Genomic DNA, 57,671 nt, shown 5'->3' on the forward strand with positions numbered 1-57,671 from the left:
GGCTGCCGCCGCGCATCATCAGGGCGAGCGCCGTGTTCTCCCAGGCGTTCAGCTCGGGCACGAGGTGCGGCTCGGGGTCGATCCAGGCGAAGCGGTCGCGGCGCAGCCGTTCCCTGACGAGCGGGCTCATGGTGTGCACGGGGGTGCTGTTGAACCAGACCTCGCCCTGCTGGGGCAGGAGCTGGCCGGAGAGGCACTGCAGGAGCGTCGTCTTGCCGCTGCCGCGCGGTCCTGTGACGGCGAGGATCTCGCTCTCGCGGACACCGAGCGAGACGCCGGTGAGCGCGGGCGAGCCGTTGTGGGAGAAGTGCAGGGCGCGTGCCCAGAGCACGTCGTTGTCCGGCGGGGCCACCATGGCGAACACCTCGTTCAGAGACTTCAGATCAGAAATGCCGTAAGACGAGCCGTCCCCCTTACGGGGGAACGAAGGCAGGGCCGATCGGTCACTGGGCACGCTAGGTATTCGCCGACGCGCGTCGGGAAATGACGCGGCCCGGCCGCCCCCATCTCACTCGGATGGGCGCAGCCGGGCCGCGGGAGCCGTCAGGCTCAGATCTTGCTCCAGGCCTCCGTGAGGACCTGGCGGATGATGCCCTCGATCTCGTCGAAGGTGGACTGGTCCGAGATCAGCGGCGGCGACAGCTGGATGACCGGGTCACCACGGTCGTCGGCGCGGCAGTACAGGCCGTACTCGTAGAGCTTCTTGGACACGAAGCCGTAGAGCACGCGCTCCGACTCCTCGTCCGTGAAGGACTCCTTGGTGTCCTTGTCCTTGACGAGCTCGATGCCGTAGAAGAAGCCGTTGCCGCGGACGTCGCCGACGATCGGCAGGTCGTGCAGCTTCTGCAGCGTCTTGAGGAAGCTGGCCTCGTTGTCGAGCACGTGCTGGTTGAGACCCTCGCGCTCGAACAGGTCGAGGTTGGCGAGCGCCACGGCCGAGGAGACCGGGTGGCCACCGAAGGTGTAGCCGTGCAGGAAGGTGTTGTCACCCTTGTAGAACGGCGCGGCGATCCGGTCGGAGACGATGGTCGCACCGATCGGGGAGTAGCCCGAGGTCATGCCCTTGGCGCAGGTGATGATGTCCGGGATGTAGCCGAACTTGTCACACGCGAACATCGTGCCGAGGCGGCCGAAGGCGCAGATGACCTCGTCCGAGACGAGCAGCACGTCGTACTTGTCGCAGATCTCGCGCACGCGCTGGAAGTAGCCGGGCGGCGGCGGGAAGCAGCCACCGGCGTTCTGCACGGGCTCGAGGAAGACCGCGGCGACGGTCTCGGGGCCCTCGAAGAGGATCTCCTGCTCGATCTGGTCGGCGGCCCAGCGGCCGAAGGCCTCGGGGTCGTCGCCGTGGATCGGGGCGCGGTAGATGTTGGTGTTCGGGACCTTGTGCGCGCCCGGCACCAGCGGCTCGAACGGGGCCTTCAGGCCCGGCAGGCCGGTGATGGACAGCGCGCCCTGCGGGGTGCCGTGGTAGGCCACCGCGCGGGAGATCACCTTGTACTTGGTGTGGTTGCCGTTCAGCTTGTGGTACTGCTTCGCAAGCTTCCAGGCGGTCTCGACGGCCTCGCCACCACCGGTGGAGAAGAAGACCTTGTTGAGGTCACCCGGGGCGTAGTGGGCGAGGCGCTCGGCCAGCTCCACAGCCTTCGGGTGGGCGTACGACCACACGGGGAAGAAGGCCAGCTCGGTCGCCTGCTTGGCGGCGACCTCGGCGAGCTCCCTGCGTCCGTGGCCGGCCTGCACGACGAACAGGCCCGAGAGCCCGTCGAGGTACTTCTTGCCCTTGTCGTCGTAGATGTAGGTGCCCTCGCCACGCACGATGGTGGGAACGGGCGCGTTCTCGTACGACGACATGCGGGTGAAGTGCATCCACAGGTGGTCGTACGCGGTTCGGCTGAGGTCCTTGCTCACGGCTATCGGGTTCCCCACATATAGGTCTGCTTCTTGAGCTTGAGGTAGACGAAGCTCTCGGTGGAGCGCACGCCGGGAAGAGCCCGGATGCGTTTGTTGATGACGTCCAGGAGTTGGTCGTCGTCTTCACACACGACCTCCGCGAGGAGGTCGAACGAGCCCGCGGTCATCACCACGTACTCGACTTCCGGCATGGCAGTCAGCGCTTCGGCGACGGGATCGAGGTCGCCCTCCGCGTTGATGCCGACCATCGCCTGCCTGCGGAATCCCACGGTGAGCGGGTCCGTGACGGCGACGATCTGCATCACGCCCTGGTCGAGCAGCTTCTGGACGCGCTGTCGCACGGCCGCTTCGGAGAGGCCGACGGCCTTGCCGATGGCGGCGTACGGCCTACGGCCGTCTTCCTGGAGCTGTTCGATGATGGCGAGGGAAACGGCGTCCAGCGGCGGGGTGCCGCTGCCGTTCCTCAATCCCTTTGGGTCTGCGCTACGACTGGCCACGCCCCCCACCATGCACGAGGAGTCGACAGTTTCGCAAGCCTCGATCGATGAAATTCGTTGTTTGAGGGCTCGAACTTCACGGATTTCGCAGATCTGGCGGGTCGGGGGGGTGTGAAACCGTGGGGCAACGGATTAGGGTGGTATCTCATCCAATGGACATCCGACCAGGAGGGCCGCCTCAGTGACCAGCGAGCTGCGTCGTCTGCGCAATTACATCGACGGTGAGTTCCGGGACGCCGCCGACGGACGGACCACCGAGGTGGTCAACCCGGCCAACGGTGAGGTGTACGCGACCGCCCCGCTGTCCGGCGACGCCGATGTGGACGCCGCCATGGCCGCCGCCGAGGCCGCGTTCCCGGCCTGGCGCGACCTCACCCCCAGCGAGCGCCAGAAGGCTCTCCTCAAGATCGCGGACGCGTTCGAGGAGCGGGCCGAGGAGCTCATCGCCGCCGAGGTCGAGAACACCGGCAAGCCGACCGGCCTGACCCGGTCCGAGGAAATCCCGCCCATGGTCGACCAGATCCGCTTCTTCGCGGGTGCGGCGCGCATGCTCGAGGGCCGCTCGGCCGGCGAGTACATGGAGGGCCTGACCTCGATCATCCGCCGCGAGCCCATCGGCGTCTGCGCCCAGGTCGCGCCGTGGAACTACCCGATGATGATGGCCGTGTGGAAGTTCGCCCCGGCGCTCGCCGCGGGCAACACGGTCGTCCTGAAGCCGTCGGACACCACCCCGGCGTCCACGGTCCTGATCGCCGAGATCATCGGCTCCATCGTCCCCAAGGGCGTCTTCAACGTCATCTGCGGTGACCGCGAGACCGGCCGCGCGATGGTCGAGCACAAGACCCCGGCGATGGCCTCCATCACCGGCTCCGTGCGCGCGGGCATCTCGGTCGCCGAGTCCGCCGCCAAGGACGTCAAGCGCGTCCACCTGGAGCTGGGCGGCAAGGCCCCGGTCGTCGTCTTCGAGGACACCGACATCGCCAAGGCCGTCGAGGACATCTCGGTGGCGGGCTTCTTCAACGCGGGCCAGGACTGCACCGCCGCCACCCGCGTCCTCGTCCAGGAGTCCATCCACGACGAGTTCGTCCAGGCCCTCGCCAAGGCGGCGGCCGACACGAAGACCGGCCAGCCGGACGACGAGGACGTGCTCTACGGGCCCCTCAACAACCCGAACCAGCTCGCCCAGGTCACCGGCTTCATCGAGCGCCTCCCGGCGCACGCCAAGGTCGAGGCCGGCGGCCACCGCGTCGGCGACAAGGGCTACTTCTACGCCCCGACCGTCGTCTCGGGCCTCAAGCAGGACGACGAGATCATCCAGAACGAGGTCTTCGGCCCGGTCATCACCGTCCAGTCCTTCGCGGACGAGGCGCAGGCCGTCGAGTGGGCGAACGGCGTGGAGTACGCGCTCGCCTCCTCGGTCTGGACGAAGGACCACGCGCGCGCGATGCGCATGGCCAAGATCCTCGACTTCGGCTGTGTGTGGATCAACACCCACATCCCGCTGGTCGCCGAGATGCCCCACGGCGGCTTCAAGAAGTCCGGCTACGGCAAGGACCTGTCGGCGTACGGCTTCGACGACTACACGCGCATCAAGCACGTCATGACGTCGATCGAGGGCTGAGCACCGGCACCGATTCGCTCCACCCGCCCCCGCGTGGCTCCGGCCGCGCGGGGGCGGCGGCGTGTCCGGGGAGCGCTGCTGCACGGTGGACGCCGGGTGATCGACAGTGTGTCGGCTCTCACCCCGTCGGCTTGACGCAGCGTCCATTGTCCGGCCCGGCTGGGCACGGGCATCCTGCACAGGTGCGAGCGACCCCGAGGAACCCCAAGCCGTCCCTGTCCCGCCGTTCCCTGATACGTGCTCTGGGCGGAGGTGCCACGGCCACGGCGGTCGGCGCGCTCGCCTCCGGGTGCGGGGTGCCCGCCGCCTACGTCGCGCCGGGGGAGCGGGGCGCGACCGACCGGTCCGGCAGCGACAAGCGGCTCGTCTTCGCCAACTGGCCGCTCTACGTGGATGTCGACGACGACGATCCGTCGAAGCGGCCCACCCTCGACGCGTTCGAGAAGCGCACCGGGATCGGCATCAAGTACACCGAAGAGATCAACGACAACGACGAGTTCTTCGGCAAGATCAGCCCGTCCCTGATGAACCACCAGTCGACAGGCCGCGACCTGATCGTCATCAGCGACTGGATGTGCGCCCGCTTCGTGAAGCTCGGCTGGGTCCAGGAGATGGACCGCGCCCGGCAGCCGCACGTCACCAAGTACCTCGACCCGCTGCTGCGTTCACCGCACTTCGACCCAGGGCGCAAGTACACCGTGCCCTGGCAGTCGGGCATCACCGGCATCGCGTACAACAAGCGCAGGGCCGGGCGCGAGATCAAGCACGTGTCCGACCTGTGGGCCGACGACCTCAAGGGCCGGGTGACCCTGCTGTCCGGGCTCGACGAGTCGTTCGCGCTGCTCATGCAGGGCAACGGCGTCGACATCACCAAGTGGACCGCCGACGACTTCCACCGCGTGTGCGACCAGGTCGAGAAGCTCGTCAAGAGCCATCACATCCGCCGCTTCACCGGCAACGACTACATCAAGGATCTCTCCAGCGGCGATGTCATCGCCTGCCAGGCCTACAGCGGTGACGTCATCCAGCTCCAGGCGGACGACCCCGACATCGAGTTCGTCGTGCCCGAGGAGGGCGGCGAGCTGTGGGCCGAGTCGCTGATGATCCCCAACCTCGCCGACCACAAGCGCAACGCCGAGAAGCTCATCGACTACTACTACGAGCCCGCGGTCGCCGCCGAACTGGCCGCGTGGGTCAACTACGTGTGCCCCGTGCCGGCCGCCCGTGAGATCCTCGCCGACTCCAAGGACAAGGACACCGCGGCCCTCGCCGAGGACCCGCTGATCTTCCCCGACGACACGATGCGCGGCAGGCTCGCGATCGCCCGCGACATCACGTCGAAGGAGCGCCCTGAATTCGCCAAGCGGTGGAACGCGATCGCGGGGTTGTGAGGGGCCGCCTGTGCGGGGCCCCTCGGCCGGTTCCGACCCGGTCGCTCCTGTCCGGGGCAGCCCTGTCCCCGGTCAGTTCCACAGCGGCGTGGTCGTCACCGGCCGGAACGCTTCCGGGTGGCTGTCCGGGTAGGTGAGCGTGATGCGGGTGTAGTGCTGGCGGTCCTGGTGCTTGGACCAGGACTGCGGCTTGTCGAGGCGGACGGTGACGGGGTACGAGCGGAACTTGCCCGCGGCGCAGTACGGCTTGCAGTCGTTCACCCAGCTCGTGCCCGTGGCCACCGCGGTGTTCGGGCCCCACTGCGACCAGTTGAGCGAGGTGAGGCGGCTGTTGCCGTCCCCGCACGCGAGCAGGAAGTCGGTGGGCCGCACCTGTGCCTGCCAGGTGCAGTCGACGATCACGGGGGCATCGGTCCGCTGCCCCTGCGGCGAGGCCGCAGGGGAGGCGGAGGCCGGTGCCGTGGCTGCTGCGAGGGATGCGACGGCGCAGAGTGTGAGCGCCGTCCTCAGTGTGTTGCTCCGCAAAGTATGCTCCCGGCCGATCGGGGGGCTCTGGGCCCCGTGGTCCCCGTCCGACGCTAAGGCCGCCGCGTGAGATGCGCCACTCGAACGGACTAACATCGCCCGAACGGGCTGGTCAGCTCTTGATCGCCGCCATGATGACGCGCTCGGCGACGGGGTTCACCGCCTCGCCCTTGGCGTCCTTCGCGCCGACGGAGCAGACCACGGTCCGTGACAGGTCACGGGTCGCGGCGGTCCCGGTCGTGAATCCGTACCGGGATCCGCACGTCCCTCAGACCCTGGGGATCAGGCGCCGCGCACGTCGCGCAGCCCGCACAGGACGTCGATGCGGTTGGTCGTGATCGAGTCGACGCCGACGTCGAGAAGGCGGCGCATCGCCGACTTCGTGTCCGGGGTCCACGCGGAGACCAGCAGGCCCTGGCGGTGCACCTGGGCCGTCAGCTCCCGACCGACCAGCGGGAAACGGTAGTTGAGCCAGGTCGGCCTGACCGCTTCGAGCAGCCCTGGCCGCGGCGGCGCCAGTGTCGTCCAGGTCAGCGCGATCTCGGCGGCGGGGTCCGCGCGCCGCACCGCCAGCATCGTCTCCGCGCCCGCGCAGTAGTAGGCGTTCTCGTCGGCGCCGCAGTCACGGATGACGCCGATGACCGTACGGACGGTGCGCGCGTCCGCGCCCGGCAGGTCCACCATCACCCGCCGCTCGGCCAGTACCCCAAGGGCCTGCTGGAGGGTGGGCACGCCGCCCGCGGTGACGCCGCGCACCTCGTCGTACGAGAGCGCGGAGAGCGGGCGGTCGTGGTCCCACAGCCGCTTGAGCGTGGAGTCGTGCAGCAGCACGGGCACGCCGTCGCGGGTCAGGCGGACGTCGATCTCCACCACGTCCGCCCCCCGCTCCAGCGCGGAGCGCAGGGAGGCGAGGGTGTTCTCGCGGACGCGGTAGGGGTCGCCCCGGTGGGCCACGGCAGTCACGGTACGCATGGCCCCATTGTGGTCAGCCGGTCATGCCCCGGCGAGCCACGTGTCCGTGTACGTGTCGATCTCCGCGGCGATACGGGCCTTGCCCGGCGCGTCGAGGAACGACGCGTCCACCGCGTTCTTGGCGAGCGCCGCCATGCCCCGCTCGTCGAGGTCGAGGAGGCGGGCGGCGACGGCGTACTCGTTGTTGAGGTCCGTGCCGAACATCGGCGGGTCGTCGGAGTTGACCGTGATGACGACCCCGGCGTCGGCGAACTGCTTGATGGGGTGCTCCTCGAGGGTCTTCACGGCGCGCGTCGCGATGTTCGACGTCGGGCAGACCTCGAGCGGGATGCGGCGCTCGGCGAGGTGGGCGAGGAGCTTCGGGTCCTGGGCGGACGTCGTGCCGTGGCCGATGCGTTCGGCGCCGAGGTGCAGCAGGGCGTCCCAGACGGTCTCCGGGCCCGTCGTCTCGCCGGCGTGCGGCACGGAGTGCAGGCCCGCGGCGATCGCCCGGTCGAAGTACGGCTTGAACTGCGGTCGCGGCACGCCGACTTCGGGTCCGCCGAGCCCGAAGGAGACGAGGCCCTCCGGGCGGATCGAGTCGGTGGTCGCGAGTCGCACGGTCTCCTCGGCGGACTCGAGCCCCGCCTCGCCGGGAATGTCGAAGCACCAGCGCAGCACCGTGCCGAACTCGGCCTCGGCGGCCTTGCGCGCGTCCTCGATCGCCGCCATGAAGCCGTACTCGTCGATGCCGCGGCGGACGGAGGAGTACGGGGTGATGGTCAGCTCGGCGTAGCGCACGTTCTGCCGGGCCATGTCCCGCGCGACCTCGAACGTGAGCAGGCGGACGTCCTCGGGCGTGCGCACGAGGTCGACGACCGAGAGGTAGACGTCGATGAAGTGCGCGAAGTCCGTGAACGTGAAGTAGTCGGCCAGCGCCTCGGGGTCCGTCGGGACCTTGGAGTCCGCGTGGCGGGCCGCGAGCGCGGAGACGATCCGGGGGGATGCCGAGCCGACATGGTGCACATGCAGCTCTGCCTTTGGCAGTCCGGCGATAAAGGCATGCAGATCGGTCACGGATTCCTCCCCAGGAACTTGGGTGATCGGCTGATCGATGGGTCGCAGTCATCGTAGGCGTGCCCCGCCCGCGACCTGGCGGCGGCCGTAGCATGACGGGACGTCTGGGTGGGAGAAGAAGGGGGACGAGCGAGCGATGTCCGAGGACATAGAGCGCACGGAGAGTACAGAGGGCGGAGAGAGCGCTGAGGGGGCCGGGGGTGCCGGGGGCACCAACGGTCCGGCGGCTTCTCCGGAGCCGGGGGCGGGGGACCGGGGCGCCGGGGATCCGCCTGCGGGCAGGGTGTCCCTCGGGAAGGGGGAACCGGATCCATGGGCGGCCCCGACGGAGCCGGGCCCGGGGGACGCGGTGCCGGAACCCGCGTGGCTGCAGAGCGCGATGCCGCAGGACGCCGTGCCGGGGGAGTCTGCACAAGGGGAGGCGGTACAGGGGGAGGCGCAAGCTGACCCGTTCGCGTCGCCGTCGCAGGGAGAGGCGCCCGCGAACCCGTTCGCCCCGCCGTCCCCGTCCCACGCCGAGACACAGGTGGACCCGTTCGCCGCGACGTCCGCGCCCTCCTCCCCGGCCGGGTCCGGAGAGCCGTACAACCCGTTCGCCGCGCCCTCCCCGGGCGCCGCGCCTGCTCCCGGCCCCTGGGCACCACAGCCGCACCCGCACCAGCACGCGCACTCACACGCGCAGCCGCCGGGTGCCCCCTACGCGATGCCCCCGGGCTACCCCGCGACGCAGGCCGGTGCCCCCTGGGCGACGGGGGCCAACCCCTTCGCGCCGCCCGGTGAGCCCGTGCCCCCGCCGCCCATCTCGCCCGACGGGCCGGGGCAGATGCACTACGGCTACCCGTCCGCCCCGTACGGCTACGGCCGGCACGCCGCGACCGGTCCGGCCCCGATGCCCTACGGCGGTCCGGGCTACGGCTGGCCCGGAATGCAGCCGCAGCCCGCCAACGGCATGGGCGTCGCCGCTCTGACGCTCGGGATCATCTCGGCCGCCGCCTTCATCCTGTGGCCGATCGCGATCATCGTCGGCATCCTCGCCATCATCTTCGGCGCCGTCGGCCGCGCCAGGGCGAGGCGGGGCGAGGCCACGAACCCCGGCCAGGCGCTGGCCGGACTGATCTGCGGCATCGGCGGACTGGTACTCGCGCTGGCCCTGATGTTCTTCGTCATCGCGGACAGCGACTCGTCGAGCGGCAGCGACAGCAGCGACGACAGCGGCTACTCCGCCGCCCTGTAGGACACAGCCGACTGAAGGACCGGGCCGTCAGGCCCGGTCCTTCAGCCGTTCGCGCGCCGCCATCAGCGCGAACCCCAGCAGATTGGGGCCACGCCACCGTCGCGGATCGGCCGCGGCCTCCGCGTCGGCCGCGAGTCCGATGCCCCACACGCGGTCGAGCGGGCTCGCCTCGACCAGGCAGCGCTCGCCCGTCCCGAGCAGGAACTCCCGCAGATCCGCGTGCGCCGCGAACTTGTGCACGCTGCCCTCGACGACGATCCCGAACCGCTCGCGCGCCCAGATCTCCTCGTCGAAGCCCCGCACGAGGCGCCCCGCCTTCTTGGCCTGCGAGGGATGCGCCGCCCCGACGGCTCTGCGCTCGGCCTCCGCGTCCCCGAACAGCCGGGCCTTCGCGGCCATCATCCAGTGCTCCGCCGTCGCGTACTCGACCCCGTCGACCGTGAACGGCGCGACCCACCACTGGCTGAGGCAGCTCGCCCCGACCGTGCCGTCCGCCCGCGGTGTGTGCCCCCAGAAGTGCAGGTACTTGACCCGTACACCCGCTTCCACCGCTCTGACCAGCGAGTCCTGATCGTGGATGGTCGTGTTCCCGTCGAGCTTGTCGATCCTCCCCATGCACGCGAGTCTGGCACGCACCACGGACACTCCGTCCTTGGTTTTTGAAGGGGACTCGACACCTGGTCGACAGATTCCGTCGCGTAACCAAAAGGCAACAACGGAATCACTTGTTGGAGTACATCGCCTCTGTCAGGATCGGCACTCAAATCGAGCTGGAGCTACGCCGGCCCCGCGGGACGGGGCTCCGGCGGAGGAGAGCGATAATGCACAACCCTGGCAACAGCACCCGCTTCCAGGCCCAGGACCGGTTCGCCGAAGGCGCCCAGTACATCGCGGGCCGCCTCACCAAGGGCACATCGGGCCACACCCACGCAGTCGTCGACCCGGCCACCGGCCAGGACGTCTACACGTATGAGCTGGCCGGCACCGCGGACGTGGACGCCGCCGTGGCCGCGGCCCGCGAGGCCTTCCCCGGCTGGGCCGGCGCCACGCCGGGCGAGCGGTCCGACGCGATGCACCGGTTCGCGGGCGTCCTGGCCGAGCGCGCCGAGGACCTCGCGCAGGCCGAGTCCCTGCAGTGCGGCAAGCCCCTCAAGCTGAGCCGCGAGTTCGACGTCCCCGGGACCGTCGACAACACCGCGTTCTTCGCGGGCGCCGCCCGGCACCTCCAGGGTCAGTCCGCCGGCGAGTACAGCGGCGACCACACCTCGTACGTGCGGCGCGAGCCCATCGGTGTCGTCGGCTCCATCGCCCCCTGGAACTACCCGCTCCAGATGGCCGCCTGGAAGGTCCTCCCGGCGATCGCGGCGGGCAACACCATCGTGCTCAAGCCCGCCGAGCTGACCCCGCTCACCTCGCTCCTGTTCGCGCAGGCCGCGACCGAGGCGGGCATCCCCGACGGTGTCGTCAACATCGTCACGGGCGCGGGCCGGGACGCCGGTGAGCACCTCGTCGGGCACCCCGACGTCGCCATGACCTCCTTCACCGGATCGACGGGCGTCGGCAAGCGCGTCGCCGAGATCGCCACCTCCACCGTGAAGCGGCTGCATCTCGAACTCGGCGGCAAGGCGCCGTTCGTCGTCTTCGACGACGCCGACCTGGAGGCCGCCGTGCACGGCGCGGTCGCCGGCTCCCTCATCAACACGGGCCAGGACTGCACCGCCGCCACGCGCGCGTACGTGCAGCGCCCCCTCTACGACGCCTTCGTGCAGGGCGTCGCGGACCTCATGGAGAGCGTCAGGGTCGGCGACCCGTTCGCCCCCGACACCGACCTCGGCCCGCTGATCTCGCACGCGCAGCGCGACCGCGTCGCCGGATTCGTCGACCGGGCACGCTCCTACGCGCGCGTGGTCGCCGGCGGCGTCATCCCGCAGGGTGACCTGAAGCAGGGTGCGTACTACCGGCCGACCCTCATCGCGGACGCCGCCCAGGACAGCGAGATCGTCCAGTCCGAGATCTTCGGCCCCGTGCTCGTGGTCCTGCCCTTCGACAGCGACGACGAGGGCATCCGCCTCGCCAACGACACCCCCTACGGCCTGGCCGCCTCGGCCTGGACCAGGGACGTGTTCCGGGCGAACCGCGCCACCCGGGACATCAAGGCGGGCTGTGTCTGGGTCAACGACCACATCCCGATCCTCAGCGAGATGCCGCACGGCGGCTACAAGGCGTCCGGCTTCGGCAAGGACATGTCTGCCTACTCCTTCGAGGAGTACACGCAGATCAAGCACGTCATGTTCGACAACACCGCGGTCGCCCGCAAGGCCTGGCACCGCACGATCTTCGGGGACTGACCCTAGCCAATCTGCGGCTCCCGCCGCGGGCAGCCGGCCGGCCGCCCGCGCGGTCGGCCACCTCTCCCGAAAGGGCACCCACGCGCATGGAGCAGTACGAGCCAGAAAGCCTGTCCGCGGCACAACTCGCCGCCATGCGGCGCAGTTTCCGCAACGGCAGGGCGGCCCTCAGCCGCCGTTCCCTGCTGCGCGCGTCCGCGGGCGGCGCGCTCGCCGTCGGCGGGCTCGGGTCGCTGAGCGCCTGCGGCATTCCCGCCGCGGGCAAGAGCCAGGGCGGTGTCTCGTCCGAGGACCACTCGGCGAAGGAGAAGGTGGTCAACTTCTCCAACTGGACCGAGTACATCGACCTCAGCAAGGACAAGAAGCACCACCCCAGCCTGGACACCTTCGCCCAGCGGACCGGGATCACGGTCAAGTACACCGAGGACATCAACGACAACGTCGAGTTCTTCGGCAAGATCAAGCCGCAGCTCGCGGCGGGCCAGGACACCGGCCGGGACATCATCGTCCTCACCGACTGGCTGGCCTCCCGGCTGATCCGTTACGGCTGGGTGCAGAAGCTCGACCCGGCCCACCTGCCCCACGCGTACACCAATCTGGCTTCCCAGTTCCGCAACCCCGACTGGGATCCCGGCCGCGCCTACTCCTACCCCTGGCAGGGCATCGCCACGGTCATCGCGTACAACGTGAAGGCCACCGGCGGCAAGGAGATCACCTCCGTCTCGCAGCTCCTGGACGACCCGAAGCTCAAGGGCAGGGTCGGCCTGCTGTCCGAGATGCGCGACACGATCGGCATGACGCTGATCGACATGGGCAAGGACCCGCGCGACTTCAAGGCCGACGACTTCGACGCGGCCGTCGCGCGCGTGCAGAAGGCCGTGGACAACAAGCAGGTCCGCCGGTTCACCGGCAACGACTACATATCCGACCTCAGCCAGGGCGACCTCGCGGCCTGTCTGGCGTGGGCGGGCGACGTGGTGCAGCTCCAGGCGGACAACCCGGACGTCAGGTTCGCCATCCCGGACGCCGGCTACCTCACGTCGACCGACAACATGCTGATCCCCAACAAGGCGCGCCACAAGACGAACGCCGAGCGGCTCATCGACTACTTCTACGAGCCGGCCGTCGGCGCGGAGATCGCCGCCGCGATCAACTACGTCACGCCCCTCGACACCGGCGTCGTCAAGCCCGAACTCACCAGGATCGACAAGAAGGCCGGGAACGACCCGCTGATCGTCCCCGACAAGGCCATGGCGGCCAAGGCGCACGGCTTCCGCGCGCTGACCGCCAAGGAAGAGACGTCGTTCGAGGAGAAGTTCGCCCGGCTCACCGGGGCCTGAACCGGCCCGCGCTCCCACACCCCCTTCCCCCGGACTCCTTGGACTCACCATGACGACCGACCACGGCGGCGACGTCCGTCTCACCGGCATCAGCAAGACGTACGACAACGGCTTCACCGCCGTCCAGCCGCTCGACCTCACCGTGCCGCAGGGCTCCTTCTTCGCCCTGCTCGGCGCCTCCGGCTGCGGCAAGACCACCACGCTGCGCATGATCGCGGGACTTGAGGAGCCGACCACGGGCACGGTTCACCTCGGCGACCAGGACGTCACCGCGCTGCCCCCCTACAAGCGCCCGGTGAACACCGTCTTCCAGTCGTACGCGCTCTTCCCGCACCTCGACATCTTCGAGAACGTCGCCTTCGGCCTGCGCCGCCGCGGCATCAAGTCCGTGAAGAAGCAGGTCGGGGAGATGCTCGACCTGGTCCAGCTCGGCGAGCAGGCCCGCAAGAAGCCGAACCAGCTCTCCGGCGGCCAGCAGCAGCGCGTCGCCGTGGCGCGCGCCCTGATCAACCACCCCAAGGTGCTCCTCCTCGACGAGCCGCTCGGCGCCCTCGACCTCAAGCTGCGCCGCCAGATGCAGCTCGAACTCAAGCGCATCCAGACCGAGGTGGGCATCACGTTCGTCCACGTCACGCACGACCAGGAGGAGGCCATGACCATGGCCGACACGGTCGCCGTGATGAACGCGGGCCGCGTCGAGCAGCTGGGCGCCCCGGCCGACCTGTACGAGAACCCGGGCTCCACGTTCGTCGCCAACTTCCTCGGCACGTCGAACTTCATCGAGGCCGAGGTCGCCGGCCGCAGCGGCGAGGACCTCACCCTGAAGGCCGGTGACGGCAAGCTCGTGCTGCCCGCCGCCCGCTGTTCGGCCGCCACCACCACCGGCGGGAAGGTCCTCGTCGGCGTGCGCCCCGAGAAGATCTCCCTCACCCACGCCGACGACGCGGGCTCCATACCCGACGGCCGCAACCGCATCACCGGCCGCGTAGCCGACAGCAGCTTCATCGGCGTCTCCACGCAGTACGTCGTCGACAGCCCGCTCTGCGACGCCTTCGAGGTCTACTCCCAGAACATCGAGCGCGACAGCCGGCTCGCCCCCGGCGCCGAGGTCGTCCTGCACTGGAACCCCGCTCACACCTTCGGTCTCGACGCCACCCAGGACATCGAGGCGGGCGCCGCGAAGGTCGAGGAGGACGCCGCCGCATGACGACCGTCACCAAGACCCCCGCGGAGCCGGTCACCGAGACCGCCCGCCGGCCACGCAAGCGCGGCCGCCTCGTCCCGTACTGGCTGCTGCTGCCCGGCCTCCTGTGGCTGGTCGTCTTCTTCGCCCTGCCGATGGTCTACCAGGCGTCCACGTCGGTCCAGACGGGCTCCCTGGAGGACGGCTTCAAGGTCACCTGGCACTTCGCGACCTACTGGGACGCCCTCGCCGACTACTGGCCGCAGTTCCTGCGCTCGGTGCTCTACGCGGGCGCCGCCACGATCCTGTGCCTGGCGCTCGGCTACCCGCTGGCCTACCTCATCGCCTTCCGCGCGGGACGCTGGCGCAACGTCGTCCTCGTCCTCGTCATCGCGCCGTTCTTCACCAGCTTCCTGATCCGCACGCTGGCCTGGAAGACGATCCTTTCCGACAGCGGCCCGGTCGTCAGCACGCTGAACGCCCTGCACATCCTGGACGTCACGAGCTGGCTCGGCATGACCGACGGCGACCGCGTCCTCGCGACCCCCCTCGCCGTGATCTGCGGACTCACGTACAACTTCCTGCCGTTCATGATCCTGCCGCTCTACACCTCGCTGGAGCGCATCGACGGCCGGCTGCACGAGGCCGCGGGCGACCTGTACGCCACGCCCGCCACCACCTTCCGCAAGGTGACGTTCCCGCTCTCCATGCCGGGCGTCGTCTCCGGCACGCTGCTCACCTTCATCCCCGCCGCCGGTGACTACGTGAACGCCGACCTGCTCGGCTCCACCGACACCCGCATGGTCGGCAACGTCATCCAGACGCAGTTCCTGCGCATCCTGGACTACCCGACGGCGGCGGCACTCTCCTTCATCCTGATGGCCGCGATCCTGATCATGGTCACCGTCTATATCCGCCGGTCCGGAACGGAGGACTTGGTCTGATGCCCTTCGTACGCTGGCTGCGCCGCAATCTCGTCGTCATCGCGGGTCTGATCACCCTCGGCTATCTGCTCCTGCCCAACGTCATCGTGACGGTGTTCTCCTTCAACAAGCCGAAGGGGCGCTTCAACTACGAGTGGCAGCGGTTCTCGCTCGACGCCTGGACGAACCCCTGCGGCGTCGCCGACATGTGCGGCTCACTGTCGCTGAGCCTCCAGATCGCCCTGTGGGCGACGATCGGCGCCACGGTCCTCGGCACGATGATCGCCTTCGCCCTGGTGCGCTACCGCTTCCGCGCCCGCGGCGCCGTGAACTCGCTGATCTTCCTGCCGATGGCGATGCCCGAGGTCGTCATGGCCGCCTCGCTGCTCACGCTCTTCCTCAACATGGGCGCACAGCTCGGCTTCTGGACGATCCTCATCGCCCACATCATGTTCTGCCTCAGCTTCGTCGTGACGGCGGTCAAGGCGCGCGTCATGTCGATGGACCCGCGCCTCGAACAGGCCGCCCAGGACCTCTACGCCGGTCCCTTCCAGACCTTCGTACGGGTCACGCTGCCGATCGCCGCGCCGGGCATCGCCGCGGGCGCGCTGCTCGCCTTCGCGCTCTCCTTCGACGACTTCATCATCACCAACTTCAACGCGGGCTCGACCGTGACTTTCCCCATGTTCGTCTGGGGATCGGCGCAGCGCGGTACGCCCGTTCAGATCAATGTCATCGGTACGGCGATGTTCATCGTCGCCGTGCTGCTCGTCCTTGCCGCGATGCTGGTCGGCAAGCGTAAGAACAAGGCAGTTTGAGGGAGTTGAAATCATGGCCGCACGTGCCATGAACCGTGGTACCGACTGGATCAAGTCACTGGCGGACGCCAAGCCGCTGGCCTACTGGCTGGACGACCCCGGCAAGCCGCAGGCCCAGCCGGCGCTCACCGGCGACGAACGCTGCGACCTGCTCGTCGTCGGCGGTGGCTACAGCGGCCTGTGGACCGCGCTCCTCGCCAAGGAGCGCGACCCCGGGCGCGACGTGGTCCTGCTCGAGGGGCAGGAGGTGGGCTGGGCGGCGTCCGGCCGCAACGGAGGCTTCTGCGCCGCCTCCCTCACCCACGGCGTGGCGAACGGCCTGGCCCGCTGGCCCGGCGAGATCGCGAAGCTGGAGGAGCTCGGCAACCGCAACCTCGACGCGATCGAGGACGCGGTCGCCCGCTACTCCATCGACTGCGACTTCGAGCGCACCGGTGAACTGGACGTGGCCACCGAGCCGCACCAGGTCACCGAACTCCAGGAATTCCACCAGGAGTTGACCGAGGCGGGCCTCGCCGACGGCACCGAGCTGCTCGACGCGGAAGCCACCCGCGAACAGGTCGACTCGCCGACCTTCCTCGGCGCCCTGTACGACCGGCGCGGCGTCGCGATGCTGCACCCCGCCAAGCTCGCCTGGGGCCTCAAGCAGGCCTGCCTCGACCTCGGCGTGCGCTTCTACGAGCACACCCCGGCGCTCGAACTCTCCTCGTCCGGCGCCGGGACCGCGGTCCGCACCCCCTACGGGCGCGTCTTCGCCCAGCACGTCGCGCTCGGCACGAACGTCTTCCCGTCCCTGGTCAAGCGCGTGCGCTCGTACACCGTCCCGGTCTACGACTACGCGCTGATGACCGAGCCTCTGTCCGACGACCAGCTGGCCTCCATCGGCTGGAAGAACCGCCAGGGCCTCGGCGACTCGGCCAACCAGTTCCACTACTTCCGCCTCTCCGCGGACAACCGGATCCTGTGGGGCGGCTACGACGCGATCTATCAGTACGGCGGCCGGGTGCGCGCCGAGTACGACCACCGGCCCGAGACGTACGCGAAGCTCGCCGGCCAGTTCTTCACCTGCTTCCCGCAGCTGGAAGGCGTGCGCTTCAGTCACGCGTGGGGCGGGGCCATCGACACCTGCTCCCGCTTCTCGGCGTTCTTCGGCACGGCCCACAAGGGCCGCGTCGCGTACGCCGCCGGGTACACCGGCCTCGGCGTGGGCGCGACCCGCTTCGGCGCGGACGTGATGCTCGACCTGCTCTCCGGCGAGCGCACGGAGCGTACGGAACTGGAGATGGTCCGCACGAAGCCGCTGCCGTTCCCGCCCGAGCCGTTCGCCTACACCGGGATCGCGCTCACCAAGTGGTCCCTGGCGCGCGCCGATGACAACGGCGGCCGGCGCAACCTGTGGCTGAAGGCCATGGACAAGGCGGGCCTCGGCTTCGACAGCTGACAAGTCCGTAACTAACAACTCATGGGCGGAACCCGCGTAATGCTCGCGGCCCGGCCTCCTCTCCCTGGTGACACGTACAGCTTTCGGCAACTGCGTACCAGGAAGAGGAGGTCCCGCCATGACTGGCTCGGGGGCGAAGTCGGCGGTCGAGTGGCTGGCGTCCGTGGCACCGGATCCGGACGCCTGCCGCTGGGAATGGGAGCGCAATCCCCTCGGGGTCGCGCTCCTGCCCGCGGGCAGGCTCTGGGACGTACTGATACTGCCCGGTGAACTGGGATACCCGACGCTCGACGTGCTCACCCGTGTCATCGACCGGCCGGGCCCCGTGCTCGCCGACTTCGGTGACGCCCGCATGGGCTTCTTCGTGCCCTCCGGCACGGCCACCCGCTGGCTCGGCACGGGCGTGCGCGGCGCCGGCAGCGGCACCTGGATCGTCGTCCCCCATCCCCATCCGGGCCGCGCCGCCGGCGCGGTCCGCTGGCTGATCCCGCCCGACGGCTCGGGCACCCTCACCGACCCGACGGTCCTGGAACTGGCGATGCACGAGGCGGCGGCGCAGCTCGCCCGGGACGACGTACCGGAGTAGGGGCGATGGGCCGGCCGGGTCAGCCGCGCGGCGCCCGGCCCGCCCACACCGCGCACATCACGTACAGCAGGACCACCGAGAGGCACCAGCCGCCGACGACGTCCAGCGGCCAGTGGTAGCCGCGCCGGACCAGGCCCAGGCCGACGGCCGCGTTCAGGACCGCATAGGCGATGACGAGTTCGCGGCGTACGTAGGCACCGCGCACGTACGGCAGCAGGATGAGGAGGCAGGCGCCGTACGCGACCGCCGCCGTCGACGCGTGTCCGGACGGGTAGAAGCCGGTGCCGGGGCCCATCACGGCCGGGCCCGTCCGGGCGACGGTCTCCTTGACGGGGACGACCAGGAGCGGGACGGCGGCCATCGTGAGCGCGGCGGTGACGGGGCGCCTCCACCAGCGGGGCACGCCGTCGCGACGGCCGCGCCAGGCGGCGTACCCGAGGACGGCGGCGAGGACCGGGAGCGCGACGGTGATGTTGCCTAGGTCGGCGAGGAGTTCGGCGGCCCTCTTGGACAGGCCGCTGGATCCGATCGCGTCACCGAGGCGTTCGTCCGCGCGGCGCAGCGCACCGCCGACGGCGATCTGCCAGGTGAGGAAGAGGAAGAGCAGGGCGCTCAGAACGGCGGCCCAACGGAAAATGGTCGGCCGCCCCGGAACAGGGGGGGTAGTTCCGAGGCGGCCGACCTGACCGGTTTGCCGCACGCCCCGGGGGGTTTGGGGCGGGCGGCCATCCGATCGGTGAGGAGTTCCGGAGCCCGAAGCTCCGGGTGTGTGCGCGAGGGCACGACCAGGGCGGGGCTGGGGAGGCTCCGTCCCGGTTTCGCCCACAGTCCCCTGTGGGCGGGGTGTTTCTCTCATCTGCAGAAACCGTACGGCAGGGCGTGGGCGTCCGACAGCGGGAACAGCAACCCGTCATCGCCCTCGCACACGTTCTTCACACGCCCTGACCGTTACCGAAGTGGCTCAGACGCCCGCGAACGCGGTCTCGATGATGTCCAGACCCTCGTTGAGCAGGTCGTCACCGATGACGAGCGGGGGGAGGAAGCGCAGCACGTTGCCGTAGGTGCCACAGGTGAGGACCAGCAGACCCTCGGCGTGGCAGGCCTTGGCGAGCGCGGCGGCGGCGGCCGGGTGCGGCTCCTTGGTGGCCTTGTCCTTGACGAGCTCGATGGCGATCATCGCGCCACGGCCACGGATGTCGCCGATGATGTCGAACTTCTCGGCCATGGTCGCGAGGCGGGCCTTCATGATGGCCTCGATGTTCTTCGCCTTGGCGTTGAGGTCGAGCTCCTTCATGGTCTCGATGGCGCCGAGCGCACCGGCGCAGGCCACCGGGTTGCCGCCGTAGGTGCCGCCGAGGCCGCCCGCGTGCGCGGCGTCCATGATCTCGGCGCGGCCCGTCACGGCGGCGAGCGGCAGACCGCCCGCGATGCCCTTGGCCGTCGTGATCAGGTCGGGGACGATGCCCTCGTCCTCGCACGCGAACCACTGGCCGGTGCGGCAGAAGCCGGACTGGATCTCGTCCGCGACGAAGACGATGCCGTTGTCCGCGGCGAACTGGCGGATCGCGGGCAGGAAGCCCTTCGCCGGCTCGATGAAGCCGCCCTCGCCGAGGACCGGCTCGATGATGATCGCGGCGACGTTGTCGGCGCCGATCTGCTTGGTGATCTGGTCGATCGCCTGGGCGGAGGCCTCGGCACCCGCGTTCTCCGCGCCGGTCAGCCAGCGGTAGCCGTAGGCCACCGGCACGCGGTAGACCTCGGGCGCGAACGGGCCGAAGCCGTTCTTGTACGGCATGTTCTTGCTGGTCAGCGCCATCGTCAGGTTCGTACGGCCGTGGTAGCCGTGGTCGAAGACGACGACGGCCTGGCGCTTGGTGTACGCACGGGCGATCTTGACGGCGTTCTCGACGGCCTCGGCGCCCGAGTTGAACAGGGCGGACTTCTTGGCGTGGTCACCCGGCGTGAGCTCGGCCAGCGCCTCGGCGACGGCCACGTAGCCCTCGTACGGCGTGACCATGAAACAGGTGTGGGTGAAGTCCTGCAGCTGGGCGGAGGCGCGGCGCACGACGGCCTCGGCGGAGGCGCCGACCGAGGTCACGGCGATGCCGGAACCGAAGTCGATCAGGCGGTTGCCGTCGACGTCCTCGATGATGCCGCCGCCCGCGCGGGCGGTGAAGACCGGCAGCGTGGAGCCCACGCCGGCCGCGACCACGGCGGTACGTCGGGCCTGCAGCTCCTGCGACTTCGGACCGGGGATGGCGGTGACGACGCGGCGCTCCTGCGGGACTGCGCTCATGCGGGGCTCCTGGGGGTGTTTCGGGTGCTTTCTTCGCAGGTTAGGGGCCAGGGGCGGGGTGGGGCATGCTCCATCGGGGCGTTGTTCGCCGGTGGCGTTGTCCGTCGTGGACATAGGGCCGCCTCACGGGGGTAGCCCCAGGTCCGGGCGCGTAACCGGTGAACTCCCCGTGCAGGGGCACTAGATTGACCGGCGGACACGCAGACCGGCAGGTCAGGGGGCAAGGGCAATGGACACCGACGGCACGCAGGGCACACACGACCCGGTTGGCAGGCGGCTGCACGGGTCGGTGCCCCGCCCCGCGCAGCCGCCCCGCCCGGCCGCGCCGCCGATGCCCCGGCAGGCGCCCGGCGCCGGCGGCGGTTCCGTGACCGAATGGCTCTCGGCGCGCCGCCCCAAGGCCGGTCCGGGAGTGTGGCGCTACGGGTACGTCCCGCGCCCGCCCGAGCAGAACACCGCCGCCGTCGGGCGTCGGCTGCTGGCCTGGATGGCGGGCTCGTTCGTGGTCGGTGTCTTCCTGTGGAGCCTGTGGCGGGAAGGCACCATGCCGTACCAGTGGGTGCCGCTGAAGGTGCTGACGCCGGACAGGTGGTGGTGGCCCGGCACCACGTCCCCCAAGGGGCAGGAGGCGGTCGACGCGCTGGTCGTGTACCAAGGCGTGGCCTTCGCGGTCATCGTCTTCCTGGTCGGACGCTTCGGCGCCTGGGCGGAGGGCATCCGGCACTTCGTGACCGACCGTCCCCAGCCGGCCCGCGCCGTCGTGGCGTCGGTCGCCGCGGTGGGTGTGCTGATCTTCGTGTGGCCGGGCGCCCTGGGGCTCGACTGGCGCCCTTTGCCGATCGCCGACCCGGTCCTCTCCCTCGTCGTCCTCGTCACGGGCGGCAGCGGGTTCTTCCAGGTCCCGGTCCTCGCCTACACGCTGTACGCCCTGATCACCCTGGCCGTCCTGTGGCCGTTCGCCCGGATCGGAGGCTGGCTCGACGCCTGGTCGGGGCGGCCCCGGAAGGGGTCGCGCAAGGCCCCGCCGCGGCCCGGCGTCTCGCCCCTCGCCCGCGCCCAGTGGGCCGAGCTGCGGGCGTCCGGGCAGGACCGGGCCGCCGACGTGCTCACGGCTGAGGTCGCGGGCGGCCGGATGAACGACGTCGACTGCGTCCGTGTCGCCCATGTGTGGCGGGATGCCACGGCGCGGCCGGACGGCTCCGTCACCTTCACCGACACCGTGGTCAGGCAGGGCGGGGCCGCCTGGACGCACCCTTCCGGCCAGCGGGACCTGCCGGCCCGCGCCGCCGAGCACGACCTGCTGGTCGGCCAGGTGCGGATCGGCCGGTACGCGCGCGACGAGCGCAATCCGTACGCCCTGCGCGGCGCCGGCGCCGCCCTGGACCCGGGTGTGCTCGGCACCTCGATGCTCGCCGTCGGCCCGTCCGGCGCGGGCAAGACGGTCGGCGTCGTGCGGCCCGTGGTCGAATCGCTGGCCCTGCAGGCCCTCACCGGCCAGTGCGCCGTCATCGCCGTCTGCGCGGCCGGTACCCCGCTCGGACCCGACGACGCGTACGACGTCGTCGTCAAGCCCGGCGACCCCGCCTCGGTGCACGGCCTCGACCTGTACGCCGGCTCCACGGACCCGGACGAGGCCGCCGCCTTCCTCGCCGAAGGACTGGTCGGCGACCTGGAGACCGTCGACACGCGCCGCGCCGCCACCGCGCTCGCCCAGCTGCTCGGGCCGTATCGCGCCGTGCACGGCAGGTTCCCCGAGGTATTGGTGCTGCGGGAGCTGCTGGAAGGGGAGCCGGGTGCGCTCGCCGACCTCAAGGCACGGCTCACGGGCGACCCGGAGGACGACGCGCGGCGCTCCGCGATGCGCCGCGAGCTGGAGGCCCGCCTGCGCCAGTCGGGCACGGTGAACGACCCGGGGCCGAGCCTCGCGGACCGGCTCGGCCTGCTGGACCGGCCGGTGTTCGCCGGTTTCTTCGACGCGGGACGCTCGTTCTCCGTCCGGGCCGTCACCCAGCACCCGCTGCGGGTCCGCGTCGACCTGCCCGAGCAGGGCCACGAGGAGGCGTCGCGGCTGCTCGCCCGGCTGCTGCTCGCCCAGTTCACCTCCGCCGTGCGCAGCCGGCCTCAGCGCTCCCACTTCGCCTGCCTGATCCTCGACGACGCGTCGCGGACCCTGACCGCGGAGACGGTGCGGGCCATTCAGCGGCTCCGGTCGACGAACGCCGGAGTCGTGCTCGGCCTGCGGACGATCGGCGAGGTCGCCGAGTCCTTGCAGGGGCCCTTGTACGCGGCGGTCGGCTGCCGCATGGCGTTCTCCGGCGTCACCACCTGGGACGGGCGGCGCTTCGCCGAGGCCTGGGGCACGGAGTGGGTCGAGACCGAGGAGGTCGCCCAGCACGCGGTCTTCGCGAACCAGCCGGTGACCCGCGCCCTGCACAAGCTGCGCAAGATGATCACCGGGAAAGCCGTGACGACCGACGCGGTCACGGTGCGCAAGGTCGAACGCGAGCGCTGGTCCGCCTCCGACCTCGCCCACGCCGTCCCGCCCGGCCACGCCGTGCTCTCGCTCACCACGGTCCGTGGCGAGCACGCGCCCCCGCTTCTGGTGGACCTGCGCGACTGAGATGGCCCGGCGGGTGGGGAGGCCCCTGGGTGGGGGAGGCCGCAGCCGTACGTACGGTGAGGCAGAATCGACACTGGTCGTTCATACGTACCGGCCAAAAGATCCACAGGATCCCCCCCACCCGAGCACCACCTGTCGCACACCTGAAGGCCTCATGCCGCCCACGCTCGCCTCCCTCGTCCACCACTCCGCGCTCAAGCTGACCGTGCGCGCCGGGGAGGAACGGCTGGGCACCGCCGTGCGCTGGGCCCACGTCAGTGAGCTCGCCGACCCCGTGCCGTACATGGAGGGCGGCGAGCTGCTCCTGTTCACCGCCCTCAAGCTGGACGCGGAGGACCCGGTGGCGATGCGCCGCTACGTGAAGCGGCTCGCGGGCGCCGGGGTCGTCGGGCTCGGCTTCGCCGTCGGCGTCAACTACGACGCCGTCCCGCAGGCCCTCGTCGACGCGGCGCGCGAGGAGGAGTTCCCGCTCCTCGAAGTGCCGCGCCGCACCCCCTTCATCGCCATCAGCAAGGCCGTCTCCGCCGCCATCGCCGCGGACCAGTACCGCGCCGTCACCGCCGGGTTCGCCGCCCAGCGCGAGCTGACCAAGCAGGCCCTGAGCGGCGGGCCCGAGGGGCTGCTCGGCGTGCTCGCCGGCCAGGTCGACGGCTGGGCCGCGCTGTACGACGCGTCGGGCGCCGTGGTCGCGGCCGCGCCGGAGTGGGCCGGGCGCCGCGCGGCCCGGCTCGTCGCCGACGTCGAGCGGCTGCGCGAGCGGCCCGCCCCGGCCAGCGCCGTCGTCGGCGGCAGCGAACAGCACGGCGGCGGGGACGAGGACCGCGTCGAACTGCACTCGCTCGGCACCGGCCGCAGGCCCCGCGCCGCGCTCGCCGTCGGCACCGCCGCGGCCCTCGGCACCGCCGAGCGTTACGCGCTGCACTCCGCCATCGCCCTGCTCACCCTCACCACCGAGCGCTCCCGCTCGCTGCACGCCGCCGAGCAGCGCATCGGCGCCGCGGTCCTGCGGATGCTCCTCGCCGGGGAGCCCGAGCACGCCAGGACCGTCGCCGGGGACCTGTACGGAGGGCTGCTCGACGCGCCCTTCCGGATGGTCGTCGCCGAGGTCGCGTCCGCGTCTGCGGGCCGCGCGCACGCCGACGGCCACGCGCGCGTGGCCCTCGACAAGCCGGATCGGCCCGCGCCGGGCACCGGGCCGGCGGCCGTCGCAGTCCCCGGTGACCCGCTCACCGGGCTCGCCGACGTCGTGGAGGCCGCCGCGGCCCGCTCCGGGGAGGCCGTCCTCGTGGTGCCCGACGGCGACCGGCTCGTCCTGCTCGCCGCCGACGGCGGCGCGGCGGCGGGTGCCTGCACCCAGTACGCCGAGGCCCTGGAGACCGCCCGGCTGAACCAGCGCGAGCAGGGCGGGGCGGGTGAGGACGACGAACTCGTGGTGGGTCTGTCCGCACCGGCCGGGCCGATCGCCGCCGCGACCGCGTACAAGCAGGCCGAGCAGGCCCTCTCCGTCGCCCGGCGGCGCGGGCGCGCCCTCGTCGAGCACGAGGAGGTCGCCGCGGGCTCCGTCGTGCCGCTGCTCGCCGACGACGCCGTACGCGCCTTCGCCGACGGCCTCCTGCGCGCCCTGAAGGACCATGACGCGACCGGCCGCGGCGACCTCGTGGCGTCGCTTCGCGCCTGGCTCTCGCGGCACGGCCAGTGGGACGCGGCCGCCGCCGACCTCGGCGTGCACCGGCACACCCTGCGCTACCGGATGCGGCGCGTCGAGGAGATCCTCGGCCGCTCGCTCGACGACCCGGACGTGCGCATGGAGCTCTGGCTGGCCCTCAAGGCGACGAGCGCGAGCGGCGAGTAGGGCCGCTCGGCCCGCCCTTCCGGAGTGGATCCGCGCCCCGCTTCTGCCAAAGCGGCGTGCGGCCCGCCCGGACTCCGACAGGTCGGACAAACACGGCTCCGCCCCGGCCCGCCTACCGTTGGTCCGGAAAGACCCCAGTACACACCCACTGCGGAAGGGCCGGGACCGACTATGACCGCCACTCACGCCTTCTGGCTCGCGGGCCGCGAGGCCACCGGTGACGCCACCTTCGACGTCACCAACTCCTACGACGGTCGGCTGGTCGGCAAGGTCAGCGTGCCCACGGACGCGCAGGTCGAGGAGGCCGTCGCCGCCGCGTACGCCGTCCGCGACGAGTTCGCCGCCACCCCCGCCCACGTACGGGCCAAGGCCCTCAACCACGTGGCCGACCGGCTGACCGAGCGCACCGAGGAGATCGCCCAGCTGATCTCCGCCGAGAACGGCAAGCCCATCAAGTGGGCGCGCGGCGAGGTCGGCCGTGCCGTCTCCGTCTTCCGCTTCGCCGCCGAGGAGGCCCGCCGCTTCAACGGCGGCGAGGCCCAGCGCCTCGACACCGACGCGGGCGGCACCGGCCGCCTCGCGCTCACCCGCCGCATCCCGCAGGGCGTCGTCCTCGGCATCGCGCCGTTCAACTTCCCGCTGAACCTCAGCGCCCACAAGGTCGCCCCGGCCATCGCCGTCGGCGCCCCGATCATCCTCAAGCCGGCCCCGGCCACGCCGATCTCCTCGCTGATCCTCGGCGAACTGCTGGCCGAGACGGACCTCCCGGCCGGCTCCTGGTCCGTCCTGACGGTGCCGAACGACCGCATGCCCGCCCTGGTCCAGGACGAGCGCCTGCCGGTCATCTCGTTCACCGGCTCGGACAAGGTCGGCTACGCGATCATGGACAGCGTGCCGCGCAAGCACTGCACGCTGGAGCTGGGCGGCAACGGCGCGGCCGTCGTCCTCGGCGACTGGGCCTCCGACGAGGACCTGGACTGGGCGGCGACCCGCATCGCCACCTTCTCCAACTACCAGGGCGGCCAGTCCTGCATCTCCGTACAGCGCGTCATCGCCGACGCCTCCCTGTACGAGCGGCTCCTGCCGAAGATCGTCGCGGCCGTCGAGGCGCAGGTCACCGGTGACCCCGCGGACGACGCCACCGACGTCGGCCCGCTGGTCAACGAGGACGCCGCCAAGCGCGTGGAGTCCTGGGTCGACGAGGCCGTCGCCGCGGGCGCCTCGCTGCTCGCGGGCGGCAAGCGTGAGGGCGCCACGTACGCCCCGACCGTCCTCGCCGACGTGCCGGCCGACGTGACGATCTCCTGCGAGGAGGTCTTCGGACCGGTCCTCACGGTCAAGAAGGTCGACGGCGAGGCCGAGGCCTTCGCCGCGGTCAACGACTCGAAGTACGGCCTTCAGGCGGGCGTGTTCACGCACGACCTGCAGACGGCGTTCCGCGCCCACCGCGCCCTCGAGGTCGGCGGCGTGGTCATCGGCGACGTGCCGTCCTACCGCGCTGACCAGATGCCGTACGGCGGCGTCAAGCAGTCCGGCGTGGGCCGCGAGGGCGTGCGCCACGCGATGGACGACTACACGTACGAGCGCGTGCTCGTCCTGACGGGCCTGGCCCTCTAGGGTCTCGTCGAAATGATCTAGGCCCAGCAAGACTCCGGCGTACGCCTGATCCGTACGCCGGCCATGGACGGTCGGAGCCCACTGTGCGGGGGCTCCGGCCGTCCGCCTTTCCGGACCCGCCGTTTGACGGCAGGCCCGGCGGACCCTTGTCCCTCCAATGCCACTGCGGGTGACCCGATCGGTGCGCGAGGGGTGGTCGCGTTGCCGGATTTCGGGTACATACGACCGAGTAGCACCCGTCGGTAGTCGATGCCGAACGGCCCCTACTCGCGACGAGGTGAGCCCTCATGGCGGCCCCAACTTCCCAGCAGCCATCCGTATCGGAACGCGAGGCCCGGCAGGTCGCCGAGGCCGCGCGCGAACAGGGCTGGCGCAAGCCGAGCTTCGCCAAGGAGCTCTTCCTCGGGCGCTTCAGCCTGGACCTGATCCACCCCCATCCACAGCCGGCGGACGAGGACGTCCGGCGCGGCGAGGAGTTCCTCGCCAAATTGCGTAACTTCTGCGAGACCCGGATCGACCCGGCCCGCATCGAGCGCGAGGCGCAGATCCCCGACGACGTGATCAACGGGCTCAAGGAGCTCGGCGCCCTCGGCATGAAGATCGACATCAAGTACGGCGGCCTCGGCCTCACGCAGGTCTACTACAACAAGGCCCTCGCCCTGGTCGGCACCGTGAACCCCGCGATCGGCGCCCTGCTGTCGGCCCACCAGTCCATCGGTGTGCCCCAGCCGCTGAAGATCTTCGGCACCCAGGAGCAGAAGGACAAGTTCCTGCCGCGCTGCGCCAGCACCGACATCACCGCGTTCCTGCTGACCGAACCCGACGTCGGCTCGGACCCGGCGCGCCTCGCCACGACCGCGGTGCCCGACGGGGACTCGTACATCCTCGACGGCGTGAAGCTGTGGACGACGAACGGCGTCGTCGCCGATCTGCTCGTCGTCATGGCGCGGGTGCCGAAGGCGGAGGGGCGCAAGGGCGGCATCACGGCCTTCGTCGTGGAGGCCGACTCCGAAGGGATCACGGTCGAGAACCGCAACGCCTTCATGGGCCTGCGCGGCCTGGAGAACGGCGTGACCCGCTTCCACCGGGTCAGGGTCCCGGCCGCGAACCGCATCGGCCCCGAGGGCGCCGGCCTCAAGATCGCCCTCACCACCCTCAACACGGGCCGGCTCTCGCTGCCCGCGATGTGCGTGGGCGCGGGCAAGTGGTGCCTGAAGATCGCCCGCGAGTGGTCGGGCGCACGCGAGCAGTGGGGCAAGCCGGTCGCGTTCCACGAGGCGGTCGGCGAGAAGATCTCGTTCATCGCCGCGACGACCTTCGCCCTCGAAGCCGTCGTCGACCTGTCCTCGCAGATGGCCGACGAGGACCGCAACGACATCCGTATCGAGGCCGCCCTCGCCAAGCTCTTCGGCTCCGAGATGGGCTGCCTGATGGCCGACGAGCTGGTCCAGATCCGCGGCGGCCGCGGCTTCGAGACCGCTGAGTCCCTCGCGGCGCGCGGCGAACGCGCCGTCCCCGCCGAGCAGCTCCTGCGCGACCTGCGCATCAACCGCATCTTCGAGGGCTCGACGGAGATCATGCACCTCCTCATCGCCCGCGAGGCCGTGGACGCGCACCTGTCCGTCGCCGGTGACCTGATCGACCCCGACAAGTCCCTGTCCGACAAGGCGAAGGCGGGCGCGAAGGCCGGCGGCTTCTACGCGCGCTGGCTGCCGAAGCTCGTCGCCGGACCCGGCCAACTCCCCAACTCCTACAGAGAGTTCCACCCCGCCGGCCACGCCGACCTGTCCGGTCATCTGCGCTACGCCGAGCGCTCGGCGCGCAAGCTGGCCCGCTCCACCTTCTACGCCATGTCACGCTGGCAGGGAAAGATGGAGACCAAGCAGGGTTTCCTCGGCCGGATCGTCGACATCGGCGCCGAACTCTTCGCGATGAGCGCGGCCTGCGTGCGGGCCGAGCACCTGCGCGGCAGCGGCGAACACGGCCGCGAGGCGTACCAGCTCGCCGACGCGTTCTGCAGCCAGTCCCGCGTCCGCGTCGACGAACTCTTCGGGCGCCTGTGGCACAACACCGACGAGATGGACCGCAAGGTCACCAAGGGCGTCCTCGGCGGGTCCTACACCTGGCTGGAGGAGGGCGTCATCGACCCGAGCGGCGATGGGGCGTGGATCGCGGACGCGACCCCCGGCCCCTCGAAGCGGAAGAACGTCCGCCGCCCCATCCGCTGAACCGTGCCCCGGGGCCCGTGGGAATCTTGCTCACCGCAAGGACCACGGGCCCCGGGGGAGACGGCAGCCATGCGCGACGAGCGCAAGTACCGCAACGACCTGGAACGACGGTTCCTCGACAACGCGCTGAAGATGCGCACCCGCGGTTTCTGGCTGCTCGTCGTCGCCGCGCTGCTGTGGCTGTACGTCCTGGCCCGGCTCCTGCTGCCGCCGGGCTTCCTCCTCGCGTCCGGCAGTGAACACGGCGCCGGCTGCGACGACCCCCTCCTCTTCGAGGAGATCCGCAGCAGCTACGACGACGGCATCTCCAACGCCTGCGTCCTGGAGCCCTGGCCGACGATCTTCGCCGTCCTCGCGCTCTCGGTCCCCATCGGGACGGCAGGCGCAATCCTCTACGTGCGCGGCGTCCTCAGCGCCAACCTCAGTCACTACGTCCGATCCATGACCGGGCACTGAATGGGCCCGCCGCCTTGCCACAAACGGCGACGAGGCGGACATTGGGTGCAGGGGAGGTGTTTTTGTGCCGGGTGCCGGAATCGATCGCATCACCTCCAGGATCATGCGCGCGGGCGAAGGCAGAATCCTTCGCACGCTCCAGCGCGTCGCCGACCAGGTCAACTCGGTCGAGGACGACTTCCGCGCGCTCGCCGACGCCGAACTCCAGGCCCTCACCGCCGAGTTCAGGCAGCGCCACGCCGACGGCGAGAGCCTGGACGACCTCATGCCCGAGGCGTTCGCCGCCATCCGCGAGGCCGCGCGCCGCACGCTCGGCATGCGCCACTTCGACGTACAGCTGATGGGCGGCGCCGCGCTCCACCTCGGCAACATCGCCGAGATGCAGACCGGCGAGGGCAAGACCCTGGCCGCGACCCTGCCCGTCTACCTCAACGCCCTGGCCGGGAAAGGCGTCCACCTCGTCACGGTCAACGACTACCTCGCCGAGCGCGACGCCGCCTGGATGGGCCGGGCCTACCGGTTCATGGGCCTCACCGTCGGCGTCGTCAGGGCCGACATGGACCCGGCCGACCGGCGCGCCGCGTACGCCTGCGACATCACGTACGGCACCAACACCGAGTTCGGCTTCGACTACCTGCGCGACAACATGGCGTGGTCGAGGGACGAACTGGTTCAGCGCGGCCACCACTTCGCGATCGTCGACGAGGCGGACTCGATCCTCATCGACGAGGCCCGTACGCCCCTGATCATCTCCGGCCCGGCCGACCAGCCCACCCACTGGTACGGCGTCTTCGCGGGACTGGTCCGGAACATGAAGGGCGTCCGGGTCCAGGACGAGAACTTCACGAGCCAAGTCGACAAGGACCGGCTCGCCGTGCTGCGGGCCACGTACGACTACGAGTACGACCCGAAGAAGCGGACCGTGGCGATCCTGGACCGGGGGGTCACGTACCTGGAGGACCAGCTCGGCATCGAGAACTTCTACGAGGCGGCCCACACCCCGCTCGTCGGGCACCTGAACAACGCGCTCAAGGCCAAGGAGCACTTCAGGAACGACAAGGACTACGTCGTCATCGACGGCGAGGTCCTCATCGTCGACGAGCACACCGGCCGCATCCTCATGGGCCGCCGCTACAACGAGGGCCTGCACCAGGCCATCGAGGCCAAGGAAGGGGTGGACATCAAGGACGAGAACCAGACGCTCGCCACGATCACTCTGCAGAACTTCTTCCGCCTTTACACCAAGCTCGGCGGTATGACCGGCACCGCCATGACCGAGGCCGCCGAGTTCCACCAGATCTACAAGCTGCATGTCGTGCCCATCCCCACCAACCGGCCGATGGTCCGCCGTGACGACCCCGACCTGATCTACCGCACCGAGAGCGCCAAGTTCGACGCGATCGTCGAGGACATCGCCGAGAGGCACGCCACCGGCCAGCCCGTCCTCGTGGGCACCACCTCCGTGGAGAAGTCCGAGCTCCTGTCTGAACAGCTCCACAGGCACGGCATCCGGCACGAGGTCCTCAACGCCAAGAACCATCGCCGCGAGGCCCAGATCGTCGCCCAGGCCGGCCGCAAGGGCGCCGTCACCGTCGCGACGAACATGGCGGGCCGCGGCACCGACATCATGCTCGGCGGCAACCCCGAGGCGATGGCCGCCGCCGCACTCGAAGAACTGGAAGAACTGGACGAACTGGACGAACTGGAAGAACGCAGCCCCGCCGAGGACGACGACCCCGACCGGCGCCGTGCCGTCGAGGAGCGCGTCACCGCGGCCGCCGCCGCCGAGCACGACGAGGTCAAGGAACTCGGCGGGCTCTACGTCCTCGGCACCGAGCGGCACGAGTCCCGGCGCATCGACAACCAGCTGCGCGGCCGCTCGGGACGCCAGGGCGACCCCGGGGCGTCCCGCTTCTACCTGTCCCTGGAGGACGACCTGATGCGCCTGTTCCGCGCCCAGGTCGTCGACCGGGTCATGGCCATGGCGAACGTCCCCGCGTCCGTGCCCATCGAGAACAAGATGGTCACCCGCGCCATCGCCTCCGCCCAGTCCCAGGTCGAGCAGCAGCACTTCGAGTCCCGCAAGGACGTCCTCAAGTTCGACGAGGTGCTCAACCGGCAGCGCACCCTCATCTACCGCGAACGCCGCCGCGTCCTGGAGGGCGAGGACCTGCGCGCCCAGGTCCTCCTCTTCATGGACGAGACCGTCGCGGCGTACATCACCCACGAGACCGCCGAGGGCTACCCGGAGGAATGGGACCTCGACGTCCTGTGGGCCGCCTTCCACGAGCTCTACCCGTGCGGCATCACCGCCGACGAGCTCGACGAGGCGGCAGGCGGGCGCTCCGAGCTGACCGCGGACGCCCTCGTCGCCGCCGTCACCGAGGACATCCACGCCCGCTACGAGGAGCGCGAGAGCGAGCTCGGCGCCGACGCCCTGCGAGACCTGGAACGCCTCGTCGTCCTCGCCGTCCTGGACCGCAAATGGCGCGAACACCTCTACGAGATGGACTACCTCCGCGACGGCATCGGCCTGCGCTACACGCTCGGCCGCGAGCCGATCTTCGAGTACGAACGCGAGGGGTTCGACCTGTTCACGGCCATGATGGACGCCATCAAGGAGGAGTCCGTCGGCTACGTCTTCAACCTCGACACCACCGCCGACGCGTCGCCCTCCGACGCCCTCGACGCGGCCCGGCGCCCCGACCGTCTCCGCTTCAGCGCGCCCACCCTGGACACCGCCGGGGGCAGACAGGAAGGCGACTTCAACACCGTCCCCGACGAGGACGCACCGCAGGACGCACCGCGCGACGCGGAGCCGCCTGGACCCGCCCCGCGGCCGTCCGCCTGAGCGAAGGGCCGCCGCCTGCGCAGGCGATGGCGAACCGTCTGCGGAGGCGATGGTGAAGCGCCGGGGGACGCGCTGTCCGAGGCGCCCGGAGACCACGCCACAATGGGGGGCATGAGCGACAGCGCATCCCCCCTCGCGGACCCGCACCTCGTCTACGACCCCGCCGGCACGGACGGCCCGCGGGACGTCGTCATCCTCGGCTCCACGGGCTCGATCGGCACCCAGGCCATCGACCTGGTGCTGCGCAACCCCGACCGCTTCACGGTCACGGCGCTGTCCGCCGCGGGCGGCCGGGTCGGCCTGCTCGCCGAACAGGCCAGGCAGCTGCGCGTCCGCACCGTCGCGGTCGCCCGCGAGGACGTCGTGCCCGCCCTGCGCGAGGCCCTGAGCGCGCAGTACGCCGACGGCGAGCCGCTCCCCGAGATCCTGGCCGGACCCGACGCGGCCACCCAGCTCGCCGCCTCGCCCTGCCACACGGTGCTCAACGGCATCACCGGATCCATCGGCCTCGCCCCGACCCTGGCCGCCCTGGAGGCCGGGCGCACCCTGGCCCTCGCCAACAAGGAGTCGCTCATCGTCGGCGGCCCCCTGGTCAAGGCGCTCGCGAAGCCGGGCCAGATCATCCCGGTCGACTCGGAGCACGCCGCGCTCTTCCAGGCCCTCGCGGCCGGCAAGCGCGCGGACGTCCGCAAGCTCGTCGTCACCGCGTCCGGCGGCCCCTTCCGGGGACGGACGAAGGCGGACCTCGCACACGTCACACCCGAGGACGCGCTCGCGCACCCGACCTGGGCGATGGGCCCGGTCATCACCGTCAACTCCGCGACCCTCGTCAACAAGGGCCTGGAGGTGATCGAGGCGCACCTCCTCTACGACATTCCGTTCGAGCGGATCGAGGTGGTCGTGCACCCGCAGTCCTACGTCCATTCCATGGTCGAGTTCACGGACGGCTCCACTCTCGCCCAGGCCACCCCGCCCGACATGCGAGGACCCATCGCCATCGGCCTCGGCTGGCCCGAGCGGATCCCCGACGCGGCACCCGCGTTCGACTGGACGAAGGCGTCGAACTGGGAGTTCTTCCCCCTCGACACCGAGGCCTTCCCCTCGGTCGGGCTCGCCCGGCACGTCGGCGAGCTCGCGGGTACGGCCCCGGCAGTGTTCAATGCCGCAAACGAGGAGTGCGTGGACGCGTTCCTGAACGGCGCGCTGCCGTTCAACGGCATCATGGACACCGTCACGAAGGTCGTCGAGGAACACGGCGCGCCTTCGGCCGCGGCATCGGGAACTTCCCTGACCGTCGCGGACGTCCTCGAAGCGGAGACCTGGGCACGCGCCCGGGCCCGTGAACTGACCGCACAGGCGACATCGACCGCGGAGGCTCGTGCATGACGACCTTGATGATGATTCTCGGCATAGTCGTCTTCGCGATCGGACTGCTCGTCTCGATCGCCTGGCACGAGCTGGGACATCTGTCGACCGCGAAGCTCTTCAAGATCCGCGTGCCGCAGTACATGGTCGGCTTCGGCCCGACGATCTGGTCACGCAGGAAGGGCGATACGGAGTACGGCGTCAAGGCGATCCCGCTGGGCGGCTACATCCGCATGATCGGCATGTTCCCGCCCGGCCCGGACGGGAAGATCGAGGCCCGCTCCACCTCACCGTTCCGCAGCATGGTCGAGGACGCGCGGGCGGCGGCCTTCGAGGAGCTCCAGCCGGGCGACGAGACCCGCCTCTTCTACACGCGCAAGCCGTGGAAGAGGGTCATCGTGATGTTCGCGGGCCCCTTCATGAACCTGATCCTCGCGGTCGGCCTGTTCTTCACGGTCCTGATGGGATTCGGCATCACCCAGCAGACCACCACGGTCAGCTCGGTCCAGAGCTGCGTGGTCAAGCAGAGCGAGAACCGCGACACCTGCAAGAAGTCCGACCCCGCCTCCCCGGCCGCCGCGGCCGGACTGCGGGCCAAGGACAAGATCCTCTCGTTCAACGGCGTGAAGACCGACCGGTGGAGCACCCTCTCCGACGAGATCCGCGCCAACCCCGGCAAGTCCGTCGACATCGTCGTCCTGCGCGACGGCCAGGAGAAGGTCCTGCACGCCAAGATCGCCACCAACCAGGTGGCGAAGAAGGACAGCAGCGGCCAGATCGTCCAGGGCGAGTACATCAACGCCGGATTCCTCGGCTTCAGCGCATCGACCGGTGTCGTGCGCCAGGACTTCGGCGACTCCGTGACGTGGATGGGCGACAGGGTCGGCGACGCCGTCCACTCGCTCGCCGCGCTGCCCGGCAAGATCCCGGCCCTGTGGGACGCGGCCTTCGGCGACGGCCCGCGTGAGCCGGACTCGCCGATGGGCGTGGTCGGCGCGGCCCGTGTAGGCGGGGAGATCTTCAACCTGGACATCCCGGCGACCCAGCAGCTGGGCATGGCCCTGATGCTCGTCGCGGGGTTCAACCTGTCGCTGTTCCTCTTCAACATGCTGCCGCTGCTGCCCCTGGACGGCGGGCACATCGCCGGCGCCCTGTGGGAGTCGCTGCGACGGAATGTGGCGAAGGTCTTCAAGCGGCCCGACCCCGGCCCGTTCGATGTGGCGAAGCTGATGCCGGTCGCCTACGTCGTGGCCGGAATCTTCGTCTGCTTCACCGTCCTCGTACTGATCGCGGACGTCGTCAACCCGGTCAAAATCTCGTAGTCACCCATAGTTCAGAGAAAAAGGGACCGCGCGCCACGCGTCGAGCAGGGCGGTGGCGCGAGACGGGAGGGCGGCCAGGCATGCTCTGTGCCTGGCCGCCTACCTTTGGGTGGACTTCCGGACGTGATGTGCCCGGCGCCGGGCCGGTGCCGTAATCTCGAAGCCTGGAGCCCGCTCACCACGGGACCCCGATCCGTGTCTTCTTCTCGGGTCTCGATTCCACACCTTGGGGTTGCACAGCAGATGACTGCGATTTCTCTCGGCATGCCGTCCGTTCCGACCAAGCTCGCCGAGCGCCGCAGGAGCCGGCAGATCCAGGTCGGCACCGTGGCGGTCGGCGGAGACGCACCGGTGTCGGTGCAGTCCATGACGACGACCCGTACGTCCGACATCGGCGCCACGCTCCAGCAGATCGCCGAGCTCACCGCGTCCGGCTGCCAGATCGTGCGTGTGGCATGCCCCACACAGGACGACGCCGACGCCCTTGCGACCATCGCGCGGAAGTCGCAGATCCCCGTCATCGCGGACATCCACTTCCAGCCGAAGTACGTCTTCGCCGCCATCGAGGCGGGCTGCGCTGCGGTCCGGGTGAACCCGGGCAACATCAAGCAGTTCGACGACAAGGTCAAGGAGATCGCGCAGGCGGCCAAGGACCACGGCACCCCGATCCGCATCGGGGTGAACGCGGGCTCGCTCGACGCCCGGCTGCTCAAGAAGTACGGCAAGGCCACCCCCGAGGCGCTCGTCGAGTCGGCGCTGTGGGAGGCGTCCCTCTTCGAGGAGCACGGCTTCCGCGACATCAAGATCTCGGTCAAGCACAACGACCCGGTCGTGATGGTCAACGCCTACCGCCAGCTCGCCGCCCAGTGCGACTACCCGCTGCACCTCGGCGTCACCGAGGCGGGCCCGGCCTTCCAGGGCACCATCAAGTCCGCCGTCGCCTTCGGCGCGCTGCTCTCCGAGGGCATCGGCGACACCATCCGCGTCTCCCTCTCGGCCCCGCCGGTCGAGGAGATCAAGGTGGGCAACCAGATCCTGGAGTCCCTCAACCTCAAGCCGCGCCGCCTGGAGATCGTCTCCTGCCCGTCCTGCGGCCGCGCCCAGGTCGACGTCTACAAGCTCGCCGAAGAGGTCACCGCCGGCCTCGACGGCATGGAGGTCCCGCTGCGCGTCGCCGTCATGGGCTGCGTCGTGAACGGACCGGGCGAGGCCCGCGAGGCGGACCTCGGCGTCGCCTCCGGCAACGGCAAGGGCCAGATCTTCGTGAAGGGCGAGGTCATCAAGACCGTCCCCGAGTCGAAGATCGTCGAGACCCTCATCGAAGAGGCGCTGAAGATCGCCGAGCAGATGGAACAGGACGGCGTCGCCTCCGGCGAGCCCACGGTGGCCGTCGCCGGCTGACATGTTGTGACCTCGAGGCCCGTCGCCCCTCCGGGGACGACGGGCCTTGTCGTTGTGCGGGTGCGGCGCCGCCTCATCGATGAGATGCCCTGGCGAAGCCGGGCATCTCAGGGGCGCGGGGAACTGCGCGAGCAACCACAAGCCACCCGCACCCGCCCGACGACAGCAACCCGGCAGACGAACAGGCGCGGGGCCGCCGCAGGCAGGCCCCCTGAAACAGCCGCCTCCCCAGAGGCAGAGGCGCCGCACAATTCCGGCAGGTAAGGTGCGGAGACCAGCAGACCGTATGGTGAGGCCCCCGCACGTGTTGACTCAGACCACCACCCGGGTCCTCGAACCGAGTGACCTCGACGCCGCGCTCGCCGTGCTCGACCGCGAGTCGGTTGCCAATGCCTTCGTGGCGTCCCGCGTCCAGGTCGCGGGCCTCGACCCGTGGCGGCTGGGCGGCGAGATGTGGGGCTGGTACGAGGACGGGATGCTCGAGTCCCTCTGCTACGCGGGCGCGAACCTGGTGCCGATCTGTGCCACTCCGAGGGCCGTGCGCGGGTTCGCCGACCGGGCCCGCAGAGCCGGGCGCCGCTGTTCCTCCATCGTCGGCCCCGCCGAGTCCACCGCCCAGCTGTGGCGGCTGCTCGAACCGAACTGGGGTCCCGCCAGGGACGTTCGCGCCCAGCAGCCCCTCATGGTCGCCGACCGGCTCCCCGACGACATCGCCCCGGATCCGTATGTCCGCCGCGTCCGCAAGGACGAGATGGAGGCGATCATGCCGGCCTGTGTGGCGATGTTCACCGAGGAGGTCGGTGTCTCGCCGCTGGCCGGTGACGGTGGCCTGCTGTACCAGGCGCGGGTGGCCGAGCTGGTCGGCTCCGGGCGCTCGTTCGCGCGGTTCGACGAGCACGGCAAGGTGATCTTCAAGGCCGAGATCGGCGCCGCGACGATGCGGGCCTGCCAGATCCAGGGCGTGTGGATCGCCCCCGAACACCGCGGCCGCGGCCTCGCGGCCCCCGGCATGGCGGCGGTCATGCGCTATGCGCTCGCGGACATAGCACCGCTGGTCAGCCTGTACGTGAACGACTTCAACACCCCCGCGCGGGCCGCGTACCGCCGGGTCGGGTTCGAGGAAGTCGGCGCGTTCATGAGCGTCCTGTTCTGACGCTCTCGCGCGCTCCGGGTGGCAGCTGTCTCACATATTTGGCGCCATTTGACATTAGCGTCCCTTATGGACGATAAAGAAGCAGCTTTGGTTCAAGCTTCACCCAGTGTGAACAACTTCCGTGCGCACCGGTGTGGATGCTGATGGATTTCTACGCGAATGAGTGCCGCCATGCCCGACCGTGCCACTGACCCCTCCCAGGCCTGGGAGGAGTGGCGTGCCGAGCGGCACCGCTCCGTCACCGGCCCCACCGGGAACCTCGCCCTCGTCGAGACCCGCTGGCTGCCCGCGGGCGAGCGCCCCGACCTCACGGCCGCCCGCGCCGGACAGCGCGACAGTGTGAGCGTCACGACCGTCGAGCGCACCGACGTGGCGACCGGCGAGCCCGAGTACGCGCTGCGGTTCTGGGACGCCGAGTCCCCCGCGATCCGGAACTTCGAGCGCACCGACGCCTTCCCGTTCGACCCGGCCTGGGTCCTGGACGCCACGTACACCCCCGTGGAGGGCGCCCGCCGCGTCGCCTTCGAGCACATCCGGGACAACGGCGGCACCCGCGACCTCGCAGTCCCGGGCGACATCGCGCTCACCGTCGACGGCACCGACTACACGCTCAGCGCCTTCGACGACGACGGCACGCTGCTGCTCGTCTTCGGCGACCCGACCAACGGGTCGGCCACCTACGGCGCGGGCCGGTTCCTCTTCGTCGAGCACACCGGTGAGGGGCGGGTGCGGCTGGACTTCAACCGCGCGTTCGTCCCGCCCTGCGGGTTCTCCGATCAGTACAACTGCCCGATGCCGCCGCGGCAGAACCGCTTCCATCTGCCCGTCGAAGCGGGCGAGAAGCTCCCCGTCTTCCGCGCCGGCTTCGCCGACCAGCACTGATCTCCCGCGCGTCCCCCTCCACGCCCGCACGAAGGCAGCCCCATGAACCTCCCCAAGAAGCCCCTGTCCGCCGGTGTGCTCACCGTCGCCCTCGCCGTGACCCTCGCCGCGTGCGGTGGCTCCAGCGACAACAACAACAACAGCAACGGCGGCAGTGGCGCGTACGACAAGAACGCCACGGTCAACATCGGCTCCCTGTACGAGCCGCAGAATCTGGACAACACCGGGGGCGGCGGCCAGGGCGTCACCGAGGCGCTCAACGGCAATGTCTACGAGGGCCTGTTCAAGCTCACCGACGACGGCAAGGTCGAGAACCTGCTCGCCAAGGACTACAAGGTCTCCGGCGACGGGCTCACCTACACCTTCACCCTGCGCGACGGCGTGAAGTTCCACAGCGGCAAGGCGCTGACCGGCAAGGACGTCAAGTACAGCCTGGAGAAGGTGATCGCGCCGGACTCGCAGTCCGCGCGCAAGAGCAACCTTGAGGTCATCAAGTCGGTCGACACCCCCGACGCGAAGACCGTGAAGGTCACGCTGAAGCAGAAATCGATCTCCTTCGTCTACAACCTGTCCTACGTCTGGATCATCAACGACCAGGCGAGGAACCTGAAGACGACCGAGGACGGCACGGGCCCGTACAAGCTGGGCAAGTGGACGCGCGGTTCGGCGCTCGGCCTCGACCGCTTCGCCGGCTACTGGGGCACCGCCGCCACGAACAAGCAGGCCGTCTTCCACTACTACAAGGACGCGACCGCGCTGAACAACGCGCTCCTGACGAACGCCGTCGACGTCGTCACCAGCGAGCAGTCGCCCGACGCCCTCGACCAGTTCAAGTCCAACCAGAACTACAAGGTCAACGACGGCGATTCGACGACCAAGCTCCTGCTCGCCTTCAACGACAAGGCCAAGCCCTTCACGGACGTCAAGGTCCGCAGGGCCGTCTCGTCCGCGATCGACGACAAGAAGCTCCTGGAGTCCGTCTGGGGCGCCTACGGCAAGGAGATCGGGTCGATGGTGCCGCCCACCGACCCCTGGTACGAGGACCTGACCAAGGTCAACGCGTACGACCCCGCCGAGGCCAGGAAGCTGCTCAAGGAGGCCGGTTACGCGAAGGGCTTCAGCTTCACGCTGGACACCCCGAACTACGACCCGCACCCGACGGCCGCCACCTTCATCAAGTCGCAGCTCGCCAAGGTCGGCATCACCGTCAAGATCAACACGATCACGCCCGACGAGTGGTACACGAAGGTCTACAAGAACCACGACTTCTCGGCCACGCTCCAGGAGCACGTGAACGACCGCGACCTCGTCTGGTACGGCAACCCCGACTTCTACTGGGGCTACGACAACAAGCAGGTCACCAAGTGGGTCGAGGACGCCGAGAAGGCATCGTCGACGCAGGCGCAGACCGACCTCCTCAAGAAGGTCAACCGCAAGACCGCCGAGGACGCCGCCAGCGACTGGCTGTACCTGTACCCGCAGATCGTCGTCGCCGGCAGCAAGCTGTCCGGCTACCCGGTCAACGGCCTGAACTCGCAGTTCTTCGCATACGACATCAAGAAGGGCTGATGACCGGCTATCTCCTGCGCCGGCTGGCCTTCCTCGTCGTCTCCCTGGTCCTCGCGAGCGTCGTCCTGTTCGTCCTCCTGAGGATGCTGCCCGGCGACCCGGCGAACGCGCTCACCTCCGTGGGCGCCTCGCCGGAGCAGATCGCGGCGGCGCGGCACTCCATCGGCTCCGACCGACCGCTGCCCGAGCAGTTCACGCACTGGATAGGCCAGCTGGCGACGGGCGACCTCGGCACGTCCTTCGTCAGCTCGCTGCCCGTCGGACCCGAGGTCACCCAGCGTCTGAGCGTCACCGTGCCGCTGACCCTGTCCGCGTTCGTGCTCGCCGTGCTGATCGCGGTCCCGGCCGGCTTCGTCGCCGCGCACAAGCGCCGGACCTGGTACGGCGGCCTGCTCAGCGCGGTGTCCCAACTGGGCATCGCCGTCCCGGTGTTCTGGCTCGGCATGATCCTCATCGCCGCGTTCGCGCTGAACGCGGGCTGGCTGCCGTCCGGCGGCTTCCCGCCCGACGGCTGGTCCGACCCGGCACATGCGATCCGCTCCCTCGTGCTCCCCGTCGTCACCATCGCCCTCGTCATGTCGGCGTCCCTGATCCGCTACGTCAGATCGGCGACGCTCGACGTCCTCGACAGCGACTACCTGCGCACCTCGCGCGCCCTCGGCTCGTCCTTCGGACAGGCCATGTGGCGCCACGGACTGCGCAACGCCTCCGTGCCGGTCATCTCGGTCCTCGGCATCGAACTCGCGTCGACCCTGCTCGGCGCCGTCGTCGTCGAGTCCGTGTACGCGCTGCCGGGTCTCGGCTCCCTGCTCGCCACCGGCATCGCCCAGCACGACTACCCCGTCATCCAGGGCGTCCTGTTCGTCTCCACCCTCGCCGTGCTGCTCATCGGCTTCGCCGCCGACCTCGTGCAGCGGATCATCGACCCACGGCTGCGCCACCGGCTCTCGGGAGGTGCCCGATGAAGCGTTCCGCGACCCTGTGGACGGGATGCGTCCTCGCCGGACTCATCGCCCTCATCGCACTCGTCTCCCTCTTCTGGCTGCCGTTCGACCCCTCCGACACCTCCGGCGGACGGCTCGCCGGACCCGGCGCCGGACACCTGATCGGCACCGACAAACTCGGCCGCGACCTGCTGACGCAGCTCATGACCGGATCCAGGATCGCGATCGCGGCCGGGCTCGGCTCCGTCGTGATCGCGGCCGTCGTCGGCATCACGCTCGGCCTCGTAGCCGCGTTCGCCCAGGGCTGGTTCGACGACACGGTCTCGGCCCTGCTCGACATCCTCATCGCGTTCCCGACGCTGCTGCTCGCCATGCTCATCGTCTCGGCCCGCTCGGCGACCCTCACCTCGGCCGTCCTCGCGATCGGCCTCGCCCAGAGCGCGATCGTCGCGCGGCTGACCCGGATCCTGGCCAAACGCGTCCTCGCGCAGGACTACATCACCGCGTCCCGCACCTCCGGCACCTCCTGGCCGCGGATCGTCGGCGCGCACGTGCTGCCCAACATCTGGCCCACGCTCGCGGTCAACCTGGCGCTCCAGTTCGGCCTCGCCGTCCTCGCCGAGGCGAGCCTGTCCTACCTCGGCCTCGGCGCCCCGCCACCCAACGCCTCGTGGGGGCGCATGCTCCAGGAGGCCCAGGCGACGTTCACGACCGCACCGGCGGGCGCCCTCGCGCCCGGCATCCTCCTCGTCCTGCTCGTCATCGGCGTCAACCTCGTCGCCGACGGCCTGCGCGACACCTTCGACCCGGCCCGGCGCAGGAGGACGGCGGCATGAGCCTGCTCGACGTACGCGACCTCACCATCCGCACGAGCGACGGCCGCGCCCTCGTCTCCGACCTCAGCTTCTGCGTCGACCGGGGCGAACGGCTCGGCCTCATCGGCGAGTCCGGTTCCGGCAAGTCACTCACCACCCTCGCCGTGCTCGGCCTGCTGCCCGACGGGATGACCGCCACCGGCAGCGTCGAACTCGACGGCACCCAGATCGTCGGCGCGAGCGAGAAGCGGCTCGTCGGCATCCGGGGCAGCGCCGCCGCGATCGTCTTCCAGGAGCCGCTGACCGCGCTCGACCCCCTGATGCGCGTGGGCCGGCAGCTCGCCGAACCGCTGCGCCGCCGCCGCGGCCTCAAGGGCGACGCGCTCCGCAAGGCCGTCACCGAAGCCCTCGAACAGGTCAGGCTGCCCGAACCCGGGCGCATCGCCCGCGCGTTCCCGCACGAGATCTCCGGCGGCCAGCGCCAGCGCGTGGCCCTCGCCATGGCGCTCGCCTGCGAGCCGGACCTCCTCATCGCCGACGAGCCGACCACCGCGCTCGACGTCACCGTGCAGTCCGAGATGCTCGTCCTGCTCGACACCCTCGTCGGGGAGCGCGGGATGGCCGTCCTCTTCGTCAGCCACGACCTGGCCGTCGTCTCACGCGTCACCGACCGCGTCCTCGTGATGAAGGACGGGCGCGCCGTCGAGGACGGGACGGTACGCGACCTGGTGCGCGCGCCCCGGCAGGCGTACACGAAGGCGCTCGTCGACAGCGCGCGGAAGCTCGAATCCGCCCTGGACCTGGGAGAGCCCCGATGACCGCCGTACTCGAACTCGACTCGGTCGGACACACCTACCGGGGGAGCGCGACCCCCGTCGTCGAGGACGTCTCCCTCACCGTCGAAGCGGGCCACAGCCTCGCGCTCGTCGGCGAATCGGGGGCCGGCAAGACGACCCTGCTCCGGCTCCTCCTCGGCCTCGCCCGCCCCACCACCGGAACCGTCCGCTTCGACGGGGACCCCCTGCGGCTCGGCGACCGCGAGCAGATGCGGCGCTTCCGCCGCTCCGTGCAGTGCGTCTTCCAGGACCCGTACGCGTCCCTCGACCCGCGCCGGCGCGTCAGCCGCATCGTCGCGGAGCCGCTGCGCTCCCTCGGCGTGGCCACCGGCGCCGCCGCGCACGCGAAGGTCGCCGAGGCCCTCGAACAGGTCGGACTCCCGGCGGACGCGGCGTCACGCTACCCGCACGAGTTCTCCGGCGGGCAGCGCCAGCGCATCGCCATCGCCAGGGCCACCGTCTGCGACCCACGCGTCCTGCTCGCCGACGAACCCGTCAGCGCCCTCGACGTCACCACCCGCGTCAAGGTCGTCGACCTGCTCGGCGAACTCAAGCGGGAGCGGGGCCTGACCATCGTCATGGTCTCCCACGACCTGTCCGTGGTGGCCGCCCTGTGCGAACGGACCGCCGTACTCGAACGCGGACGCGTCGTCGAGCAGGGCGAGACCCGTGACGTGCTCGGATCGCCCGAACACCCCTACACGCGGCGGCTGCTCGACAGCGTTCCCAGGCTGCCCGTTTGATCAGCTGAGCGCCGCCGGACGGCCCTGTAGTCTCCCCGTCATGACCCAGGACGACGTCGTCACCATCGGGCCTCTCGACCTCGCGGAACACGTGGACGAGGCACTGGCCGTGCAGGCGTACGCCTTCGGCCTGAGCGACGACGAGATCGCCGTGCGCCGCCAGATCGTGCTGCGGCACCTCACCTATCCCGGAGCGCGCGCCCTCGGCGCCCACACCGCGGGCGGCCGGCTCGTCGGCTTCGTCTACGGCATGCCGAACGACCGCGCCCACTGGTGGTCCACGGTGGTGGAGCCCTATCTGCGCACGCGCGCGCTGGACGCGTGGCTCGACGACTCCTTCGTGATCACCGAGCTGCACGTCCACCCCCGCTACCAGAACCGCGGGATCGGCCGCTCCCTCATCACGACCATCACGGACAGCGCCGCCGAGCCCAGGTCGATCCTGTCCGCCATCGACTTCGACAGCCCGGCCCGCGGCCTGTACCACTCCCTCGGCTACGAGGACCTCGCCCGGCAGGTGCTCTTCCCCAGCGCTCCACGGCCCTACGCGGTCATGGGCGCGCCGCTTCCGCTGCGTCGCTGAAGGCAGCCGATTTCCGGGCGCGGGACGGACCCGGCTAACCTCCTGCACATCCCTACCTTTCGCAGCAGGAGTCAAAATCATGGCCCAGGTCCAGCGCATGTCCCGGTTGATGGTCAAGACACTGCGTGACGACCCGGCCGACGCCGAGACGCTCAACCACAAGCTGCTCGTCCGGGCCGGGTACGTGCGCCGCACGGCCGCCGGCATCTGGTCCTGGCTGCCGCTGGGCAAGAAGGTCCTGGAGAACGTCGCCCGCGTGGTCCGCGAGGAGATGGACGACATGGGCGGCCAGGAGGTCCTGCTCCCGGCCCTGCTGCCCAAGGAGCCCTACGAGGCGACGGGACGCTGGGAGGAGTACGGCCCCGAGCTGTTCCGCCTCAAGGACCGCAAGGGCGCGGAGTACCTCCTCGGCCCGACCCACGAGGAGATCTTCACGCAGCTGGTCAAGGACCAGTGCTCGTCCTACAAGGACCTGCCCGTGATCCTCTACCAGATCCAGGCGAAGTACCGCGACGAGGCCCGCCCGCGCGCCGGCATCCTGCGCGGCCGCGAGTTCCTCATGAAGGACTCGTACTCCTTCGACACCAGCGACGAGGGCCTGGCCGAGTCGTACGCCCTGCACCGCGAGGCGTACATCAAGATCTTCGAGCGCCTCGGCCTCGACCACCGCATCGTCTCCGCCGTGTCCGGCGCGATGGGCGGCTCGGCCTCCGAGGAGTTCCTCGCCCCGGCCCCGGCCGGCGAGGACACCTTCGTCGACTGCCCGTCGTGCGACTACGCCGCCAACACCGAGGCCGTCACCTTCGCCGCCCCGGTCCCCGCGAGCGCCGAGCACCCGGCCGTCGAGGAACTCGACACCCCCGACACCCCGACCATCGAGACCCTCGCCGCCCACCTCGGTGTCCAGGCCTCGGAGACCCTGAAGAACCTCCTGGTCAAGGTCGACGGCGAGATCGTCGCCGTGGGCGTTCCCGGCGACCGCGAGGTGGACCTCGGCAAGCTCGGCGAGCACCTCTCCCCGGCCGTCGTCGAGCTCGTCACGGCCGAGGACTTCGAGGGCCGCGACGACCTCGTACGCGGTTACGTGGGCCCGCAGGGCCTGGAGAAGGTCCGCTACATCGCCGACCCGCGCATCGCCGCCGGCACGGCCTGGATCACCGGCGCCAACAAGCCCGGCAAGCACGCCAAGAACGTCGTCGCGGGCCGCGACTTCGAGGTCGACGACTACCTCGACGTCGTCGTGGTCGAGGCGGGCGACCCCTGCCCCAAGTGCGGCACCGGCCTGCGCCTGGACCGCGCCATCGAGATCGGCCACATCTTCCAGCTCGGCCGCAAGTACGCCGACGCCTTCCAGCTCGACGTCCTCGGCAACCAGGGCAAGCCGGTCCGCGTGACCATGGGCTCGTACGGCATCGGCGTCTCCCGCGCGGTGGCCGCCCTCGCCGAGCAGACCGCGGACGACAAGGGCCTGTGCTGGCCCAAGGAGATCGCCCCGGCCGACGTCCACGTGGTCGCCGCCGGCAAGGCCCTCCAGACGGAGCTGGCGCTCGACGTGTCCCAGAAGCTGGGCGCCGCCGGAGTCCGCGTCCTGGTCGACGACCGCGCCGGTGTCTCGCCGGGCGTGAAGTTCACCGACGCCGAGCTGATCGGTGTCCCGCAGATCCTCGTCGCGGGCCGCCGTTCGGCCGAGGGCGTCGTGGAGCTGAAGGACCGCAAGACCGGTGAGCGCGAGGAGCTGACGGTCGAAGAGGCCATCGCGCGCCTCACGGCCTGATCCGCGAGCACTGAGGGCCGGGACGCCATGTCCCGGCCCTCAGACGTGCCTGCGTGAGAACGGGCGTGGTCAGAGCCAGCTCGCGAACTCCAGCAACAACTCCGCATCCCGACCGCGCCCCACGCGCAGTGCCCGCACACCGGACTCCACCGCGCGGAACAGCGTCCAGCCGCGCAGCCGCTCCTGGTCCACCTCGAGGGACTCCGCGAGCCGCTTCACGCGACGCCGCGTCGTCGCCGCACCGGACGGCGACGCGATCAGGTCCTCCACCCGGTCCCTCACGAGCCGTGCGAGATCGAAGGCGCACTCGCCGACCACCGGGTCGGGCCCGACCGCGAGCCACGGCGTCCGCTCCCCGGCCAGCACCTTGCTCTGCCGGAACGTCCCGTGCAGCAGCCGCACCTCCGGCGGCGCCACGAGCAGCTCGTCCCGAGCCGTGAGCGCCGCGTCGACCAGGGGCGCGACGTCCGGCTCCGCGGCGGCGGTGGCCCGCATCGCCTCGGCCTGACGGCCCGTCCGGTGGGCGACCGTCTCGCAGGAACGCCAGGACGGCGGGTCCACCCACAGCCTGCGCAGCGTGCCGGCCGCCTCCAGCAGTGCCTTCGCCTCGGGCAGCGAACGCACCGACACCTCGGGATGCAGGCGCTCCAGGAGCAGGTCGCCGCCGTCGCCGAGGAGCTGCACCGCCCCGAAGCCGTTCCAGTGCGTGAGCGCCGCGTGCTCGGCCTCCGGGCGGAAGCGCTCCGGCGCCAGTTTGAGGACGGCGGGCGTTCCGTCGGCCCGCCGCACCAGGACGACGAGACTGCTGCGCCCGCCCGGTACGTGCACCCGCTCGACCGTCAACTCAAGCCGCTTCACGGCCTCTTGAAGAATCCCGGCCGGCCCGGCCAGCCTCGCCAGCCACGCGGACGCCCCGTCGTCGCGCACCTCACCGAGCGCGTTGACCAGCCGCTTCGGCGGTTCGAAAGACATGCGCGAGTAACTCCCTTTCCCGTGACCGTCACCGTCCCCGTGACCGCGGACCGTACGTGTGACCGTGCCGGCTACGCCTGCGGTGTCGCGGACGCTTCGGGCGCCGCGGACCGCTCGGCGAGACCAGGGAAGGCTACGCTGCCGCCCCGCCACCGCACCGCCCGCACCGCCGCCTCCCGCAGCGCGTCCGCCGCCCCGCGGCGCCGCGCGCCCTCGGAGGCCCGCACCAGGTCCGAGTAGACCCCGGCGATCCGGTCCTCGATGTCCGCCGCGAGCCGCGCCGCCGCCGCCGAGTCCGGCACGGGGAAGGGCAGCGCGTAGGCGCCGGCGGACGGCGCGGGCTCGCCGCCGAGGTCACGGACCGTGCGCCGCAGGTCGTCACGGCGCGCGCGGTGCGCGTCGTACGCGGTGCGCGCCTCGGGCCTGCGCCCCTCGCCGACCCGCCCGCCGACCACGCCGTAGCCGTACACGGCCGCGTGCTCGGCGGCCAACGCCGCCTGGACCGCGGCGAGGAGCTGCTTGTCGCCGTCGTCCTTGTCGCCCTTGTCGTCTTCGTCGCGCAGGTCGGCCATGTCAGTCCTTCGTCAGCAGGTACGCGTGGCCGGCGCCCGCGGCGGCCACCGAGGCGAGCAGCCGCGCCAGTTCGGCGGGGGCGTCGACCAGGGCGGCCGCACGACGGTCGGCGAGTTCCCGCTCGGCCGCCGCCAGCGCCCGCACCGTGTCCTTCTCGGACGCCGGTGAGGCGGACGGCGACGGGGGCGGGGAGACCGAGGCCGGTGCCGCCGGGCGGGCCGGCGCACCGAAGCTCTTCGCGTGCCGGGCCACCTCGTCCCGCAGTGGGCCGAGCCGTGCTGCCAGGGCCGGATGGGCCGCGAGCGCGGCCTCGTACCGGTCGAGCAGGTCGCCGCTGTCCCGGGCCGCGCGCGCCTTGATCCGCTGACCGGCGGACACGCTGCGCGCCCCCCTGGCACCGTCGGACGCGGAGTCCTCACCGTCGGAACAGCCGGTCAGGAGCGCGGCCCCGGCCACCGAGGCCAGCAGGCTCCTTCTACGCGGCCCCGCGGGGGCCCCAGTGGTCAACGGCACGGCAGACGTCCTCGGCAGGAAGGATGGCAGGAAGGATTCAGCAGGTGCGGCGGGCGGCAGGCCCAATGATCACCGTACCTTCGGCCCCCGCCGGGTGGACGGCAACACCCCCCTGGACCGGATACCCTTTGACCTGACGCACGACGAGACCACAACAGCACACGCGGCCGAGGAGTCACCCGGATGAGCACCACCCAGAGCGAGAGGCTGCGGTCACTACTGGAACCGCTCGTGAGCTCTCAGGGCCTCGATCTCGAAGAGATCGAAGTGGCATCGGTCGGACGTAAGCGAGTGCTGCGAGTCGTCGTCGATTCCGATTCCGGAGCAGATCTGGACCAGGTCGCCGATGTGAGCCGCGCGCTCTCGGCGAAGCTCGACGAGACGGACGCCATGGGCGAGGGCGAGTACGACCTGGAGGTCGGCACCCCCGGCGCCGAGCGGCCGCTGACCGAGCACCGGCACTACGTGCGCGCGGTCGACCGCCTGGTGAAGTTCCAGCTGGCCGACGGCGCCGACACCGAGCTCGTCGCGCGGATCCTGAAGGTCGACGACGAAGGCCTGGACCTCGAGGTGCCCGGCGTGAAGGGGCGCAAGCCCACCGCCCGCAGGCTCACCTTCGACGACATCGCCAAGGCGCGTGTCCAGGTCGAGTTCAACCGTAAGAACAAGAACGAAGAGAATGCAGAGGAGGCGTAGCCGTGGACATCGACATGAGTGCCCTGCGGGGTCTGGTGCGGGAGAAGGAGATCTCCTTCGGTCTCCTTGTCGAGGCGATCGAGTCGGCCCTCCTCATCGCCTACCACCGCACCGAGGGAAGCCGTCGCCACGCGCGCGTGCACCTCGACCGTGAGAGCGGACATGTGACGGTGTGGGCGAAGGAGGACCCGGCGGACCTCGAAGAGGGCCAGGAGGCCCGGGAGTTCGACGACACCCCGTCCGACTTCGGCCGCATCGCCGCGACGACCGCGAAGCAGGTCATCCTGCAGCGGCTGCGCGACGCCGAGGACGACGCGACGCTCGGCGAGTACGCCGGCCGCGAGGGCGACATCGTGACGGGCGTGGTTCAGCAGGGCCGCGACCCGAAGAACGTGCTCGTCGACATCGGCAAGCTCGAGGCCATCCTGCCGGTGCAGGAGCAGGTCCCGGGCGAGGAGTACCAGCACGGCATGCGCCTTCGCTCGTACGTGGTGCGCGTGGCGAAGGGTGTGCGCGGTCCTTCCGTGACCCTGTCGCGCACGCACCCGAACCTGGTGAAGAAGCTGTTCGCGCTCGAGGTCCCCGAGATCGCCGACGGTTCCGTGGAGATCTGCGCCATCGCGCGCGAGGCCGGGCACCGTACGAAGATCGCGGTCCGCTCGACCCGCTCGGGCCTGAACGCCAAGGGCGCCTGCATCGGCCCGATGGGCGGCCGTGTGCGCAATGTCATGGCCGAGCTCAACGGCGAGAAGATCGACATCGTCGACTGGTCCGACGACCCGGCGGACATGGTGGCCAACGCCCTGTCCCCGGCGCGCGTGTCCAAGGTCGAGGTGGTGGACCTCGGCGCCCGCTCCGCGCGGGTGATCGTGCCGGACTACCAGCTGTCGCTCGCCATCGGCAAGGAGGGCCAGAACGCCCGCCTCGCCGCGCGGCTCACCGGCTGGCGGATCGACATCCGTCCGGACACCGAGCAGCAGCCGGCGGAGTAGCCACCACAAAGATCACGACAACAACCGTTCGATTTTTGCCCCAAAGGGGTGAGGTCGGTGCGGGGAGGTAGACTTAAGCGTGTCTGGCCGGACGCATGCCCGTGCATGCCCAGAGCGCACGTGTGTGGGATGCCGGGAGCGGACGGCCAAGAGCGATCTGCTGCGCATCGTGGTGATCGAGGGTGAATGTGTCCCCGATCATCGCGGTACGCTGCCCGGCCGGGGTGCGTATGTGCACCCCGCCCTGGTCTGTCTCGACCTGGCGGTCCGCCGCCGGGCGTTCCAGCGGGCGTTCAAAGCCCCTGGACCGTTCGATACGGAGGCCCTGCGCCACCGCGTCGAGCAGGTAACACCGTAGAACGTGCCGTACGGGACCCCGTGCGGTCCTGGTACCCCCGCGAGTTGGAAGTAGGTCGAGATTGCGATGAGCACTCGATGAGCACGCGATGAGTACGCCCATGAAGTAGCGACGGTCCGGCGTAACCCGGACCTAAAAGGAGCGAAGTGGCTAAGGTCCGGGTATACGAACTCGCCAAGGAGTTCGGGGTGGAGAGCAAGGTCGTCATGGCCAAGCTCCAAGAACTCGGTGAATTTGTCCGTTCGGCGTCCTCGACGATCGAGGCGCCCGTAGTACGCAAGCTGACTGACGCCCTCCAGCAGGGCAGCGGCGGCGGCAAGCCCGCCGCACGCAAGGCTTCGCCCGCGAAGCCCTCGCCGGCCCGTCCGGCCCCGTCTCCGGCGCAGGCCGCCAAGCCTGCTGCTCCGCGCCCGCCGGCTCCCAAGCCTGCTGCCGCCGAGAAGCCCGCTGCCGCCGCCCCGGTCACCCCGGCCGCCGGTCAGCGTCCGACGCCCGGCCCGAAGCCGGCTCCGCGTCCCGCGGCTCCGGCCCCGGCCGCGCCCGAGTTCACGGCGCCGCCCGCGGCTCCGGTCGCTCCCGCTGCCCAGGCCCCCGCGGCCTCCCCGGCAGCCGGTCCGCGTCCGGGTGCCCGTCCCGGTGCCCCCAAGCCCGGTGGCGCCCGTCCGGCCGGTCCCGGCCAGGGTGCTCAGGGTCAGGGCCGTGGCGAGCGCGGCGACCGTGGCGACCGTCAGGGTGCTCCGCGCCCGGGTGGCCAGGGTCAGGGTCAGCGTCCCGGCGGTCGTCCCGCCGGCCCGCGTCCCGGTAACAACCCCTTCACGTCCGGCGGCTCCACCGGAATGGCGCGCCCGCAGGCGCCCCGTCCCGGCGGCGCCCCGCGTCCCGGTGGTGGCCAGGGTGGCCCCGGCGGCCCGCGCCCGCAGGGTGGCCCCGGTGGCGCCCCGCGTCCGCAGGGTGGTCAGGGCGGCGCCCGTCCGACCCCCGGTGGCATGCCCCGTCCGCAGGGCGGCGCCCCGCGTCCGGGCGGTGCCCCCGGTGGTAACCGTCCGAACCCGGGCATGATGCCGCAGCGTCCCGCCGCGGGCACTCCGCGTCCCGGTGGTGGCCCCGGCGGTGGCCGTGGTCCCGGCGGCGGCGGTCGCCCGGGTGGCGGCGGCGGTCGTCCCGGTGGCGGCGGCTTCGCCGGCCGTCCCGGTGGCGGTGGCGGCGGTTTCGCCGGCCGTCCGGCAGGTCCCGGTGGTGGCGGTGGCGGCTTCGCCGGTCGTCCCGGTGGTGGCGGCGGTTTCGCCGGTCGTCCCGGTGGTGGCCGTCCCGGCGGTCCCGGTGCCCGTGGTGGCACACAGGGTGCGTTCGGCCGTCCCGGCGGGCCCGCCCGTCGTGGCCGCAAGTCGAAGCGGCAGAGGCGCCAGGAGTACGAGGCCATGCAGGCCCCGTCGGTCGGCGGCGTCATGCTGCCTCGCGGCAACGGACAGTCCGTCCGTCTGTCGCGCGGTGCCTCCCTCACCGACTTCGCGGAGAAGATCAACGCCAACCCGGCGTCGCTCGTCGCCGTGATGATGAACCTCGGCGAGATGGTCACTGCCACGCAGTCCGTCTCCGACGAGACGCTGAAGCTCCTCGCGGATGAGATGAACTACATCCTCGAGATCGTCAGCCCCGAGGAGGAGGACCGCGAGCTGCTCGAGTCCTTCGACATCGAGTTCGGCGAGGACGAGGGTGGCGAGGAGTTCCTCGTCGCGCGTCCGCCGGTCGTGACCGTCATGGGTCACGTCGACCACGGTAAGACCCGACTGCTCGACACCATCCGCAAGACGAACGTCGTCGCGGGCGAGGCCGGCGGTATCACGCAGCACATCGGTGCGTACCAGGTCTCCACCGAGGTCAACGACGAAGAGCGTCGCATCACCTTCATCGACACCCCGGGTCACGAGGCGTTCACCGCCATGCGTGCCCGTGGTGCCAAGTCGACCGACATCGCGATCCTCGTGGTCGCGGCCAACGACGGCGTCATGCCGCAGACGATCGAGGCGCTCAACCACGCCAAGGCCGCCGGCGTCCCGATCGTCGTCGCGGTCAACAAGATCGACGTCGAGGGTGCCGACCCGACCAAGGTGCGCGGTCAGCTCACCGAGTTCGGTCTGGTGGCCGAGGAGTACGGCGGCGACACGATGTTCGTCGACATCTCCGCCAAGCAGGGTCTGAACATCGACTCCCTGCTGGAGGCCGTGGTCCTGACCGCGGACGCCTCGCTCGACCTGCGGGCCAACCCGGAGCAGGACGCGCAGGGTATTGCGATCGAGTCCCACCTCGACCGTGGCCGCGGTGCCGTCTCGACGGTCCTGGTCCAGCGCGGAACGCTGCGCATCGGCGACACGATGGTGGTCGGCGACGCGTACGGCCGTGTCCGGGCGATGCTCGACGACAACGGCAACAACGTCGAGGAAGCGGGTCCGTCGACCCCCGTCCTGGTCCTGGGTCTGACCAACGTCCCGGGTGCCGGCGACAACTTCCTGGTGGTCGACGAGGACCGTACGGCCCGTCAGATCGCCGAGAAGCGTGCCGCTCGCGAGCGCAACGCCAACTTCGCGCGGCGTGGCGTCCGGTTCTCCCTGGAGAACCTGGACGAGGCCCTCAAGGCCGGTCTGGTGCAGGAACTCAACCTCATCATCAAGGGCGACGCGTCCGGTTCGGTGGAGGCTCTCGAGTCCTCGCTGCTCCAGCTCGACGTCGGCGAAGAGGTCGACATCCGCGTCCTGCACCGCGGCGTGGGTGCCGTCACCGAGTCGGACATCGACCTGGCGACCGGCTCCGACGCGATCGTCATCGGCTTCAACGTCCGCGCTGCGGGCCGTGCGGCTCAGATGGCGGACCGCGAGGGCGTCGACGTCCGGTACTACTCGGTGATCTACCAGGCCATCGAGGAGATCGAGGCGGCCCTCAAGGGCATGCTCAAGCCGGAGTACGAAGAGGTCGAGCTCGGCACGGCGGAGATCCGCGAGATCTTCCGCTCGTCCAAGCTGGGCAACATCGCCGGTGTGCTCGTCCGGTCCGGCGAGGTCAAGCGCAACACCAAGGCGCGCCTGCTGCGCGATGGCAAGGTCATCGCGGAGAACCTCAACATCTCCGGTCTGCGTCGCTTCAAGGACGACGTCACTGAGATCCGCGAAGGCTTCGAGGGCGGTATCAACCTCGGAAACTTCAACGACATCAAGATCGACGACGTCATCGCGACGTACGAGATGCGCGAGAAGCCGCGCGCCTGATCCGCGCACGGTTGAAGGTCGGGGCCGGTCGGCGGGACGAAATCCCGTCGATCGGCCCCGGCCGTTGCGTGTACGGTTCGGGTGTCCCCGCCAAGTGGTCGGCGGGGCCACGAACCCGAACCGGCGGGACATCCGGACACACATGTATGTGGGGACCCTGTCCTTTGATCTGCTCCTCGGCGACGTTCACTCGCTGAAGGAGAAACGCTCCGTGATCCGCCCGATCGTCGCCGAACTCCAGCGCAAGTACGCGGTGAGTGCGGCGGAGACCGGGAACCAGGAACTGCACCGCAGGGCCGAGATCGGCCTGGCGCTGGTCTCCGGGGACACGGGGCACCTCACCGACGTACTGGACCGGTGCGAGCGTCTGATCGCCGCCCGTCCCGAGGTGGAGCTGCTCTCCGTTCGACGCAGGCTCCACGGCGACGAAGACTGACTTTAAGAGCAAGGCGAAGAAGGAGACGGCGCAGTGGCCGACAACGCGCGGGCGAAAAGGCTGGCGGACCTCATCCGAGAGGTGGTGGCCCAGAAGCTCCAGCGCGGGATCAAGGACCCGCGGCTCGGTACGCATGTGACCATCACGGACACCCGGGTGACGGGTGACCTGCGGGAGGCGACCGTCTTCTACACGGTCTACGGCGACGACGAGGAGCGTGCCGCGGCAGCGGCCGGCCTCGAGAGCGCAAAGGGTGTACTCCGTTCGGCGGTGGGCCAGGCGGCCGGTGTGAAGTTCACGCCGACCCTGGCCTTCGTGGCGGACGCCCTGCCGGACAACGCCCGGGCCATCGAGGACCTCCTCGACAAGGCCCGGATCTCGGACGCGAAGGTCCGGGAGGTGTCCGCCGGTGCCGATTTCGCCGGGGGCGCGGACCCGTACCGCAAGCCCGAGGACGAGGATGGCGCGGACGAGGACGGCGAAGCCTCGGAATGACGCAGAAGAACACCCCGACGCCCGACGGTCTTGTCATTGTCGACAAGCCGTCGGGCTTCACTTCGCACGACGTGGTGGCCAAGATGCGCGGGATTGCGAAGACCCGCCGCGTCGGCCACGCGGGCACGCTCGACCCCATGGCGACCGGTGTCCTGGTCCTCGGCGTGGAGCGGGCGACCAAGCTGCTCGGCCATCTCGCGCTGACGGAGAAGGAGTACCTCGGCACGATCCGGCTCGGCCAGAACACGCTGACCGACGACGCCGAGGGCGATCTCACGTCGTCCACGGACGCGTCCGGCGTGCGCCGCGACGCGATCGACGCCGGGGTCGCCAAGCTGACCGGCGCCATCATGCAGGTCCCGTCCAAGGTCAGCGCCATCAAGATCAACGGCGTGCGTTCCTACAAGCGGGCCCGCGAGGGCGAGGAGTTCGAGATCCCGGCGCGGCCGGTCACCGTCTCGTCCTTCACCGTCTACGACATAAGGGACGCGGTCGCGGAGGACGGAACCCCGGTCCTCGACCTGGTCGTCTCGGTGGTCTGCTCGTCCGGGACGTACATCCGGGCCCTCGCCAGGGACCTGGGCGCGGACCTGGGCGTCGGCGGTCACCTCACGGCGCTGCGGCGCACGCGGGTGGGCCCCTACAAGCTGGACTCAGCGCGCACCCTCGACCAGCTCCAGGAGGAGCTGACCGTGATGCCCGTCGCGGACGCCGCGACCGCAGCCTTCCCCCGCTGGGACGTGGACGCCAAGCGCGCCAAGCTGCTGCTCAACGGGGTCCGGCTGGAGGTGCCCGGGGAGTACGCGGGTGCCGGGCCCGTCGCCGTGTTCGACCCCGAGGGCGTGTTCCTCGCGCTCGTGGAGGAGTCGAAGGGCAAGGCGAAGAGCCTCGCCGTCTTCGGCTGATCTCTTCGCCGGCCCCCCCGCCGTGGAGCGGCGCGCAGTCAGCCGCGTGCCGCTCCACGATCCCCCTCTCCAAGGGTCTATCCATCACCCCCGATCTGTTCACCCCTTCGGGCGGGCGCTCGGAGTGAACCGAGGGAGTGGAAGGGGGCGCGTTCGCTCCGGCTCCTGTTCCGCTGATCACCGCGCGCCTACCGTCGGTCCTACGGGGCGTGGCGGGAGGTTCGACGATGGCGGGACGGGGCCCCCGGGCCGGGGACGCGGACACGACGGGTCCCGGGACCGGTCCGCCCCTCGTCCGTGTCTTCGATCTGGCAGGGCGCCCGCGCGGCGCCGGCTTCGTCGCCGACGACCACGGGACCGTCGTCACCAGCCATGAGGTCGTGGACGGACTCGGCCGCCTCGTGCTGCGCGCGCCCGGCGGGACCACCTGTGTCGTGGGAGCCGCCGACGTGATCCCGCTGCCCGAATCGGCCCTCGCGCTCATCCGCACCGACGGGACGGAAGGTCTCGGCCTGCGTCCCTTGCCGGTGGCCGTCCGGGGTCCGGCCGGGGCCGGAGCCTATGTACGGATCGCCGCCGGGGGCTGGCGCGAGGCGCGCATCCTCGGAGACGTCGATGTCACCTACACCGCGACCGACCGCCTCCATGTCGTCCCCGGAGCCATGGAGCTGGCCATCGGCACGGACGGCCGCGACGCGCTGCGGCTCGGGGGAGGGGCGGCCGGGGGGCCCGTCGTCGACGCCGCTTCGGGAGCCGTCCTCGCCGTTCTCGGGACCGCGCTCGCGGCCGGACACCGCACCGCCGGGTTCGCCGTGCCGCTGCGGGAGGCCGCCGCCACCGACCCGGACGGGCCGCTTGCCGCACTTCTCGCGCGAAACGCCGCCACCGTGCCGGTGTACGGGGACGAACTCAACCTGGCGGGCGTGCTCCAGCTGACGGCCACGTCGGTCGGGTCCGACGGACCGGGCGCGGTCCTCGACCCGGAGCCGGTCGAACGGCCCGAAGTGGCAAGGGAGTTCGCCGCGTTCGAGGCGGCCGACGCGGCGGTCCTCGCCCTCGTGGGAGCGCCGGGCAGCGGCCGCACGACGGAACTCGCCGCGTATGCCGCTCGGCGCGGGCGCGGTGCCCACCCCGCGCCCACCCTCTGGCTGCGCGGCGCGGACCTCCACGGGGACGACCTGAGCGTGGCGGACGCCGCCCGGCGGGCCCTGGTCAGGGCCGGGCGCATCGTCGCGGCGTCACTGCCCGGGGCCGTCCCCGGACAGGCCGGGGAGTCCGGCGGCGCCGGTGTCGGCGATGTGTCGCCGGAGCGGATCACGGCGCCCGCCCGCGCCGCCGGCCGACCCCTCGTGCTGCTGCTCGACGGGCCCGAGGAGATGCCGCCCGTCCTGGCGCACCGCCTTGCGGAGTGGACCGAGGGCACGGCGCGCTGGCTGCGGGACACCGGCGTGCGGCTCGTCGTGGCGTGCCGGGGGGAGTTCTGGGAGCGCGCGGGCGAGCTGTTCCCGGCCCGTGTGCTGTACGGGCGGACCGGGCGGCTGCCCGCCTGTGTCCCGCTGGGGGAGCTGACCGCTGACCAGGCCCGCCTCGCGCGGGAGCGGTACGGGCTGCCCGGGGAGGCGCTCGCCGGCCGTGACGCGCGGCATCCGCTCGCGCTGCGGCTCCTCGCCGAGGTGCGGGCCGCGCTGCCCGGGCCCGTGCCGGGCAGCGCCGACCGGGACGCCGTCTTCGCCGCGTATCTCGACCTCATGTGCCTGCGGGTGGCGGTGCGCCTCGCCGCCGTGAACGGGCTGCGCGGCACGGCCGTGCGCAGGCTCGCCGCCCGGGTGTCCGGGCAGGTCCACGAGGCGGCGCGGCGCTGCCTGGGCCCGGGGCAGGGCGAGCTGGACAGGGAGGCGTTCGAGGAGGTGTTCCCCTGGGGCGCGCTGCCGGGGGGCCGTGGTGGGGGTGTCACGGCGTGGGCCCCGGCGGTCCTCGCCGAAGGCGTACTCGTCCCCGCGGGACGTGGCTACCGGTTCGCGCACGAGGAGGTCGCCGACTGGATCCAGGGCATGCATCTGGACCTGGACGAGGCGCTGCGGGCGCTGGCGTACCGGGACGTCGGCAGATCCGTCGGCCGGGCCGCGCCCGCCGTGCCCGTGCCCCGGCACCGCGCGGGCCCCGTCGTCCAGGCCCTCCTGCTCGTCGAGCGGCAGCAGGGCCAGCTCCAACTCGGCGCTCATCTGGCCGAGTTGGCGCTGAAATCCCTCACGCCGGGCGACGGTGACGCCTCCTGGTGGGCGGCCCACCTCTTCGAGGAGGCGCTCCTGCGCGTCCCCGACGCTACTCCCTATCTGGGGGTGCTCGAACCCCTCGCCGACCGGGGACGCCTCGCCCCCTCGTTCTGGCGCCGCGTCCCCGTCACGGACGCCGACCGCCTCGGCCTCCTGCGCCGCCTCGTCGTGCACGATCCGCCGCCCGGGAGCCACGGCCGCCACCTGGACACCGTCGCCGACCTGCTGGCCGAGGACCCGGCCGGCGTCCAGGTCCTCCTCACCCGCTGGTTCGACGACGCGCGGCCGCTGCCCGCCCTGCCCGACGCGACCGTCGCCACCGCGGCCCAGGCGCTCCTGCACACGCACCGGCACCGCGCCCTCGACGACCTCACCGAGGCACTCGTCGACAGCCTGCACCCGCACGGCGACGAACTCCTCGCCGTGCTCGCCGACGAGGAGCCGTCCGCGCTGTGCCGCGCCGTCGACCGCTGGGCACACGACGAACGCCCCGCCCGCCGTGCGTCCGCCGTCACCTACGCCCTGCGGGTCGCCCCGCACGTCACCACCGACGCCGATCGCCGCCTGCTGCGCTACGCCGCGCTCGGGCTGCTCGCCCGCGCGACCGGCGGGGCCGTGGACGGCGCCGTGCGCGGGGCTCCGGGCGGCGCCGTACACGTGGCCACGCTGGGCGCCTCGCACAGCGCCACGCACGGCGCCGCGCTCGCCCTCCTCGTACGTGACCCGCAGACTCGCGGCACCTATCTGGCGCGGGCCCTGGAGCGGTTCGCTGACGGTGATCCGCTGGTGCCGGTGAGCGCGCTCGCCACCGCTCTCGCCACGCACCCGGAGCCCGTCGTCCGTGCCTTCCGGGACCGGGCGCGGGAGCCGGGCGGCGCGGCCGACGTGCTGGAGGCGCTCGCCGACGTGACGGCGCCCGCGCTCGCGCGGCGGGCGGCCGCCCTCGTCGAGGACCTCTCGGCGGACCGGCCCGACGCCGCTCAGGACATCGCCGCGTACGTCGACCGGTGCCTGGAGCACGGGCCGGCCGGGCGAGCTGTCC

48 protein-coding genes (2 of these 48 cut by a window edge) are annotated in these 57,671 nt (G+C 71.0%); 36 read left to right on the plus strand and 12 right to left on the minus strand.

Annotated elements, in window-relative coordinates:
- The 3 genes from ACIPWY_RS24085 to ACIPWY_RS24095 all read right to left on the minus strand — a co-directional run.
- Positions 1-355 carry the beginning of an ATP-binding cassette domain-containing protein gene (locus ACIPWY_RS24085; RefSeq protein ID WP_362908701.1) on the minus strand. The gene continues 392 nt to the left of window position 1, outside the view, so only the first 355 of its 747 coding nucleotides appear in the window; its start codon is at positions 353-355; its stop codon lies beyond the left edge, outside the window.
- Between the two features lie 194 nt (positions 356-549).
- A complete protein-coding gene (locus tag ACIPWY_RS24090) occupies positions 550-1,929 on the minus strand; it encodes an aspartate aminotransferase family protein (RefSeq protein WP_362908699.1) in 1,380 nt (459 codons plus the stop codon).
- Entirely contained in the window at positions 1,914-2,411 is a 498-nt protein-coding gene (locus ACIPWY_RS24095; RefSeq protein WP_362908698.1) for an Lrp/AsnC family transcriptional regulator, read from the minus strand. Before ACIPWY_RS24095 ends, ACIPWY_RS24090 begins: the two co-directional genes overlap by 16 nt.
- 181 nt (positions 2,412-2,592) lie before the next feature.
- Here ACIPWY_RS24095 and ACIPWY_RS24100 point away from each other — a divergent pair, with 181 nt between their 5' ends.
- Together ACIPWY_RS24100 and ACIPWY_RS24105 are read left to right on the plus strand one after the other, a co-directional pair.
- Positions 2,593-4,032 carry a gamma-aminobutyraldehyde dehydrogenase gene (locus ACIPWY_RS24100; RefSeq protein ID WP_362908697.1) on the plus strand — a complete coding sequence of 480 codons (1,440 nt, stop codon included), beginning with the start codon at positions 2,593-2,595 and terminating at the stop codon, positions 4,030-4,032.
- Between the two features lie 182 nt (positions 4,033-4,214).
- Entirely contained in the window at positions 4,215-5,423 is a 1,209-nt protein-coding gene (locus ACIPWY_RS24105; protein ID WP_362908696.1) for a spermidine/putrescine ABC transporter substrate-binding protein, read from the plus strand.
- Between the two features lie 72 nt (positions 5,424-5,495).
- Here ACIPWY_RS24105 and ACIPWY_RS24110 read toward each other — a convergent pair whose 3' ends face one another.
- The 3 genes from ACIPWY_RS24110 to ACIPWY_RS24120 form a co-directional block, all read right to left on the minus strand.
- A complete protein-coding gene (locus ACIPWY_RS24110) occupies positions 5,496-5,948 on the minus strand; it encodes a hypothetical protein (RefSeq protein ID WP_362908695.1) in 453 nt (150 codons plus the stop codon).
- 282 nt (positions 5,949-6,230) lie between these two features.
- Positions 6,231-6,920 carry a glycerophosphodiester phosphodiesterase gene (locus ACIPWY_RS24115; protein ID WP_362908694.1) on the minus strand — a complete coding sequence of 230 codons (690 nt, stop codon included), beginning with the start codon at positions 6,918-6,920 and terminating at the stop codon, positions 6,231-6,233.
- A 21-nt stretch (positions 6,921-6,941) separates the two neighbouring features.
- On the minus strand, positions 6,942-8,024 hold the full coding sequence (locus ACIPWY_RS24120) for an adenosine deaminase (protein ID WP_393705123.1): 1,083 nt from the start codon (positions 8,022-8,024) through the stop codon (positions 6,942-6,944).
- A 301-nt stretch (positions 8,025-8,325) separates the two neighbouring features.
- On the opposite strand from ACIPWY_RS24120, the gene ACIPWY_RS24125 reads away from it, so the two are divergent.
- Positions 8,326-9,210 carry a DUF4190 domain-containing protein gene (locus ACIPWY_RS24125; RefSeq protein WP_362908692.1) on the plus strand — a complete coding sequence of 295 codons (885 nt, stop codon included), beginning with the start codon at positions 8,326-8,328 and terminating at the stop codon, positions 9,208-9,210.
- Between the two features lie 27 nt (positions 9,211-9,237).
- Here ACIPWY_RS24125 and ACIPWY_RS24130 read toward each other — a convergent pair whose 3' ends face one another.
- Positions 9,238-9,825 carry an NADAR family protein gene (locus tag ACIPWY_RS24130; RefSeq protein WP_362908691.1) on the minus strand — a complete coding sequence of 196 codons (588 nt, stop codon included), beginning with the start codon at positions 9,823-9,825 and terminating at the stop codon, positions 9,238-9,240.
- A gap of 206 nt (positions 9,826-10,031) precedes the next feature.
- On the opposite strand from ACIPWY_RS24130, the gene ACIPWY_RS24135 reads away from it, so the two are divergent.
- The 7 genes from ACIPWY_RS24135 to ACIPWY_RS24165 all read left to right on the plus strand — a co-directional run bounded on the left by ACIPWY_RS24135 (position 10,032) and on the right by ACIPWY_RS24165 (position 17,849).
- The gene (locus ACIPWY_RS24135) at positions 10,032-11,558 is read left to right on the plus strand and encodes a gamma-aminobutyraldehyde dehydrogenase (protein WP_389547894.1); all 1,527 of its coding nucleotides are present in this window, start codon (positions 10,032-10,034) and stop codon (positions 11,556-11,558) included.
- Positions 11,559-11,644: 86 nt separating this feature from the next.
- Entirely contained in the window at positions 11,645-12,898 is a 1,254-nt protein-coding gene (locus tag ACIPWY_RS24140; protein ID WP_362908689.1) for a spermidine/putrescine ABC transporter substrate-binding protein, read from the plus strand.
- Positions 12,899-12,947: 49 nt separating this feature from the next.
- Positions 12,948-14,105, plus strand: coding sequence for an ABC transporter ATP-binding protein (locus ACIPWY_RS24145; RefSeq protein ID WP_362908688.1), 1,158 nt, complete (start codon positions 12,948-12,950; stop codon positions 14,103-14,105).
- The gene (locus tag ACIPWY_RS24150; protein ID WP_393705045.1) at positions 14,102-15,025 is read left to right on the plus strand and encodes an ABC transporter permease; all 924 of its coding nucleotides are present in this window, start codon (positions 14,102-14,104) and stop codon (positions 15,023-15,025) included. The genes ACIPWY_RS24145 and ACIPWY_RS24150 overlap by 4 nt, the downstream gene beginning before the upstream one ends.
- Positions 15,025-15,822 (plus strand): ABC transporter permease, encoded by a 798-nt coding sequence (locus ACIPWY_RS24155; protein ID WP_362908686.1) that lies wholly within the window; start codon positions 15,025-15,027, stop codon positions 15,820-15,822. The genes ACIPWY_RS24150 and ACIPWY_RS24155 overlap by 1 nt, the downstream gene beginning before the upstream one ends.
- Positions 15,823-15,835: 13 nt before the next feature.
- Positions 15,836-17,263: an NAD(P)/FAD-dependent oxidoreductase gene (locus ACIPWY_RS24160; protein WP_393705047.1), complete on the plus strand. Its 1,428-nt coding sequence runs from the start codon at positions 15,836-15,838 to the stop codon at positions 17,261-17,263.
- Positions 17,264-17,381: 118 nt separating this feature from the next.
- A complete protein-coding gene (locus tag ACIPWY_RS24165) occupies positions 17,382-17,849 on the plus strand; it encodes a hypothetical protein (protein WP_362908684.1) in 468 nt (155 codons plus the stop codon).
- A gap of 19 nt (positions 17,850-17,868) precedes the next feature.
- Here the strand turns inward: ACIPWY_RS24165 and ACIPWY_RS24170 are convergent, their stop codons facing one another.
- Positions 17,869-18,549: a phosphatase PAP2 family protein gene (locus ACIPWY_RS24170; RefSeq protein WP_362908683.1), complete on the minus strand. Its 681-nt coding sequence runs from the start codon at positions 18,547-18,549 to the stop codon at positions 17,869-17,871.
- A 261-nt stretch (positions 18,550-18,810) separates the two neighbouring features.
- Positions 18,811-20,145, minus strand: coding sequence for a 4-aminobutyrate--2-oxoglutarate transaminase (gene gabT, locus ACIPWY_RS24175; protein ID WP_326773881.1), 1,335 nt, complete (start codon positions 20,143-20,145; stop codon positions 18,811-18,813).
- Positions 20,146-20,374: 229 nt separating this feature from the next.
- Here gabT and ACIPWY_RS24180 point away from each other — a divergent pair, with 229 nt between their 5' ends.
- The 18 genes from ACIPWY_RS24180 to ACIPWY_RS24265 all read left to right on the plus strand — a co-directional run bounded on the left by ACIPWY_RS24180 (position 20,375) and on the right by ACIPWY_RS24265 (position 45,156).
- Positions 20,375-22,765, plus strand: a complete 2,391-nt coding sequence (locus tag ACIPWY_RS24180; protein WP_393705050.1) for an ATP/GTP-binding protein — start codon at positions 20,375-20,377, stop codon at positions 22,763-22,765.
- Between the two features lie 154 nt (positions 22,766-22,919).
- Complete coding sequence (locus ACIPWY_RS24185; protein WP_393705052.1) at positions 22,920-24,617, plus strand: PucR family transcriptional regulator; 1,698 nt, start codon at positions 22,920-22,922, stop codon at positions 24,615-24,617.
- Between the two features lie 171 nt (positions 24,618-24,788).
- On the plus strand, positions 24,789-26,234 hold the full coding sequence (locus ACIPWY_RS24190) for an aldehyde dehydrogenase family protein (protein WP_362908680.1): 1,446 nt from the start codon (positions 24,789-24,791) through the stop codon (positions 26,232-26,234).
- A gap of 287 nt (positions 26,235-26,521) precedes the next feature.
- Positions 26,522-28,462: an acyl-CoA dehydrogenase family protein gene (locus ACIPWY_RS24195; protein WP_362908679.1), complete on the plus strand. Its 1,941-nt coding sequence runs from the start codon at positions 26,522-26,524 to the stop codon at positions 28,460-28,462.
- A 69-nt stretch (positions 28,463-28,531) separates the two neighbouring features.
- On the plus strand, positions 28,532-28,918 hold the full coding sequence (locus tag ACIPWY_RS24200; RefSeq protein WP_362908678.1) for a hypothetical protein: 387 nt from the start codon (positions 28,532-28,534) through the stop codon (positions 28,916-28,918).
- A gap of 103 nt (positions 28,919-29,021) precedes the next feature.
- A complete protein-coding gene (gene secA / locus ACIPWY_RS24205; protein ID WP_401534896.1) occupies positions 29,022-31,769 on the plus strand; it encodes a preprotein translocase subunit SecA in 2,748 nt (915 codons plus the stop codon).
- A gap of 111 nt (positions 31,770-31,880) precedes the next feature.
- The gene (gene dxr / locus ACIPWY_RS24210) at positions 31,881-33,155 is read left to right on the plus strand and encodes a 1-deoxy-D-xylulose-5-phosphate reductoisomerase (RefSeq protein WP_362908675.1); all 1,275 of its coding nucleotides are present in this window, start codon (positions 31,881-31,883) and stop codon (positions 33,153-33,155) included.
- An 8-nt stretch (positions 33,156-33,163) separates the two neighbouring features.
- Positions 33,164-34,456, plus strand: a complete 1,293-nt coding sequence (locus ACIPWY_RS24215) for a site-2 protease family protein (RefSeq protein WP_362908717.1) — start codon at positions 33,164-33,166, stop codon at positions 34,454-34,456.
- A 243-nt stretch (positions 34,457-34,699) separates the two neighbouring features.
- On the plus strand, positions 34,700-35,857 hold the full coding sequence (gene ispG / locus ACIPWY_RS24220; protein WP_326773875.1) for a flavodoxin-dependent (E)-4-hydroxy-3-methylbut-2-enyl-diphosphate synthase: 1,158 nt from the start codon (positions 34,700-34,702) through the stop codon (positions 35,855-35,857).
- A gap of 304 nt (positions 35,858-36,161) precedes the next feature.
- Positions 36,162-37,010, plus strand: coding sequence for a GNAT family N-acetyltransferase (locus ACIPWY_RS24225; RefSeq protein ID WP_393705058.1), 849 nt, complete (start codon positions 36,162-36,164; stop codon positions 37,008-37,010).
- Positions 37,011-37,169: 159 nt separating this feature from the next.
- Positions 37,170-37,892 (plus strand): DUF1684 domain-containing protein, encoded by a 723-nt coding sequence (locus tag ACIPWY_RS24230; protein WP_393705060.1) that lies wholly within the window; start codon positions 37,170-37,172, stop codon positions 37,890-37,892.
- 42 nt (positions 37,893-37,934) lie between these two features.
- The gene (locus tag ACIPWY_RS24235) at positions 37,935-39,461 is read left to right on the plus strand and encodes an ABC transporter substrate-binding protein (RefSeq protein WP_401534902.1); all 1,527 of its coding nucleotides are present in this window, start codon (positions 37,935-37,937) and stop codon (positions 39,459-39,461) included.
- Positions 39,461-40,426 (plus strand): ABC transporter permease, encoded by a 966-nt coding sequence (locus ACIPWY_RS24240; protein WP_393705064.1) that lies wholly within the window; start codon positions 39,461-39,463, stop codon positions 40,424-40,426. Before ACIPWY_RS24235 ends, ACIPWY_RS24240 begins: the two co-directional genes overlap by 1 nt.
- On the plus strand, positions 40,423-41,241 hold the full coding sequence (locus ACIPWY_RS24245) for an ABC transporter permease (protein ID WP_362908671.1): 819 nt from the start codon (positions 40,423-40,425) through the stop codon (positions 41,239-41,241). Before ACIPWY_RS24240 ends, ACIPWY_RS24245 begins: the two co-directional genes overlap by 4 nt.
- Positions 41,238-42,038 carry an ABC transporter ATP-binding protein gene (locus ACIPWY_RS24250; RefSeq protein ID WP_362908670.1) on the plus strand — a complete coding sequence of 267 codons (801 nt, stop codon included), beginning with the start codon at positions 41,238-41,240 and terminating at the stop codon, positions 42,036-42,038. The genes ACIPWY_RS24245 and ACIPWY_RS24250 overlap by 4 nt, the downstream gene beginning before the upstream one ends.
- Positions 42,035-42,799: an ABC transporter ATP-binding protein gene (locus ACIPWY_RS24255; protein ID WP_362908669.1), complete on the plus strand. Its 765-nt coding sequence runs from the start codon at positions 42,035-42,037 to the stop codon at positions 42,797-42,799. The genes ACIPWY_RS24250 and ACIPWY_RS24255 overlap by 4 nt, the downstream gene beginning before the upstream one ends.
- A 40-nt stretch (positions 42,800-42,839) precedes the next feature.
- Complete coding sequence (locus tag ACIPWY_RS24260) at positions 42,840-43,382, plus strand: GNAT family N-acetyltransferase (protein ID WP_383882493.1); 543 nt, start codon at positions 42,840-42,842, stop codon at positions 43,380-43,382.
- 79 nt (positions 43,383-43,461) lie between these two features.
- Positions 43,462-45,156, plus strand: coding sequence for a proline--tRNA ligase (locus tag ACIPWY_RS24265; RefSeq protein ID WP_362908667.1), 1,695 nt, complete (start codon positions 43,462-43,464; stop codon positions 45,154-45,156).
- Positions 45,157-45,225: 69 nt separating this feature from the next.
- Here the strand turns inward: ACIPWY_RS24265 and ACIPWY_RS24270 are convergent, their stop codons facing one another.
- The 3 genes from ACIPWY_RS24270 to ACIPWY_RS24280 all read right to left on the minus strand — a co-directional run bounded on the left by ACIPWY_RS24270 (position 45,226) and on the right by ACIPWY_RS24280 (position 47,214).
- On the minus strand, positions 45,226-46,128 hold the full coding sequence (locus ACIPWY_RS24270; protein WP_362908666.1) for an aminoglycoside phosphotransferase family protein: 903 nt from the start codon (positions 46,126-46,128) through the stop codon (positions 45,226-45,228).
- Positions 46,129-46,199: 71 nt separating this feature from the next.
- Positions 46,200-46,700 (minus strand): DUF4439 domain-containing protein, encoded by a 501-nt coding sequence (locus ACIPWY_RS24275; RefSeq protein WP_393705068.1) that lies wholly within the window; start codon positions 46,698-46,700, stop codon positions 46,200-46,202.
- Position 46,701: 1 nt separating this feature from the next.
- Complete coding sequence (locus ACIPWY_RS24280; RefSeq protein WP_393705070.1) at positions 46,702-47,214, minus strand: hypothetical protein; 513 nt, start codon at positions 47,212-47,214, stop codon at positions 46,702-46,704.
- Positions 47,215-47,397: 183 nt separating this feature from the next.
- Here ACIPWY_RS24280 and rimP point away from each other — a divergent pair, with 183 nt between their 5' ends.
- The 8 genes from rimP to ACIPWY_RS24320 form a co-directional block, all read left to right on the plus strand.
- Positions 47,398-47,910: a ribosome maturation factor RimP gene (rimP, locus tag ACIPWY_RS24285; RefSeq protein WP_227297568.1), complete on the plus strand. Its 513-nt coding sequence runs from the start codon at positions 47,398-47,400 to the stop codon at positions 47,908-47,910.
- 2 nt (positions 47,911-47,912) lie between these two features.
- Positions 47,913-48,902, plus strand: a complete 990-nt coding sequence (gene nusA, locus ACIPWY_RS24290; protein ID WP_383882479.1) for a transcription termination factor NusA — start codon at positions 47,913-47,915, stop codon at positions 48,900-48,902.
- A 79-nt stretch (positions 48,903-48,981) separates the two neighbouring features.
- Entirely contained in the window at positions 48,982-49,260 is a 279-nt protein-coding gene (locus ACIPWY_RS24295; protein ID WP_116509242.1) for a YlxR family protein, read from the plus strand.
- Positions 49,261-49,406: 146 nt separating this feature from the next.
- On the plus strand, positions 49,407-52,520 hold the full coding sequence (infB, locus tag ACIPWY_RS24300) for a translation initiation factor IF-2 (protein WP_362908662.1): 3,114 nt from the start codon (positions 49,407-49,409) through the stop codon (positions 52,518-52,520).
- Between the two features lie 142 nt (positions 52,521-52,662).
- Entirely contained in the window at positions 52,663-52,956 is a 294-nt protein-coding gene (locus ACIPWY_RS24305) for a DUF503 domain-containing protein (protein ID WP_362908661.1), read from the plus strand.
- 33 nt (positions 52,957-52,989) lie between these two features.
- Positions 52,990-53,451: a 30S ribosome-binding factor RbfA gene (gene rbfA, locus ACIPWY_RS24310; protein WP_362908659.1), complete on the plus strand. Its 462-nt coding sequence runs from the start codon at positions 52,990-52,992 to the stop codon at positions 53,449-53,451.
- On the plus strand, positions 53,448-54,356 hold the full coding sequence (gene truB / locus ACIPWY_RS24315; RefSeq protein WP_227297573.1) for a tRNA pseudouridine(55) synthase TruB: 909 nt from the start codon (positions 53,448-53,450) through the stop codon (positions 54,354-54,356). The genes rbfA and truB overlap by 4 nt, the downstream gene beginning before the upstream one ends.
- Positions 54,357-54,583: 227 nt before the next feature.
- Positions 54,584-57,671, plus strand: the 5' portion of a protein-coding gene (locus ACIPWY_RS24320; RefSeq protein ID WP_401534918.1) for a serine protease. The gene runs 434 nt beyond the window's last position; 3,088 of the gene's 3,522 nt are visible here — the first part of the coding sequence; it begins with the start codon at positions 54,584-54,586; its stop codon lies beyond the right edge, outside the window.

This window comes from Streptomyces sp. NPDC090032 (genome assembly GCF_044748025.1).
GTDB lineage: Bacteria > Actinomycetota > Actinomycetes > Streptomycetales > Streptomycetaceae > Streptomyces.

What these genes read in the sequence shown, in the direction of transcription:
- ACIPWY_RS24140 (WP_362908689.1), top strand. Translation starts at nt 11,645, where the DNA reads ATGGAGCAGTACGAGCCAGAAAGCCTGTCCGCGGCACAACTCGCCGCC.
- ACIPWY_RS24160 (WP_393705047.1), top strand. Translation starts at nt 15,836, where the DNA reads ATGGCCGCACGTGCCATGAACCGTGGTACCGACTGGATCAAGTCACTG.
- ACIPWY_RS24260 (WP_383882493.1), top strand. Translation starts at nt 42,840, where the DNA reads ATGACCCAGGACGACGTCGTCACCATCGGGCCTCTCGACCTCGCGGAA.
- ACIPWY_RS24135 (WP_389547894.1), top strand. Translation starts at nt 10,032, where the DNA reads ATGCACAACCCTGGCAACAGCACCCGCTTCCAGGCCCAGGACCGGTTC.
- ACIPWY_RS24195 (WP_362908679.1), top strand. Translation starts at nt 26,522, where the DNA reads ATGGCGGCCCCAACTTCCCAGCAGCCATCCGTATCGGAACGCGAGGCC.
- ACIPWY_RS24190 (WP_362908680.1), top strand. Translation starts at nt 24,789, where the DNA reads ATGACCGCCACTCACGCCTTCTGGCTCGCGGGCCGCGAGGCCACCGGT.
- ACIPWY_RS24265 (WP_362908667.1), top strand. Translation starts at nt 43,462, where the DNA reads ATGGCCCAGGTCCAGCGCATGTCCCGGTTGATGGTCAAGACACTGCGT.
- ACIPWY_RS24275 (WP_393705068.1), bottom strand. Translation starts at nt 46,700, where the DNA reads ATGGCCGACCTGCGCGACGAAGACGACAAGGGCGACAAGGACGACGGC.
- ACIPWY_RS24255 (WP_362908669.1), top strand. Translation starts at nt 42,035, where the DNA reads ATGACCGCCGTACTCGAACTCGACTCGGTCGGACACACCTACCGGGGG.
- ACIPWY_RS24270 (WP_362908666.1), bottom strand. Translation starts at nt 46,128, where the DNA reads ATGTCTTTCGAACCGCCGAAGCGGCTGGTCAACGCGCTCGGTGAGGTG.
- ACIPWY_RS24150 (WP_393705045.1), top strand. Translation starts at nt 14,102, where the DNA reads ATGACGACCGTCACCAAGACCCCCGCGGAGCCGGTCACCGAGACCGCC.
- ACIPWY_RS24155 (WP_362908686.1), top strand. Translation starts at nt 15,025, where the DNA reads ATGCCCTTCGTACGCTGGCTGCGCCGCAATCTCGTCGTCATCGCGGGT.
- ACIPWY_RS24240 (WP_393705064.1), top strand. Translation starts at nt 39,461, where the DNA reads ATGACCGGCTATCTCCTGCGCCGGCTGGCCTTCCTCGTCGTCTCCCTG.
- secA (WP_401534896.1), top strand. Translation starts at nt 29,022, where the DNA reads ATGCGCGCGGGCGAAGGCAGAATCCTTCGCACGCTCCAGCGCGTCGCC.
- ACIPWY_RS24200 (WP_362908678.1), top strand. Translation starts at nt 28,532, where the DNA reads ATGCGCGACGAGCGCAAGTACCGCAACGACCTGGAACGACGGTTCCTC.
- ACIPWY_RS24230 (WP_393705060.1), top strand. Translation starts at nt 37,170, where the DNA reads ATGAGTGCCGCCATGCCCGACCGTGCCACTGACCCCTCCCAGGCCTGG.
- ACIPWY_RS24235 (WP_401534902.1), top strand. Translation starts at nt 37,935, where the DNA reads ATGAACCTCCCCAAGAAGCCCCTGTCCGCCGGTGTGCTCACCGTCGCC.
- ACIPWY_RS24130 (WP_362908691.1), bottom strand. Translation starts at nt 9,825, where the DNA reads ATGGGGAGGATCGACAAGCTCGACGGGAACACGACCATCCACGATCAG.
- rimP (WP_227297568.1), top strand. Translation starts at nt 47,398, where the DNA reads ATGAGCACCACCCAGAGCGAGAGGCTGCGGTCACTACTGGAACCGCTC.
- ACIPWY_RS24180 (WP_393705050.1), top strand. Translation starts at nt 20,375, where the DNA reads ATGGACACCGACGGCACGCAGGGCACACACGACCCGGTTGGCAGGCGG.
- truB (WP_227297573.1), top strand. Translation starts at nt 53,448, where the DNA reads ATGACGCAGAAGAACACCCCGACGCCCGACGGTCTTGTCATTGTCGAC.
- dxr (WP_362908675.1), top strand. Translation starts at nt 31,881, where the DNA reads ATGAGCGACAGCGCATCCCCCCTCGCGGACCCGCACCTCGTCTACGAC.
- ACIPWY_RS24245 (WP_362908671.1), top strand. Translation starts at nt 40,423, where the DNA reads ATGAAGCGTTCCGCGACCCTGTGGACGGGATGCGTCCTCGCCGGACTC.
- ACIPWY_RS24305 (WP_362908661.1), top strand. Translation starts at nt 52,663, where the DNA reads ATGTATGTGGGGACCCTGTCCTTTGATCTGCTCCTCGGCGACGTTCAC.
- ACIPWY_RS24185 (WP_393705052.1), top strand. Translation starts at nt 22,920, where the DNA reads ATGCCGCCCACGCTCGCCTCCCTCGTCCACCACTCCGCGCTCAAGCTG.
- ispG (WP_326773875.1), top strand. Translation starts at nt 34,700, where the DNA reads ATGACTGCGATTTCTCTCGGCATGCCGTCCGTTCCGACCAAGCTCGCC.
- gabT (WP_326773881.1), bottom strand. Translation starts at nt 20,145, where the DNA reads ATGAGCGCAGTCCCGCAGGAGCGCCGCGTCGTCACCGCCATCCCCGGT.
- ACIPWY_RS24115 (WP_362908694.1), bottom strand. Translation starts at nt 6,920, where the DNA reads ATGCGTACCGTGACTGCCGTGGCCCACCGGGGCGACCCCTACCGCGTC.
- ACIPWY_RS24215 (WP_362908717.1), top strand. Translation starts at nt 33,164, where the DNA reads ATGATGATTCTCGGCATAGTCGTCTTCGCGATCGGACTGCTCGTCTCG.
- ACIPWY_RS24165 (WP_362908684.1), top strand. Translation starts at nt 17,382, where the DNA reads ATGACTGGCTCGGGGGCGAAGTCGGCGGTCGAGTGGCTGGCGTCCGTG.
- ACIPWY_RS24145 (WP_362908688.1), top strand. Translation starts at nt 12,948, where the DNA reads ATGACGACCGACCACGGCGGCGACGTCCGTCTCACCGGCATCAGCAAG.
- ACIPWY_RS24250 (WP_362908670.1), top strand. Translation starts at nt 41,238, where the DNA reads ATGAGCCTGCTCGACGTACGCGACCTCACCATCCGCACGAGCGACGGC.